Source organism: Derxia gummosa DSM 723 (genome assembly GCF_000482785.1).
GTDB lineage: Bacteria > Pseudomonadota > Gammaproteobacteria > Burkholderiales > Burkholderiaceae_E > Derxia > Derxia gummosa.
This window is the reverse complement of record NZ_AXWS01000007.1, coordinates 734,621-792,291: the sequence shown is the minus strand read 5'-3', so window position 1 is coordinate 792,291 and position 57,671 is coordinate 734,621. Positions and strand designations below refer to the sequence as shown.

Annotated in this window: 40 protein-coding genes, 1 tRNA gene and 2 pseudogenes (2 of these 43 running past the window's edge); 21 read left to right on the top strand and 22 right to left on the bottom strand. The window is 70.5% G+C overall.

Annotated elements, in window-relative coordinates:
• Positions 1 to 2,032 carry the 3' portion of a 4-alpha-glucanotransferase gene (gene malQ, locus H566_RS0104690; protein WP_211238031.1) on the top strand. The gene continues 290 nt to the left of window position 1, outside the view, so the window shows 2,032 of its 2,322 coding nt (coding positions 291-2,322); the start codon falls outside the window, past its left edge; the stop codon is at positions 2,030 to 2,032.
• Entirely contained in the window at positions 2,029 to 5,361 is a 3,333-nt protein-coding gene (treY, locus tag H566_RS29900) for a malto-oligosyltrehalose synthase (RefSeq protein ID WP_028310528.1), read from the top strand. Before malQ ends, treY begins: the two co-directional genes overlap by 4 nt.
• A gap of 766 nt (positions 5,362 to 6,127) precedes the next feature.
• Here the strand turns inward: treY and H566_RS0104680 are convergent.
• Together H566_RS0104680 and H566_RS0104675 are read right to left on the bottom strand one after the other, a co-directional pair.
• Positions 6,128 to 6,880 (bottom strand): GNAT family N-acetyltransferase, encoded by a 753-nt coding sequence (locus tag H566_RS0104680; RefSeq protein ID WP_407919676.1) that lies wholly within the window; start codon positions 6,878 to 6,880, stop codon positions 6,128 to 6,130.
• Positions 6,881 to 7,270: 390 nt separating this feature from the next.
• Positions 7,271 to 8,161: a DUF3047 domain-containing protein gene (locus tag H566_RS0104675; RefSeq protein WP_084544748.1), complete on the bottom strand. Its 891-nt coding sequence runs from the start codon at positions 8,159 to 8,161 to the stop codon at positions 7,271 to 7,273.
• 357 nt (positions 8,162 to 8,518) lie between these two features.
• Here H566_RS0104675 and H566_RS22910 point away from each other — a divergent pair, with 357 nt between their 5' ends.
• The 3 genes from H566_RS22910 to H566_RS22905 are packed head-to-tail and all read left to right on the top strand — an operon-like array spanning position 8,519 to position 10,820.
• On the top strand, positions 8,519 to 9,571 hold the full coding sequence (locus tag H566_RS22910; RefSeq protein WP_051378032.1) for a glycosyltransferase family 2 protein: 1,053 nt from the start codon (positions 8,519 to 8,521) through the stop codon (positions 9,569 to 9,571).
• Between the two features lie 8 nt (positions 9,572 to 9,579).
• Positions 9,580 to 9,978: a GtrA family protein gene (locus tag H566_RS0104665; RefSeq protein ID WP_028310525.1), complete on the top strand. Its 399-nt coding sequence runs from the start codon at positions 9,580 to 9,582 to the stop codon at positions 9,976 to 9,978.
• Positions 9,975 to 10,820, top strand: a complete 846-nt coding sequence (locus H566_RS22905; protein WP_051378030.1) for a ChbG/HpnK family deacetylase — start codon at positions 9,975 to 9,977, stop codon at positions 10,818 to 10,820. Before H566_RS0104665 ends, H566_RS22905 begins: the two co-directional genes overlap by 4 nt.
• A 118-nt stretch (positions 10,821 to 10,938) precedes the next feature.
• Here H566_RS22905 and H566_RS22900 read toward each other — a convergent pair whose 3' ends face one another.
• Positions 10,939 to 11,790, bottom strand: a complete 852-nt coding sequence (locus H566_RS22900; RefSeq protein ID WP_051378026.1) for a PPK2 family polyphosphate kinase — start codon at positions 11,788 to 11,790, stop codon at positions 10,939 to 10,941.
• Positions 11,791 to 12,031: 241 nt separating this feature from the next.
• Between H566_RS22900 and ffh the strand changes: the two genes are divergently transcribed.
• Both ffh and H566_RS0104645 read left to right on the top strand, forming a co-directional pair.
• Positions 12,032 to 13,444 carry a signal recognition particle protein gene (ffh, locus tag H566_RS0104650; RefSeq protein WP_028310524.1) on the top strand — a complete coding sequence of 471 codons (1,413 nt, stop codon included), beginning with the start codon at positions 12,032 to 12,034 and terminating at the stop codon, positions 13,442 to 13,444.
• Between the two features lie 472 nt (positions 13,445 to 13,916).
• Positions 13,917 to 14,366 (top strand): SWIB/MDM2 domain-containing protein, encoded by a 450-nt coding sequence (locus H566_RS0104645; protein WP_028310523.1) that lies wholly within the window; start codon positions 13,917 to 13,919, stop codon positions 14,364 to 14,366.
• A 42-nt stretch (positions 14,367 to 14,408) separates the two neighbouring features.
• On the opposite strand, the gene H566_RS0104640 is transcribed toward H566_RS0104645, so the two are convergent.
• The 3 genes from H566_RS0104640 to H566_RS0104630 form a co-directional block, all read right to left on the bottom strand.
• Positions 14,409 to 14,957: a hypothetical protein gene (locus tag H566_RS0104640; RefSeq protein WP_235839880.1), complete on the bottom strand. Its 549-nt coding sequence runs from the start codon at positions 14,955 to 14,957 to the stop codon at positions 14,409 to 14,411.
• Positions 14,958 to 15,127: 170 nt separating this feature from the next.
• The gene (locus H566_RS22895; RefSeq protein WP_139826118.1) at positions 15,128 to 15,802 is read right to left on the bottom strand and encodes a lytic transglycosylase domain-containing protein; all 675 of its coding nucleotides are present in this window, start codon (positions 15,800 to 15,802) and stop codon (positions 15,128 to 15,130) included.
• A 107-nt stretch (positions 15,803 to 15,909) separates the two neighbouring features.
• Positions 15,910 to 17,652: a proline--tRNA ligase gene (locus tag H566_RS0104630; protein ID WP_028310521.1), complete on the bottom strand. Its 1,743-nt coding sequence runs from the start codon at positions 17,650 to 17,652 to the stop codon at positions 15,910 to 15,912.
• A gap of 201 nt (positions 17,653 to 17,853) precedes the next feature.
• Between H566_RS0104630 and H566_RS22890 the strand changes: the two are divergent.
• A pseudogene (locus H566_RS22890) lies at positions 17,854 to 18,399 on the top strand (RNA pyrophosphohydrolase); the annotation flags it as partial.
• A gap of 157 nt (positions 18,400 to 18,556) precedes the next feature.
• On the opposite strand, the gene proB reads toward H566_RS22890, so the two are convergent.
• The 4 genes from proB to rplU form a co-directional block, all read right to left on the bottom strand.
• The gene (gene proB, locus H566_RS0104620) at positions 18,557 to 19,675 is read right to left on the bottom strand and encodes a glutamate 5-kinase (protein ID WP_028310520.1); all 1,119 of its coding nucleotides are present in this window, start codon (positions 19,673 to 19,675) and stop codon (positions 18,557 to 18,559) included.
• Positions 19,672 to 20,790 carry an Obg family GTPase CgtA gene (gene cgtA, locus H566_RS0104615; RefSeq protein ID WP_028310519.1) on the bottom strand — a complete coding sequence of 373 codons (1,119 nt, stop codon included), beginning with the start codon at positions 20,788 to 20,790 and terminating at the stop codon, positions 19,672 to 19,674. The genes proB and cgtA overlap by 4 nt, the downstream gene beginning before the upstream one ends.
• Before the next feature lie 97 nt (positions 20,791 to 20,887).
• Complete coding sequence (gene rpmA / locus H566_RS0104610; protein ID WP_028310518.1) at positions 20,888 to 21,151, bottom strand: 50S ribosomal protein L27; 264 nt, start codon at positions 21,149 to 21,151, stop codon at positions 20,888 to 20,890.
• Between the two features lie 33 nt (positions 21,152 to 21,184).
• Positions 21,185 to 21,496: a 50S ribosomal protein L21 gene (gene rplU, locus H566_RS0104605; protein ID WP_028310517.1), complete on the bottom strand. Its 312-nt coding sequence runs from the start codon at positions 21,494 to 21,496 to the stop codon at positions 21,185 to 21,187.
• A 218-nt stretch (positions 21,497 to 21,714) separates the two neighbouring features.
• Here rplU and H566_RS0104600 point away from each other — a divergent pair, with 218 nt between their 5' ends.
• The 8 genes from H566_RS0104600 (at position 21,715) to H566_RS0104565 (ending at position 28,507) form a co-directional block, all read left to right on the top strand.
• On the top strand, positions 21,715 to 22,683 hold the full coding sequence (locus H566_RS0104600) for a polyprenyl synthetase family protein (protein ID WP_028310516.1): 969 nt from the start codon (positions 21,715 to 21,717) through the stop codon (positions 22,681 to 22,683).
• Between the two features lie 6 nt (positions 22,684 to 22,689).
• Positions 22,690 to 22,766: transfer RNA gene (locus H566_RS0104595), tRNA-Pro, on the top strand.
• A gap of 203 nt (positions 22,767 to 22,969) precedes the next feature.
• Positions 22,970 to 24,703: a type IV-A pilus assembly ATPase PilB gene (pilB, locus tag H566_RS0104590; protein ID WP_034410462.1), complete on the top strand. Its 1,734-nt coding sequence runs from the start codon at positions 22,970 to 22,972 to the stop codon at positions 24,701 to 24,703.
• A 24-nt stretch (positions 24,704 to 24,727) separates the two neighbouring features.
• The gene (locus H566_RS0104585) at positions 24,728 to 25,951 is read left to right on the top strand and encodes a type II secretion system F family protein (protein WP_028310514.1); all 1,224 of its coding nucleotides are present in this window, start codon (positions 24,728 to 24,730) and stop codon (positions 25,949 to 25,951) included.
• Between the two features lie 16 nt (positions 25,952 to 25,967).
• Positions 25,968 to 26,813 carry a prepilin peptidase gene (locus H566_RS0104580; protein ID WP_245591298.1) on the top strand — a complete coding sequence of 282 codons (846 nt, stop codon included), beginning with the start codon at positions 25,968 to 25,970 and terminating at the stop codon, positions 26,811 to 26,813.
• Between the two features lie 10 nt (positions 26,814 to 26,823).
• Positions 26,824 to 27,426: a dephospho-CoA kinase gene (coaE, locus tag H566_RS0104575; RefSeq protein WP_028310512.1), complete on the top strand. Its 603-nt coding sequence runs from the start codon at positions 26,824 to 26,826 to the stop codon at positions 27,424 to 27,426.
• A 123-nt stretch (positions 27,427 to 27,549) separates the two neighbouring features.
• Complete coding sequence (gene zapD, locus H566_RS0104570) at positions 27,550 to 28,305, top strand: cell division protein ZapD (protein ID WP_028310511.1); 756 nt, start codon at positions 27,550 to 27,552, stop codon at positions 28,303 to 28,305.
• Between the two features lie 13 nt (positions 28,306 to 28,318).
• Entirely contained in the window at positions 28,319 to 28,507 is a 189-nt protein-coding gene (locus H566_RS0104565) for a DNA gyrase inhibitor YacG (protein ID WP_028310510.1), read from the top strand.
• Positions 28,508 to 28,544: 37 nt separating this feature from the next.
• On the opposite strand, the gene H566_RS27195 is transcribed toward H566_RS0104565, so the two are convergent.
• The 3 genes and pseudogenes from H566_RS27195 to argJ all read right to left on the bottom strand — a co-directional run bounded on the left by H566_RS27195 (position 28,545) and on the right by argJ (position 31,971).
• Positions 28,545 to 29,528, bottom strand: a complete 984-nt coding sequence (locus H566_RS27195; protein ID WP_268877132.1) for a Nudix family hydrolase — start codon at positions 29,526 to 29,528, stop codon at positions 28,545 to 28,547.
• A 296-nt stretch (positions 29,529 to 29,824) separates the two neighbouring features.
• A pseudogene (locus tag H566_RS22880) lies at positions 29,825 to 30,676 on the bottom strand (ATP-binding protein); the annotation flags it as partial.
• Between the two features lie 68 nt (positions 30,677 to 30,744).
• Positions 30,745 to 31,971: a bifunctional glutamate N-acetyltransferase/amino-acid acetyltransferase ArgJ gene (gene argJ / locus H566_RS0104550; protein ID WP_028310509.1), complete on the bottom strand. Its 1,227-nt coding sequence runs from the start codon at positions 31,969 to 31,971 to the stop codon at positions 30,745 to 30,747.
• Positions 31,972 to 32,145: 174 nt separating this feature from the next.
• On the opposite strand from argJ, the gene H566_RS22875 reads away from it, so the two are divergent.
• Both H566_RS22875 and H566_RS22870 read left to right on the top strand, forming a co-directional pair.
• Positions 32,146 to 34,914 (top strand): M16 family metallopeptidase, encoded by a 2,769-nt coding sequence (locus H566_RS22875; protein ID WP_139826116.1) that lies wholly within the window; start codon positions 32,146 to 32,148, stop codon positions 34,912 to 34,914.
• A gap of 109 nt (positions 34,915 to 35,023) precedes the next feature.
• Positions 35,024 to 36,094, top strand: coding sequence for a DUF2891 family protein (locus H566_RS22870; RefSeq protein ID WP_051378022.1), 1,071 nt, complete (start codon positions 35,024 to 35,026; stop codon positions 36,092 to 36,094).
• A 90-nt stretch (positions 36,095 to 36,184) separates the two neighbouring features.
• Here the strand turns inward: H566_RS22870 and H566_RS0104535 are convergent, their stop codons facing one another.
• Entirely contained in the window at positions 36,185 to 37,348 is a 1,164-nt protein-coding gene (locus H566_RS0104535; RefSeq protein ID WP_028310508.1) for a PilT/PilU family type 4a pilus ATPase, read from the bottom strand.
• A 34-nt stretch (positions 37,349 to 37,382) separates the two neighbouring features.
• Positions 37,383 to 38,426: a type IV pilus twitching motility protein PilT gene (locus tag H566_RS0104530; RefSeq protein ID WP_028310507.1), complete on the bottom strand. Its 1,044-nt coding sequence runs from the start codon at positions 38,424 to 38,426 to the stop codon at positions 37,383 to 37,385.
• A 38-nt stretch (positions 38,427 to 38,464) separates the two neighbouring features.
• Here H566_RS0104530 and H566_RS0104525 point away from each other — a divergent pair, with 38 nt between their 5' ends.
• The 3 genes from H566_RS0104525 (at position 38,465) to H566_RS0104515 (ending at position 42,498) form a co-directional block, all read left to right on the top strand.
• Positions 38,465 to 39,253, top strand: coding sequence for a YggS family pyridoxal phosphate-dependent enzyme (locus H566_RS0104525; protein ID WP_051378020.1), 789 nt, complete (start codon positions 38,465 to 38,467; stop codon positions 39,251 to 39,253).
• Between the two features lie 177 nt (positions 39,254 to 39,430).
• Positions 39,431 to 41,545 (top strand): thioredoxin domain-containing protein, encoded by a 2,115-nt coding sequence (locus H566_RS22865; RefSeq protein ID WP_051378018.1) that lies wholly within the window; start codon positions 39,431 to 39,433, stop codon positions 41,543 to 41,545.
• 281 nt (positions 41,546 to 41,826) lie between these two features.
• The gene (locus H566_RS0104515; protein ID WP_028310505.1) at positions 41,827 to 42,498 is read left to right on the top strand and encodes a glutathione S-transferase family protein; all 672 of its coding nucleotides are present in this window, start codon (positions 41,827 to 41,829) and stop codon (positions 42,496 to 42,498) included.
• A gap of 219 nt (positions 42,499 to 42,717) precedes the next feature.
• Here H566_RS0104515 and H566_RS0104510 read toward each other — a convergent pair whose 3' ends face one another.
• The 7 genes from H566_RS0104510 to H566_RS27180 form a co-directional block, all read right to left on the bottom strand.
• Positions 42,718 to 43,179: a CopD family protein gene (locus H566_RS0104510; protein WP_034410458.1), complete on the bottom strand. Its 462-nt coding sequence runs from the start codon at positions 43,177 to 43,179 to the stop codon at positions 42,718 to 42,720.
• Positions 43,180 to 43,268: 89 nt separating this feature from the next.
• Entirely contained in the window at positions 43,269 to 47,357 is a 4,089-nt protein-coding gene (locus tag H566_RS27190) for a glycosyltransferase family 9 protein (protein ID WP_051378016.1), read from the bottom strand.
• Position 47,358: 1 nt separating this feature from the next.
• Positions 47,359 to 50,853, bottom strand: coding sequence for a phage tail protein (locus H566_RS0104500; RefSeq protein WP_028310504.1), 3,495 nt, complete (start codon positions 50,851 to 50,853; stop codon positions 47,359 to 47,361).
• Between the two features lie 95 nt (positions 50,854 to 50,948).
• On the bottom strand, positions 50,949 to 53,141 hold the full coding sequence (locus H566_RS27185) for an AAA family ATPase (RefSeq protein WP_051378014.1): 2,193 nt from the start codon (positions 53,139 to 53,141) through the stop codon (positions 50,949 to 50,951).
• 10 nt (positions 53,142 to 53,151) lie between these two features.
• Positions 53,152 to 55,200, bottom strand: a complete 2,049-nt coding sequence (locus tag H566_RS0104485; protein ID WP_028310503.1) for a hypothetical protein — start codon at positions 55,198 to 55,200, stop codon at positions 53,152 to 53,154.
• 79 nt (positions 55,201 to 55,279) lie between these two features.
• Positions 55,280 to 56,614 carry a hypothetical protein gene (locus H566_RS29600; protein WP_034410454.1) on the bottom strand — a complete coding sequence of 445 codons (1,335 nt, stop codon included), beginning with the start codon at positions 56,612 to 56,614 and terminating at the stop codon, positions 55,280 to 55,282.
• Positions 56,614 to 57,671, bottom strand: the end of a protein-coding gene (locus H566_RS27180; protein WP_051378012.1) for a hypothetical protein. The gene runs 1,681 nt beyond the window's last position; 1,058 of the gene's 2,739 nt are visible here — the last part of the coding sequence; the start codon falls outside the window, past its right edge; it ends in the stop codon at positions 56,614 to 56,616. Before H566_RS27180 ends, H566_RS29600 begins: the two co-directional genes overlap by 1 nt.

Sequence of the window (57,671 nt, the reverse complement as noted above, 5' to 3'; positions counted from 1 at the left end):
GCATGCCTTCGGCCACCCCGCGCATGCGCCGCTCGTGACGGCGCGCGTGGGCGAGGCGGTGGTCTGGCGCGGTCATCCCGACGGCGCCGGCCCGGCCCGGCTCACGCTCGAGGACGGGCGCGGCTACGACTGCGCGATCGAGGCGCTGCCCGGCGGCTGGCTGCGCATTCCGGCCGTTGGCGTGCCGGGTTATCACCGCATCGAGCATGACGGCGTGCAGACGGTGGTGGCGGTCGCGCCCCAGCGCGCCTGGACCCTCGACGATGCCTGCGCCGACGCGCCGGGCGAGCGCTGGTGGGGCCTCGCGGTGCAGCTGCATTCGCTGCGTGCCGACGCGCGCGGCGAGCTGGTGGGGGCGGGCGGCTTCGCGGCCCTGGCCTGCGTGGCCGAGCATGCCGGCCGCCAGGGCGCGCAGGCGCTGGCCGTCAGTCCGGCGCACGCGCTGTTCGCGGCCGACCCGGCGCGGTGCAGCCCGTATTCGCCGTCGAGCCGGCGCTGGCTCAACGTGCTGCATGCCGACGCGGCGCTGGTGTTCGGCCGCGAGCGCGTGCGCGAGGCCAAGCGGCTCGCGGGCGTGGCCGAGCTGGCGGCGCGACTGGAGGCGGCCCAGCTCATCGACTGGCCGGGCGTGGCCGAGGTGAGGCTCGGCTGCCAGCGCCGGCTGTACGAGGACACGTTCATCTTCAGCGAGGGCCGGCCGCAGGCGCGCGCCGCCGCCGACCAGCCGCTGGCCGACAACTTCATCGCCTTTCTCGACGATGGCGGCCAGCCGCTGCTGCGCCATGCCTGCTTCGAGGCACTGCATGCCCACTTCCGCCGCCTGCTCGGCCCGAAGACCGGCGGCTTCCATGACTGGCCGGCCGAGTACCGCGATCCGGCCTCGCCGGCGGTGGCCGAGTTCGCCAGGGCCAATGAAGCGGAGATCGGTTTCCACCTTTTCCTGCAATGGCTGGCGGCCTGCGGGCTGGCGGGCGCCCAGGCGGCGGCGCGCGGCGCGGGCATGGGCGTGGGGCTGATCGGCGATCTGGCCGTCGGCATGGACCCTGGCGGCAGCGAGGCCTGGAGCCACCAGGGCGTGGTGCTGCACGGGCTGTCGGTGGGCGCGCCGCCCGATCTGCTCAATCCGCTCGGCCAGGCTTGGGGGCTGGCGACGTATTCGCCGGCGGCGCTGGCGGCGAGCGGCTATCGCGCCTTCATCGACATGCTGCGCGCCGTCATGCGCGCGAGCGGCGGCATCCGCATCGACCATGTGCTGGGGCTGCGCCGGCTGTGGCTGTCGCCGCCCGACGGCGGTGGCGCCTATCTCCAGATGCCCTTCGACGACCTGCTGCGGCTGGTGGTGCTGGAAAGCTGGCGCAATCGCGCCATCGTCATCGGCGAAGACCTCGGCACCGTGCCGGCCGGTCTGCGCGAGGCGCTGGCCGACCACGGCATCGCCGGCATGAAGGTGCTGTGGTTCGAGCGCGAGACGGCGCAGGACGGCGGCGGCTTCGCCGACCCCGAGCGCTGGCCGCGCGGCGCGGTGGCGCTCACCAGCACGCACGATCTGCCGACCGTGGCCGGCTGGTGGGCCGGACGCGACATCGACTGGCGCGAGAAGCTCGGCATCGGCACGCCGGCCGACATCGAGCGCCAGCGCGCCGAGCGCGCGATCGACCGCACCCTCATCACCGAACCGCCCGCGCTCGACGCCAGCGGCCTCGCGGTGCCGCCCGCCGACATGGCCTTCGACCGCGTCGGCCGATCGGGCTGCGCGCTCGCCGTCGTGCAGGCCGAGGATCTGCTTGGCCTCGTCGAGCAGGCCAACCTGCCAGGTACCGTTGACGAGCATCCCAACTGGCGCCGCCGCCTGCCGGTGAGCTGCGGCAGCCTGCTCGACACGCCCGACGCCGCCGCGCGTCTGAACGTGCTCACCGCCGCCCGCGCGCGCCAGCTGGTGCTGCCGCTCAAGGGCGCCTGGAACCCGAGCGCCACCCAGCCCGGCCTTGCGGCCGTGATGCGCGAGGTGCGCCAGGCGGAGCTGCCGAAATGAGCCTGCCGCGCGCCACGCTGCGCCTGCAATTCCACGCCAGCTTCACCTTCGACGATGCGCATGCGCGCCTTGACGACTGGGCCGCGCTCGGCATCAGCCATCTCTACGCCTCGCCGGTGTGCGCGGCCGTGCCCGGCTCGCCGCACGGCTACGACCAGACCGACCCGACGCGCATCAACCCCGAACTCGGCGGCGAGGACGGCCTGCGCCGCCTCTGCGCCGGGTTGGCCGCGCGCGGCATGGGACTGGTGCTCGACATCGTCCCCAACCACATGGCGACCGGCGAGCACAACGCCTGGTGGATGGACGTGCTGCGCTTCGGCGAGGCGAGCCGGCATGCGCACTGGTTCGACATCGACTGGCAGTCACCCGACCCGCTGCTGCGCGGCCGGCTGCTGCTGCCGGTGCTCGGGCGGCAGGTAGGCGCGGTGGTGGCGGCCGGCGAACTGGCCCTCAAGCTCGACGCGGCGACCGGCGAGCTGTTCGTCGGCTATTTCGACAACCGCTTTCCGGTCGGCTTCGGCAGCTATGGCGCGCTGCTGCGCTCGGTGCCCGGCGCGCCGCACCTGACGACCCGGCTCGCGGCGCTGGCCGATGCCTTCGACGACGCGGCCGACCTCGCCGACGACGACGCGCCGCTCGGCATCGCGCATGCGCAGCACGAGCTGGCGCTGGAGCGTGCCGAAGATGCGGGTCTGCCGTCGCAGGGCGCGGATGCCTTTCTGCCAGCGCGCGGCGCGGGCACGCGCGGCATGGCCGCGGCCTCCGGCGCCGCACCCCGGACCGCCGCGCGCGGACTCGATCCGGCCTGGGCCGACGATCCGCTGCCCGCGCGTGTGGCGGCCGCCTTCGATGCCGCGCGCCGCGCGCTCGCCGATGCCCTCGTCGACGAGGAACTGCGCGCCACCGTCGAGCGCGGCCTCGCGGCCTGGGGCGGGCCGGACGGCTCGCCGCAGAAGCGCGCGGCGTGGATGGACCTGCTCGACGCCCAGCCCTGGCGGCTTGCCTGGTGGCGCACCGCCGCCGACGAGATCAACTGGCGCCGCTTCTTCGACGTGAACACGCTGGTCGCGCTGAGCATGGAGCGGCCAGAGGTGTTCGATGCCGTGCACGCCTTGCCCCTGCGGCTGGTGCGCGAAGGGCTGATCGACGGCCTGCGCATCGACCACATCGACGGCCTGACCGATCCGGCGGCCTATTGCAAGCGCTTGCGCGCGGCGCTCGACGCCGCCGAGCAGGCGCGCGACGAGGCGCGGACGCAGGCAGTCGAGGCGCGCGCCGAACTCGGCATGGCACAGGCCGACGCAGCGCATCCGGCGTCGGGCGTGGCCGCGCTGGCGTCGTCGGATGTGCGCGTGGCCGAGCGGCCAGGCGGTCGCGGGCAGGGTCGCACCTGGCTCGTGGTGGAGAAGATCCTCGCGCCCGGCGAGCCGATGCCCGACTGGCCGGTGGACGGCACCAGCGGCTACGACTTCATGTCGGAGGTGGCCGCGCTGCTGCATGCGCCCGAGGGCGAGGCGCCGCTCACCCGGCTTTGGCGCGACATCGCCGGGCGGCCGGAGTTCGCCGAGGAAAAGCGCGGCGCCCGCGCCGAGATCCTCGACCTGAGCTTCGCGGCGCAGTTCGCGGGCACGGTGGGCGCGTTGCACCGGCATGCGCGCGGCCGCGATGAATCGCGTGACTGGAGCGCGCATGCGATCACCCGCGCGCTGCGGGCGCTGCTGCTGCACTTCCCGGTGTACAGGGTGTATTCGCGGGTGGGCGAGGCATCGAGGCAGGACCGCGCGGTGCTCGCCCAGGCCGCCGCCGCCGCGCGCGCCGAACTGCGCCCGAGCGAACACGCGATGCTGGAAACGCTGGCCGGCTGGCTCGCGGGCGATGATGCCGGCGCCGCCGCGCCCGCGGACGGCGATCCGCCGCCGCGCCGCGAGGACCGCACCGCGCCCGCCGCGCGCACCGCCACCGGCCTGACGAGCGCGACGCGGGCGAGCCGCGCCGCCTGGGCGCCCGACGACGAGCGCCTGCCCTCGACCCACCGCGCCGGCGAGCATGCCGACGCCCGCGCGCCGCTCGCCGAGGCGCTGCGCCGCTTCCAGCAGCTCAGCGCGCCGCTTGCCGCCAAGGCCATCGAGGACACGGCGCTCTACCGCTTCGGCCGGCTGCTGTCGCGCAACGACGTGGGCTTCGAGCCGGAGGAATTCGCGCTCGGCCCCGACGATTTCCACCACGCGATGCAGGCGCGCGCCGAGCGCTGGCCGCACGCGATGCTCACCACCGCCACCCACGACCACAAGCGCGGCGAGGACGTGCGCGCCCGGCTGGCCATGCTGAGCGAGGTCCCCAACGACTGGAAGACGGCCGTCGGGCGCTGGCGCGGCATGAACCGGCATCTGAAAGGCGGCTTCGCCACCAACGGCGGCAACCGGCCGGCCGACAGCACGGCGACCGGCCTTGTGCCCGCCAGCCAGGCCGCCGACGCGCCCTCGGCCGGCGACGAGTACATGCTCTACCAGACCCTCGTCGGCGCCTGGCCGCCCGGCCTCGCTGCCGACGACCGCGTCGGCCTGCAAGCGTTTGCGGAGCGTGTCGTGCGCTGGCAGGAGAAGGCGCTGCGCGAGGCCAAGCTGCGCACGGGCTGGATCGCGCCCGTGCCGGCCTACGAGGACGCCTGCCGCGACTTCGCGCTGGCGCTGCTCGACCCGGACATCAGCGCAGCCTTCCTGGCCGACCTGACCGCATTCATTACCAGCGTCGTGCCGGGCGGCGTCATCAACAGCCTCGTGCAGCTCACGCTGCGCTGCACCTGCCCCGGCGTGCCCGACCTCTACCAGGGCGCCGACGGCTGGGACTTCAGCCTCGTCGATCCCGACAACCGCCGCCCCGTCGACTGGGACGCGCGCGCGGCGATGCTCGGCGCCGCCGGCCTCGCGCACTGGCCCGATCCGTCGATCAAGCAGCGCCTGCTGCGCGACCTGCTCGCGCTGCGCGCGAAGCTGCCTGACGTGTTCGCCGAGGGCGGCTATGTGCCGGTCCAGATCGACGGGCCGGCGGCGACGCAGGCGCTGGCCTTCATTCGCGGCGTGCCGGGGCGGGCGGTGCTGGTGGCGGTCGCGCTGCGGCCGTCGCGCGCGGTGCCGCCCAACAGCTCGTGGCTGCGGCTGACCTCGGCGTTCGCGGGGATGCGCTGGCGACGCGCGCTGCCCGGGGCGATGGCGACGGTGCAGGGCGCGGCGCCGCGCGAGGTGGCGATGAGCGGGAGCGCGCTGCCGGCGATCGATCGGCTGCTGTGCGAGCTGCCGGTGGCGGTGCTTGAGGGTGGGATGAGCTGAGCGGGTTGCTCGTGGGGCTGTTCTTCAGGCGCCGCGCGCGGCGGGCGGGGCCTCGGGGTCGGGGCCTTCACGGATGCGCCGGCTGCTGTGCAGCCGGTTCCCCGAAGCTCCTTCGGAAGCGGCAGGCTCGCCACGCACAGCGTGGCTCGACCCTCGCGGCTCCGCCACGAGGGCAGACCTGCCCTTCCTCGTCGCTTCGGGCGCACCCGAGGCGGCCCGGACCCCGAGGCCCCGCCCGCCACGCGCTCATTGAAGAGGCGGCGGCCGTCGGTGCGGATCGACCCGCGCCGCTCGGGGGATGGGATCAGGGCTGCTCGATGAGCCGGCTGTGCGGGAGGCGCATCGCTGCACCGAGCGTGTACGGCGAGGCGGCGCAGCGGGAGCCAGTGAGCCAGTGAGCCAGTGAGCCAGTGAGCCAGTGAGCCAGTGAGCCAGTGAGCCAGTGAGCCCAAGCGTCCACCCGCTACGCAGGGTGCTTTCTCTGCAACCAGGCACCTCGCTCACCGAAGCCCCGATCATCCCCAACACGTTCACAAGCGCGCCGGGCGGGGGTGGCGAGGGCGGGCCGCCTTGATCGCGCCCGGGGTGACGAGGAAGGGCAGGTCTGCCCTCGTGGCGGAGCCGCGAGGGTCGAGCCACGCCGTGCGTGGCGAGCCTGCCGCTTCCGTAGGAACCCCGGGGAACCGGCTGCGCAGCAGCCGGCGCGATCGTGAAGGCCCGCCCTCGCCACCCCCGCCCGGCGCGCGTGCCCGAACCACCCGCAACCTCAATCGCCGAAGAAGTGCTTCCGATACCGAGGATTCATCTTCGACAGCGACATGAGCATCAGGAAGTCCGCCGAGTTGAAGTCGGGATCCCAGGCCGGCGCGCCGCAGATCTCGGCGCCCACGCGCAGATAGCCCTTCACCAGCGGCGGCGCTTCCACATCCAGCGACGAATCCAGCTTCTCGACCGGCAGCGCGAGGCGCGGGAACACGTGGTACTCGGGCGCGGCGAGGCCGCCTTCGAGCTTCTTCCACAGCGAGGCGGCGGTGTGGCCGCCGTCGCGCATGCTGATGCTGGCGCAGCCGATCAGATGCTCGTAGCCACCGGCCTTCATGTAGCCGGCAATGCCCTTCCACAGCAGCATGATCACCGCGCCGTTGCGGTAGTCCTGATGCACGCAGGAGCGGCCGAGTTCCACGAGGTTGTGACGCATCGGCAGCAGGCGGGTCAGGAAGAATTCGCTCTCGCTGTAGTAGCAGCCGATCTTCTTGGCGGCGTGCGGCGGGAGGATGCGGTAGGTGCCGATCACCTGCTGCGTGGCGTTGTCGCGCACGATCAGGTGGTCGCAGTACTTGTCGAACATGTCGCGGTCGATCGGGCGGCCTTCGCTGTCGAAGTTGCGCGGCACGCTCGCGCCCATTTCCTCGGCAAACACCTTGTAGCGCAGGCGCTGGGCTTCGCGGATCTCGTTCTCGCCGCGCGCGAAGCTCAGCGTGAAGCCGCTGGCCACCTGGGGCGCGAGCTTCTTGAGCATGCGGCGGTGTCCGAGGGCGGCGCCGAACTGGCTGGGCTGGGGCAGGCGCGCGCGGGCGCTGTCGAGCGTCTGGCCGATCAGCTTGCGTGAGATGTCGCGCATCGTTCCCCGGCTTTCGCCGAAGGCGTCGACCAGCGGCGAGAGCGGCGAGGGGAAGTGGTCCTTGCGCATGAATCCTCCGGGGCAGTCGCGTGACGTTCCTGGTCACGCAGTCATCACAACGGGCCGGAGATTGGGGGCGGCAAATGTCAGCGCCGCGACGCCACGACTACGCGCGGATGACAGCGCGTGAGCATGCGCAACCGCGCAAGGAGTCGTCGCGGGCGCGGGCGTTGCCGGCGGCGCGGAGGTGCTTGCGCCGCTGCGGGCGGGCGCGCTGCCGCCGGCGCGTCACTTCGCCGCGAACTGGAGGTCGCCGTACCAGGCGTCGATGTCGCTGCGGGTGTTGTCGCTGTCGGTCAGCAGGCCGACGGCGCGCAGCATGCCGGGCTCCTCGCCGAAGGCGGCGATGAAGTCGGCGCGCACGTCGCGGCGGTGATGGCGCCATTCGCCGAGGCCGCCGCTGCCGCTCTCGACCACCAGCATGCGGATGCGGTCGGTGATACGGTTGGGAATGACGGTGCCCACGGGCAGCCGGTTCTCGCGGATGTAGATGAGCGTGGCGTAGGGCAGCTCGCGGCCGGTGAACAGCCGCGCCTGCTCCGAGAGGATGCGGTCGCGCATCGAGAGCCGGGCGCGGTCGCCGTCGAAGCTGAGGACGATGCGGCTCGGGCTGTCGTCGGTCTCGCGCTGGCGGTTGTCGGCGGCGTCGATGAGGCGGTCGGCGCGCCAGTCCCAGCTCAGCCAGGGCGTGCGCGCGAGGTCGATCGCGCAGGGCGCTTCGAGGCCGCTGGCGGCGCTGCTGGCGCGGGCGTGGATGACGTTGCGTTGGCTTGCCTTGCCGTCGCTGCCCGGCACGCTGGCGCGCACCAGGCGGTATTCGGTGCGGCGCTTGTCTGGCCGCAGGATGAAGGGCGACCAGCCGGCGGGCAGGCCGTCGCGGCCGCTCGCGGCGGCGGAAAACAGGCTGGGCACGGCGCCGACGGGTACGGCGATACCCGGGGCCGGTGCGGCGTCGCTGTCCTCGTCGTCAAGCAGGCTGGTGTCGATCGGCCCCGAGCCGCCGGGCATCGAGCTGACTTCCGGCGCACTGGCGCAGCCGCCGAGCAGGCCGGCCAGAAGCGCTGCCGCGCCCACGAAGCGATACAGAAGGGAGTGAGACGGCGGCTGGAACGCAGGCATGGCGGAGAACTCGGCTTCGGCGGTCGCGCTGCGCGGCCGCCTGAATGATTGACGGCCGTTGCGTCCGGAATCGGAGCTATCGGCCTTCGGCGTCGCGGTCGGATAAATTCGTCTCGCGGCACGGGGCCGAATGCTGCCCGAAGGCTCGCGTCGCGGCGCACACCGTCCGTCGCGCCGCCGATGCGGATTGCGACCGGCTGTCACGGCGCGCCCCGCCCGGCCGGCTCCCGAAACGCAATGTTTCGGGCTTTGCCCGGACACGGGTTTCCGTCAGGGCCGGCATCCGACTGACGGCGCAGGCGCACGGCTAGAATCGCCGCCACTTTCGCCCTGCGATTCCGTACTGCGCCCGCCGCGATGAATTCACCTGCTTTCCCGTCCGCGGCCACGCCCGCGACCACCGCGTCCGGCATCCGGCCCTCGCGTTTCACCCTCAGCTGCATCGTCCCGGCCTATAACGAGGTCAGCCACATCGCGCGCTTCATCGCCGAGCTGCACGCCGCCGTGCGGCCGCTCGCCGACGAGGTCGAGATCATCGCGATCAACGACGGCAGCCGCGACGCCACCGCCGCCGAGATCGAGCGCGTCGCCGGCCAGTACGGCGTCTGCCTGCTCGACCTGTCGCGCAACTTCGGCAAGGAAGCCGCGCTCACCGCGGGCCTCGAAGGCGCGCGCGGCGACTGCGTGCTCATCATCGACTCCGACTTCCAGCATCCCTTCGGCACGATCGGCCCGATGATCGAGCGCTGGAAGGCCGGCGTGGACATGATCTACGGCGTGCGCACCGACCGTGACGACGAGCACTGGGCCAAGCGCGCCGGCACCAAGGCCTTCTACGCGCTGATGTCGCGCGGCTCGGCCGTGCCGATCCCGCCCGACGCGGGCGACTTCCGCCTCATGGACCGCCGCGTCGCCGACGCTATCCTCCAGCTGCCCGAGCGCAACCGTTTCATGAAGGGCCTCTATGCCTGGGTCGGCTTCAGGAGCGAATCGATCGAGTTTGAGGTGCGCGAGCGCGAGAGCGGCGTGTCCAGCTTCAACTTCAAGGCGCTGCGCCGGCTCGCGATGACCGGCCTCGTCGCCTTCACCGACCTGCCGCTCAAGGCGGTGCGCATGGCCGGCGCCTTCATCTCGGTGCTGGCCGCGCTGTACGGCCTGTGGATCGTGTTCGAGCGCGTGTGCTGGGGCGAGGCCATTCCGGGCTTCGCGACGGTGGCGGCATCGATCATGTTCTTCGCCGGCGTGCAGATGTTTTCCATCGGCATCATCGGCGAGTACCTCGGCCGCGTTTACACCGAGGTCAAGCGCCGCCCGACCTACATCGTCGGCCGCCGCGTCGATTGCAGCCCGCTCGCCGGCCGGCCGCATCACGCCGGCTTCGAGCCCAACGGCATCGGCGCGCGCGGATGAGCCGCGCGATGTTCGAGCAGGTCTTCCGTTTCGTGATGGTGGGCGGCGGCGCGGCCGCGACCCACATGGCCGTGGTGATCGCGCTGGTCGAGGCGCTGCGCGCGGGCGGCGGCGACGAGCCGGGCGACGCGGTCAAGCTGGCCTGCAATTTGGGCGGCTTCCTGGTCGCGGTGGGCGTGAGCTATTTCGGCCACCGCAATTTCACCTTCGGCTCGACCAAGTCGCACGGCCGCGCGGCGCCGCAATTCCTGGCGGTGGCGCTGACGGGCTTCGTGCTGAACGAGGGCATGTTCTGGGCGCTGCTGCGCTTCACCGCGCTGTCGTACCAGCTCGCGCTGTTCCTGGTGCTGGGCGCGGTCGCGGCGCTCACCTTCGCGCTGTCGCGGCTGTGGGTGTTCGCGCGTTGAAGTCCCTCGTCCTCTGCGCCGACGACTTCGGCTATACCGATGCCGCCTGCGCCGCCATCGTCGATCTGGCCGCGCGCGGTCGCCTGAGCGCCACGAGCGTCATGACCGACGGCCCGGCGCTCGCGCGCTGGCTGCCGCGGCTGCGCGCGAGCGGCCTGTCGCTCGGGCTGCATCTCAACTTCACCGACGCGCTGCCGGGGGCGCTGGCCTGGTCGCTCGGCGATGTCATCGCGCGCAGCTACACCGGCCGACTCGACCGCCGCGCCATCGCCGCCGACATCGCGCGCCAGCTCGACGCCTGTGCCGCCGCGATCGGTTGCACGCCCGACTACATCGACGGCCACCAGCATGTGCACCAGCTGCCGATCGTGCGCGAGGCGCTGCTCGCCGCGCTGGCCGAGCGCGGCTGGAAGCCGGCGCTGCGCTCGACCCGGCCGGCCGGCTGGCGCGGCGCGAAGGCGGCGGTCATCGCGGGTCTGGGCGCCGCCGCGCTCGGCCGCATGGCGCGCCGCGCCGGCCTGCGCATGAATGCCGACTTCGACGGCGTGTATGCCTTCGACGAGCGCGAGCCCTATCGCGCGCTGATGCGGCGCTGGCTCGCGCGCTGCGGTGACGGCGGGCTGGTGATGTGCCATCCGGGCATGGCCGGGGCGCCGGCCACCGGCGCGGGCGGCATGCCGTCCGCGGGCGCGCTGTCGGCTTCCGGGACTGCCGCCGCGCTGGCGTCGGTCGCCGACCCGATCGCCGCCGCCCGCCTGCGCGAACACGCCTATCTCGCCTCGGATGACTTCGCCGCCGATCTGGCCGACGCCGGCGCGAGGCTCGTGCCCTTCGGCGGCTGAGCGCGACCGGGGCGGGGCCGAGCGCGACCGGAGCGACCGTGCGTGACCGAGGGCGGCTCGCCGGCACGGGCGACCGGCGTCCTGCCGGCCCGGCGCCGATCCGAACGCCGCCGCGTCCTCAATCGAACTTCATGCCCTTCTTCACCGCCGGATTCACCGGCACCTGGAGGTCGAGCGATTCCAGCGCCTCGACGATGGCGGTGGCCACCATCACGTTGCGGTTCGTCTTGGAGTCGGCCGGCACGATGAGCCATGGCGCCCAGGGCGTGGTCGTGGCCTCGATCGCGCGTTCGTAGGCGGCCTGGTAGTCGTCCCAGCGCTCGCGGTCCACGAGGTCGTGCGGATCGAACTTCCAGCGCTTCTCGGGCGTGTCGAGGCGGTCGCGCAGGCGGGCCTTCTGTTCGTCCTTCGAGATGTGCAGGAAGCACTTCACCAGCGTGGTGCCGGTCTCGACCAGCATCCGCTCGAAGTCGCGGATGTGCGCGAGCCGGCGCTCGACCTCGGCCGTGTCGATCCGGCCGTATACCGCCGGTACCAGCACGTCCTCGTAATGGCTGCGGTTGAAGATCACCGTCTCGCCGCCGCCCGGCACCTGGGCATGCACGCGCCACAGGAAGTCGCGCGCGGCCTCGGGCGGCGTCGGCGCCTTGAAGGGCACGGCGCGCACGCCGAGCGGGTCCACATGCGCGAACACATGGCGGATCGTGCCGTCCTTGCCGCTCGTGTCCATGCCTTGCAGCAGCACGAGCAGGCGGTGCTTCTGGCCGGCGTAGAGCAGGTTCTGGAGCGCGTCGAGGCGTCCGCTGAGCGCATCGAGCTTAGCCAGGCCGGCGGCCTTGTCGGCGCCGCGCAGGCTGCGGTCGGCCGGGTCGAAGTTGCGCAGGCGGAAGTCGCCATCGGCGATCCAGGGCTTGAGCGGAGACTTGCCCTGGCCGAAGGGCGGGCGCGGCGTCTTGGTCTTGGTGGTCATGGGCGATCCGTGCGTGGCATCAGCGGCAGATTCTGCGCCTCGGAGGGCACCGGGGCGCCGCGTAGAATCCGCGCGTAACGTCCGGGGCCGCCGGGCGATGCCTCCGCTGCCGCGCGCTTCGTCGCCAGTCGGCCGCGCGGGGCGCGCGACGCGGTGGCGCCGACAGGCCGGCCTGCCGGCCGCCATCCTCATTCCGCGCAGCATCGCCCCGCCGGGGCGCGCGCCCTTCCAGGCCCGATCCATGTTCGACAACCTGTCCCAACGCCTCGCCAAGGTCGTCAAGACCATGCGCGGCGAAGCCCGCATCACCGAAGCTAATTCCGCCGAGATGCTGCGCGAGGTGCGCCTCGCGCTGCTGGAGGCCGACGTGGCGCTGCCCGTGGTGCGCGAGTTCATCGCGCGCGTGAAGGAGAAGGCGCTCGGCGAAGAGGTGATCACCTCGCTGTCGCCGGGCCAGGCGCTGGTGGGCGTGGTGCAGCGCGAGCTGACGGCCATCATCGGCGGCAGCGCCGATCCGGAAGCCTTCCGCAAGGACGCGGAGCTGAATTTCGCCACCCAGCCGCCCGCGATCATCCTCATGGCCGGCCTGCAGGGCGCGGGCAAGACCACCACCGTCGGCAAGCTCGCCAAGTGGCTGAAGGAGCAGAAGAAGAAAAAGGTGCTGGTGGTGTCGGCCGACGTGTACCGCCCGGCGGCGATCAAGCAGCTTGAGACGGTGGCGGGGCAGGTCGGCGCCGATTTCTTCCCCTCGACCGGCGACCAGAAGCCGGTCGACATCGGCCTCGCAGCGATCGACTGGGCGAAGCGCCACTACCACGACGTGCTCATCGTCGACACGGCCGGCCGCCTCGGCATCGACGAGGCGATGATGAACGAGATCAAGGCGCTGCACGCCGCGATCAATCCGATCGAGACGCTGTTCGTCGTCGACGCGATGACGGGCCAGGACGCGGTCAACACCGCCAAGGCCTTCAACGACGCGCTGCCGCTCACGGGCGTAATCCTCACCAAGCTCGACGGCGATTCGCGCGGCGGGGCGGCGCTGTCGGTGCGCCACATCACCGGCAAGCCGATCAAGTTCGCGGGCGTGGGCGAGAAGCTCGACGGCCTCGAAGCCTTTCATCCCGACCGCATGGCCCAGCGCATTCTCGGCATGGGCGACATCCTTGCCCTCGTCGAGGAAGCCCAGAAGGGCATCGACATGGCCGAGGCGCAGAAGGTGGCCGAGAAGCTGCGCAAGGGCGGCGGCTTCGACCTCGAAGACTTCAAGGCGCAGATCAGCCAGATGAAGAAGATGGGCGGCCTCGGCAGCTTGATGGACAAGCTGCCGGCGCAGTTCCAGGCCGCGGCCGGTCAGGCCGACATGGGCCAGGCCGAGAAGCAGATCGCGCGCATGGAAGGGATCATCAACTCGATGACGCCGGCCGAGCGCGCTAAGCCCGATCTCATCAAGGCGGGCCGCAAGCGCCGCATCGCGGCCGGCGCCGGCGTGCCGGTGCAGGAGGTCAATCGGCTGCTGAACCAGTTCGATCAGATGCAGACCATGATGAAGAAGATGCAGAAGGGCGGCATCGGCAAGCTCATGCGCAGCATGAAGGGAATGATGGGTGGTGGCGGTCCCTTCGGCGGCAAGAATCCCTTCGGGGGGCGCTGAGCGCCGGCGCATCACTTTCTTAAACGGCTTTCCAGGGGCCGCTCTTCGGGGCGGCCTTCTTGTTTGCGCGCGGATTGCGTGTGGCTGGTGCGCCAGGAGGTGTCCGCCTGGGTGTTTGTCGCGGGCAACAGGCTTGCCGTCGGTCCGCGAGGGATTCCGCCCGTCCGCGCGGCGCCCCAGGAAGCCACGGTGCACGCGCGTTACCGTTTCTTGATGCGCTGCGGAAAGAATTGCCGTCTTGAAGCGCTACAGGTAGTGTCGCCATTGATGAGCGACACAAGATGCAGTTTCGGCAGTGTTTCGAGCCCTTGCGCGGGGTTGCCGCTTGCCGCGAATTTCTGCCGCTCGTCCCTAGGGAAAGTGCGTGACAGAGCATTCATTTTCATTGAATCGGCTTGACACCCAAAAAGGCGTGTTCGATTCTCGCTCGGTCACGAACGACGGCGCCTTTCGCGCCCCCAGGAGATAGACCATGGCAACTGCCAAGAAGGCCCCGGCCAAGAAGGCCGTCGCGAAGAAAGCCGCCCCCGCCCCGGCGCCCGTCAAGAAGGCCGCCGCCGCTCCGGCGCCCGCGCCCAAGGCTGCTGCCCCGGCCAAGAAGGCCGCCGCGCCCGCCAAGAAGGCCGCTGCCGCCAAGAAGGCTCCGGCCGCCAAGAAGGCCCCGGCCAAGCGCGCGCCCAATCCCGCGCTCATGAAGGAACTGACTCCGAGCGCCATCCTGGCCGCCATCGTCGGCGACAAGCCCATCGCCCGCCCGATCGCCACCAAGAAGATCTGGGACTACATCAAGAAGCACAACCTGCAGGATGCGACCAACCGTCGCAACATCAACGCCGATGCCAAGCTGAAGGCGCTGTTCGCGGGTGCCGATTCGGCCTCGATGTTCGACCTCGCCAAGTTCGTCTCGGCGAACCTGACCTGAGGGTCTGAGTCACTGCGGCCCGCTCGGGCCGTAGCGCGCGGGTCAGCCGGCAATCATCTGCCCGGCGACCCGGGCGCAATCGCGGATGTGGGCCCGCCCCACCTGCCGCAGCGCCGCGAACGAGATCGCGGCCAACACGGCCTGGCCCGCAACGGGCACATAGCGCGCCGCCTGCTTCACCGTGATCTGCACGCCTAGGCGCTTCAGCACGGCCACCACCAGTTCCCGCGTGACCACCTTGCCGACGACGGCGCTGCCCGCCGCGAGCGCGATCTGATAGGCCACGACACGCCGGTGCGGCGCGAGCCGCTCAACCTGCTCGGCCGACAGCCCGAACTCGGCGTTGATCTCGTCGAACAGCTTCATGAGCATCGAGATGTCCACCAGCACGTCGAGGCCGGGCAGCGGCACGATCGCCGCCGCGCTCGACACGAGGGCGCGCCGCGTGACCATGCGTCGGCAGCGCTCGGTGATGAGTTCGATCTCGTCGAGGCTGCGCGGCAGGCCGCGTTCGGCGGCATCGGGCGCGCCGTCGAGCAGGACCCAGTCGGTGGCTTCGGTGTGGTTGGTGGCTTGGGCGTTGGCGGCCATCGTTCATCCTCCCTGGAAGCGAACCTAGCCGGCGTGTCCGGTGCGCTCAAGCGTGGTTACTCGGACTGACTCCAGCATGCCGGCGGGCGACAGGGGCACGACGAGCTTGCGCCGGTCGCGCCGCTGGTTCGGCAAGGCAGCGTGCGGTGCCTGCTTTGAGGCCCGTGCGTTCAGCCGGCGCGGCGCGTGGCCGCGCTGCCGGGCAGGGCCGGCGGCGTGGCGCCATCGACCGATTGCGTGCGCGCCGGCGAGGGCTTGAACACCCAGCGGCGCGCGGCGCCCATGACCGCGTCGGGATACTCGCTGCGCCCCCGGCTGCCGTTGTAGCGGCCCAGTGCCAGGAACAGGTCGCCGCCCTCGCGGTCGAGGTAGTGGCGCAGGATGGTGCAGCCGTAGCGCAGGTTGACGCGCATGTCGAACAGCTCGCGCGGATCGCCGCTGCCGATCTGGCGCGACCAGAACGGCATCACCTGCATGTAGCCGCGCGCGCCCACCGACGAGATCGCGTGCTTGCGGAAGCCCGATTCCACTTCCATCAGCCCGAGCACGAGCGAAGGCTCCAGCCCGGCGCGCTTCGACTCGTACCAGACCGATCTCAGCAGCTCCTGACGGAAGGTGAAGTCGGGCGACTTGCGCGCGAGCCGGTTGCCCATCTCGCCGAGCCACACGAGATAGTCGAGCCGGTCCTCGAAGCGGGTGAACAGCGGCTCGGGCGGCGCGCTGTCGGCGATGCTCGCGTGCAGCGCGCTGCGCACCGAGTCGGCGAGCTGTTCTTCCTTCTGCGCGCCGGCGTGGGCGTGGCCGGCCAGCGCGATCAGGCCCAGGGCAGCAAGGCATCGGCGCATGCGAACGGCTTCGCACGCGGCGACCCGCTTGCCGGCGCCGATGGCGGCGAGGGGGCCGCGCAGGCCCGCTCTCCGCAACGGGTTGCGTGCGCTCATGCCCCGCCGCCTCAGGCCGCCAGATCGGCCCTGACGCGGCCGATGACGGTGGCGGCGATGCCGGCCAGCGCAACCTTGGTCGCGGCCTCGTCGCGACGGTGCTGGAACTCGACCATGCCTTCCTTCAGGCCGCGGTCGCCGAGCGTGACGCGGTAGGGCACGCCGATCAGTTCCCAGTCGGCAAACATCACGCCCGGGCGCTCGCCGCGGTCGTCGATGATCACGTCGATGCCGGCGGCGGCCAGTTCGTCATGCAGCCGGAAGGCGGCTTCGCGCACGGCCTCGCTGCGGTCGGCGCCGATCGGGCACACCACCACTTCGAACGGCGCCATCGCGGTCGGCCAGACGATGCCCTTGGCGTCATGGTTCTGTTCGATCGCGGCGCCGAGCAGGCGGGTCACGCCGATGCCATAGCAGCCCATCTCGAAATGCTTGGGCTTGCCGTCCTCGTCGAGGAAGGTGGCGTCGAGTGCCTTCGAGTACTTGGTGCCGAGGTAGAACACATGACCCACCTCGATGCCGCGCTGGATCGCCACCACGCCCTTGCCGTCCGGCGCCGGATCGCCCGCGACGATGTTGCGCAGGTCGGCCACGAGTTCGGGCTCGGGCAGATCGCGGCCCCAGTTCACGCCGGTGTAGTGATAGTCCTCCTGGTTCGCGCCGACGACGAAGTCGCTCATGTTGGCGACGGTGCGGTCGGCGATCACATGCACCGGCTTGACGGTCTTGATCGGGCCCAGGAAGCCGGGTTTGCAGCCGAAGTGGTCGATGATCTCGGCCTCGGTCGCCATGCGGAAACCGTCGCCGAAGCCGGGCAGCTTGCCGGCCTTGATCTCGTTGAGTTCATGGTCGCCGCGCAGCATCAGCAGCCAGATGCCGGTGAGCTTGCCTTCCGCCTCGGTCGCGAAGATGAGCGACTTGATCGTGCGCGACAGCGGCAGCTTGAGGTAGTCGGCCAGCTCCGAGCAGCGACCGGTGCCGGGCGTGAGCGTGAGGGTGAGTTCCTCGGCGGGCGCGGCGCGCTCGGCCGACAGCGGCAGGGCCTCGGCCAGCTCGATGTTGGCGGCGTAGTCGGTCTCGGGGTTGTAGACGAGCAGATCCTCGCCCGCGTCGGCGATCACCTGGAACTCGTGCGAACGGTCGCCGCCGATCGAGCCCGTATCGGCCGCGACCGCGCGGAATTGCAGGCCGAGCCGGCCAAAGATGCGCAGATAGGCCGCGAACATCGCGTCGTAGGTCTTGAGCGCACCCTCGGTGTTGCGGTCGAAGCTGTAGGCGTCCTTCATCGTGAATTCGCGGCCGCGCATCACGCCGAAGCGCGGACGGCGCTCGTCACGGAACTTGGTCTGGATGTGGTACCAGTTCTGCGGCAGCTGGCGGTAGCTGCGCAGCTCCTGGCGCGCGATGTCGGTGATGACCTCTTCCGAGGTGGGCTGCACGATGAAGTCGCGGTCGTGGCGATCCTTGATGCGCATTAGCTCGGGACCGTACTTGTCCCAGCGGCCCGACTCCTGCCACAGCTCGGCCGGCTGGATGACCGGCATCAGCAGCTCTGTCGCGCCGGCGGCATTCATTTCCTCGCGGATGATGGCCTCGACCTTGCGGATCGAGCGCAGGCCCATCGGCATGTAGTTGTAGATGCCGGCGGCGAGCTTCTTGATCATGCCGGCGCGAAGCATGAGCTTCTGCGAAATGATGTCGGCGTCGGCGGGCGCTTCTTTTTGCGTGGAAATGAAGAACTGACTGGCTTTCATGGGCGGGCGGGGAGCGGCTCGGGACATTGAAACAGGCTCGTTGCAAGCCTGCGGATGTCATGCGCGTATGTTGGACGGTAGCGCGCCGATGCCGGTGCGAACCGCCGAAAAGTGCGTGGAATCAAGACCTTGCACGGCAAAGCGAGCGCCGGAGGCAGCTCGCTATAATCGATTCAATTCTAAAGGAATGCAGGTGTCCAAATGCTCGACCGGGAAGGGTTCCGCCCGAACGTCGGCATCATCTTGGTGAACCGGAAGAACCAGGTCTGGTGGGGTAAGCGCGTCAACGAGCACTCATGGCAATTTCCGCAAGGCGGCATCAAGTACGGAGAATCGCCCGAGCAGGCGATGTTCCGCGAGCTGCACGAGGAAATCGGCCTCACGCCCGAACACGTCAAGATCATCGGCCGGACCCGTGACTGGTTGCGCTACGAGGTGCCCGACCGTTTCATCAAGCGCGAAGTGCGCGGTCATTACCGGGGCCAGAAGCAGATCTGGTTCATGTTGCGAATGCTGGGGCGCGATTGCGATGTGTCGCTGCGCGCCACCGATCATCCGGAGTTCGATGCCTGGCGCTGGCATGACTACTGGGTGCCGCTGGAGGCGGTCATCGAGTTCAAGCGCGAGGTGTATTCGCTTGCGCTCAACGAGTTGGCGCGCCATCTGTTCAAGGGGCCGCAGCTCCAGGTGCCGCAGACCCATGCGGTCAAGCCGCGTCCGCGCGAGGCGCGCTATCTGAGGCAGGTGGTCAAGCCGATGGATGAGGCCCCCGATCTGTTCGGCAACGTGGCACCCGAGGCGCAGGTCGCGCCGCCGGGCGGGCAGGGCGGATGAGGCAAGACGGCGGCCTTCGGTCTGCCGCTTGCGTTGCGGATTCGGCCTGTGGCGAGTGCGTACTCGCAGCCTATGCGAGCACGAGATTGCTGCGGTGGATCAGCTCGGGATCCTCGACGAAGCCGAGGATTGTCTCGATCTCGCTCGACGGCCGGCGCGCGATCAGCCTTGCCTCGCCGCTGGAGTAATTGACCAGCCCGCGCGCCACTTCCACGCCTTCCGCGTCGATGCAGGCGACCGCCTCGCCGCGCACGAAATCGCCGATCACTTCCGTCACGCCGATCGGCAGCAGCGACTTGCCTTCCTCCACCAGCGCGCGCACCGCGCCGGCGTCGAGCCGGAGTCGGCCGCTCAGTTGCAGGTGATCAGCCAGCCATTGCTTGCGCGCCGACATCGGCGTGGTCTGGGCAATCAGCGCCGTGCCGATCGCCTCGCCCTCGGCCAGCCGCACGAGCACACCGGTTTCGCGGCCCGAAGCGATGACGGTATGCGCACCCGAATGCGCGGCGCGCTTGGCGGCGAGAATCTTGGTGATCATCCCGCCCTTGCCGATCGAGCTGCCGGCGCCGCCCGCCATCTGCTCCAGCTCCGGATTGCCGGCTTCGGCCTCGTCGATGAAGCGCGCATCGGGATTGCGGCGCGGATCGGCGCTGTACAGGCCGCGCTGGTCGGTGAGGATGATCAGCGCATCGGCTTCGAGCAGGTTGGTGACGAGCGCGCCCAGGGTGTCGTTGTCGCCGAACTTGATCTCGTCGGTCACGACCGTGTCGTTCTCGTTGATGATCGGCACGACGCCCAGCCCGAGCAGCATCTGGAGCGTGGCGCGCGCATTGAGGTAGCGCGTGCGGTCGCTCAGGTCGGCATGCGTGAGCAGCACCTGTGCCGAACGCAGTCCGTGCGCCGAGAAGCGCGACTCGTATACCTGCGCCAGACCCATCTGGCCGACGGCGGCGGCGGCCTGGAGCTTGTCCACTTCCTTCGGGCGCTCGGTCCAGCCGAGACGCTGCATGCCCTCGGCGATCGCGCCCGAACTCACCAGCACCACTTCCTTGCCGCGCGCCGCGAGCGCCGCGATCTGCGTGACCCAGCTTTCGATGGCCGCATGGTCGAGACCGCGACCGTCGTTGGTGACCAGGCTTGAACCGACCTTCACGACGAGCCGGCGGCTCTCTGCGACCACGGATGTCATTCGCTGTCCTGCTGGGTTGATGCGTCGCCGACGTTGGTCCGGTCGGCCTTGAAGCGCACGTCGGTATCGAATTCTTCGGGATGCAGCCGCGCGAGTTCGGCGGCGTGCTGGCGTTGCAGGTCCTGCCAGATGTCGCGGCAGAGATCGGCGCAGCCCTCGTGCGTCAGGCCGGAGATGGAATACACCGGCCCCTTCCACTTGTAGCGCTTGACGAAGTCGCGCACGCGCTTGGCGCGGTCGGCCTCGGCAATCATGTCGAGCTTGTTGAGCACCAGCCAGCGCGGCTTGGCGGCCAGCTCGGCGTCGTACTTTTCGAGTTCGCCGACGATCGCCTTCGCTTCCCTGACCGGATCGATCTCGGCATCGAACGGCGCCAGATCGACGATGTGCAACAGCAGCCGCGTGCGCTGGAGATGGCGCAGGAACTGGTGCCCGAGCCCCGCGCCTTCCGCCGCGCCCTCGATCAAGCCGGGAATGTCGGCAATCACGAAGCTCTGCTCGGCCGCCACGCGCACCACACCCAGGCTCGGATGCAGCGTCGTGAACGGATAGTCGGCCACGCGCGGGCGCGCATTGCTCACCGCGGTGATGAAGGTGCTCTTGCCGGCATTCGGCATGCCGAGCAGGCCCACGTCGGCCAGCACCTTGAGTTCGAGCTTCAGCTCGCGCGTCTCGCCTTCCTTGCCATGCGTGAACTGGCGCGGCGCGCGGTTCGTGCTGGTCTTGAAGTGCAGGTTGCCGAGACCGCCGTCGCCACCCTTGGCGAGGACGACACGCTGCTCGTGGTGCGTCAGATCGGCGAGGGTTTCGCCGGTCGCCTGGTCGGTCACGATCGTGCCGACCGGCATGCGCAGGATGATGTCGTCGGCGCCCTTGCCGTAGCAGTCGGCGCCGCGACCGTTCTCGCCATTGCGCGCGCGGAACATGCGCGTGTAGCGGAAGTCGATCAGCGTGTTGATGTTGCGGTCGGCCACCGCAATGATGCTGCCGCCCCGGCCGCCGTCGCCGCCATCCGGCCCGCCAAAGGGCACGAACTTCTCGCGCCGCATCGACGCCGATCCGTTGCCGCCCTTGCCGGCGTGCACTTCGATACGCGCTTCATCAACAAACTTCATGCTCGACTCCCGACGGATTCACCCGCAGCAATGAAAAGGGCCACGCCCAGCGTGGCCCTTCGTATTTCCGGCTTGCGGAAACGTCGTGGTGCGAAGCTCAGGCCTCGACCGGAACGATGCGCACGAACGACTTGCGCGCCGGACCCTTGACCAGGAACTCGACCGTGCCGTCCACCTTGGCGAACAGCGTGTAGTCCTTCCCCGTGCCGACGTTTTCACCGGCATGGAACTGCGTGCCGCGCTGGCGGACGATGATCGAACCGGCGCTGATGAGTTCGCCGCCGTAGGCCTTCACGCCTAGGCGCTTCGATTCTGAATCGCGACCGTTGCGGGTAGAGCCGCCGCCCTTTTTGTGTGCCATGAGATTGACTCCTGTGGATCAGACCGGCAGCGATCAGGCCTCGATGGCCGAAATCTGAAGCTCGGTGTAGTTCTGCCGATGACCTTGGCGCTTCTGATAATGCTTGCGGCGACGCATCTTGAAGATGCGAACCTTGTCGTGACGGCCGTGGCTAACCACGGTCGCCTTGACGCTGGCACCGGTCACCAGCGGCGCGCCGAACTTGATCTGTTCGCCAGCGCCCACAGCGAGCACTTCGCTGATGGTGATTTCCGAGCCCACGTCCGCAGCAATCTGTTCTACCTTGATCTTCTCGCCGGCAACGACCTTGTACTGCTTGCCGCCGGTTTTTATGACCGCGTACATCTGGACCTCGTTCCAATAAAGAACTGATGACTCCACCAGGAGTCATCTCGATTGGCAGCTTCGCGCGAAGCCGCCGAGCGTTGAAAGCAGTCGAGGGACCGCTTTCGGGAACTGGCTATACTAGCCGGCACGTGCAGGCCTGTCAAAACAAACCCCTTATGAATCAAGAGCCTCAGCCCGTTCCCGGTCTGCAACCCGTCAACAGCGCAGTCACTTCCTTGAGCGTCCACGACATCCTCTCGCCCATCTCCGAAGACATGCGTGCGGTCGATCGCGTCATCCGCGATCGCCTGCATTCCGGCGTTGCCCTCGTCGAGACGGTTGCCGAGTACATCGTGTCGTCGGGCGGTAAGCGGCTGCGTCCCGCCCTGCTTCTGATGATGGCCGGTGCGCTCGGCTACCGGGGCACCCAGCATCACGTGATGGCAGCGGTGGTCGAGCTCATTCATACCTCCACGCTGCTACATGACGACGTGGTAGACGAATCGTCGATGCGTCGCGGGCGTAAGACGGCGAATGCCGCATTCGGCAACGCCGCCAGCGTGCTAGTGGGCGACTTCCTGTATTCGCGCTCGTTCCAGATGATGCTGGAGCCGGACGACATGCAGATCATGCGTGTCCTGGCGGATGCAACCAATACGATCGCCGAGGGCGAAGTCCTGCAACTCATGAACTGCAACGATCCCGACGTGGAAGAGTCGCAGTACATGCGCGTAGTCCAGTACAAGACGGCATGCCTGTTCGAGGCATCGGCGCGGATTGCCGCCATTCTCGCGGGTACGGATTCCCGGCTTGAACTCGATTGCGCGGCGTTCGGGCGCCATCTCGGCACTGCTTTCCAGCTCATTGATGATGTACTGGATTACTCGGGGGATGCAGCCGAAATCGGCAAAAACCTCGGCGACGACCTGCGCGAAGGCAAGCCCACGATGCCGATGATCTATTTGCGAGATCACGGCGCGCCAGAGCAGCGCGAGTTGGTGAGGCAGGCAATCGTGAATGGCGATGTCGAATGCATTGGCGCGATTACCGAGGCGCTGCGTTCTACGGGCGCGCTGGAGTACACGCGACAGCGCGCGCGAGCCGAGGCAGGTGTTGCAGCGAAGTGCATTGAGCAACTTCCCTCTTCACAATTCAAGCAGAGCCTGATATTGTTATGTGCTTTCGCGGTTGAGCGCACTGCTTAGCCGATTCGGGGTGTAGCTTAGTCTGGTAGAGCGCTACGTTCGGGACGTAGAGGCCGGTGGTTCGAATCCACTCACCCCGACCAGTTTTCTTCATCGCGCGTTCTGCGCAATCAATCCAAAGTTTCATGAATGTCGATTCAGCTGATCATCCTCAGCTGAATAGGGATTCGTCTCGGGTTTGGCTTTACAAGTCCTGAGGCGCTAGGCACCATCGTTTGCTGCTTTTTGCGGTTGAACCTGTGGTTCAGCGGCAGGCGATTACTTCTTTCATAGATATCCCGACCGCATGGCAGCGCCAGCAACTCAGAACGCCTCAATGCCTCAGGTCGTGCCGGGCCTCGCTCGGGTACTGGTTCAGGCAGGCAAGCTGAGTCCGGAGCAGTCCTCGGCGCTTCTCAAGAAGGCCGCCGCCAACAACACTCCCTTCATAGACGAGCTGCTGGCAGCGCGCGCACTCACGCCTTATGAAGTGGCGTTGTTCTGTGCCAGCACTTTCGGTCATCCGCTGATGGACCTGGCAGCCGTCGATATTGGCGGGCTGCCACTCGACACCATCGATCCCAAGCTGTCGATCACCCTGCGCGCGCTGGCATTGCGCAAGCGCGGCAACCGACTGCTGGTCGCGGTCGCCGACCCGACCAATCTCCAGGCGCTTGACCAGATCAAGTTTCAGACGCAGATGCTCGTCGAGCCAGTGGTGGTCGAGGCCGACAAGCTGACACGGGTAATCTCGCAGCTCGCCAAGTCCACGGAGGCCAAGCTCAACGAGATGGCCGGGCAGGATCTGTCGCTCGAGCTTGATGACGCCATCACCGAAGAGCCGGCAGCCCAGTCAGCCGACAGCGAGATCGACGACGCGCCCGTCGTGCGTTTCCTGCAGAAGGTGATGCTGGATGCCATCAACATGGGTGCGTCCGACCTGCATTTCGAACCCTACGAAAAGTTCTACCGGATCCGTTTCCGTGTTGACGGCGTATTGCAGGAGATTTCCCAGCCGCCCCTGGTGATCAAGGAAAAGCTGGCGGCGCGCATCAAGGTCATCAGCAAGCTCGACATTTCGGAAAAGCGGGTTCCGCAGGACGGGCGGATGAAACTCGTGCTTGGCCCGAACAAGGCAATCGACTTCCGGGTTTCAACCTTGCCGACATTGTTTGGCGAAAAGATCGTGATGCGGATTCTCGATCCTTCGCAGGCAAAACTCGGTATCGACGCCCTGGGCTATGAACCGGACCAGAAGGAATTGCTGCTGAATGCAGTGCGTCGTCCCTATGGAATGGTGCTCGTGACCGGCCCCACGGGGTCGGGCAAGACGGTTTCGCTTTACACCTGCCTTAATATCCTGAATGAGCCCGGCGTCAATATCTCGACCGCGGAAGATCCGGCCGAAATCCAGTTGGCCGGCATAAATCAGGTCAATGTGAACGAGAAGGCCGGGCTGACCTTCGCCGCCGCGCTCAAGTCATTTCTGCGCCAGGATCCGGACATCATCATGGTTGGTGAAATCCGCGATCTGGAAACCGCGGATATCTCGATCAAGGCGGCCCAGACCGGTCACATGGTGTTCTCGACGCTTCACACAAATGATGCCCCGAGCACGCTGACGCGGATGCTCAACATGGGCATCGCGCCTTTCAATATCGCTTCGTCGGTCATCCTTATCACGGCCCAGCGTCTTGCACGCCGACTTTGCTCAGTTTGCAAGCAGCCATATGAAGCTGACACCTCTGTGCTGTTGCAGGCGGGTTTCAAGGAATCTGAACTCGACGGAACGTGGCAGCCTTATCGTCCGGTCGGTTGCGACCACTGCAACAATTCGGGCTACAAGGGGCGTGTCGGCATCTATCAGATCATGCCGATCACCGAAGAAATGCAGCGAATCATTCTGGCAAATGGCAATTCGATGGACATTGCCCGGCAGGCGCAGGCCGAAGGCGTGCGCGACTTGCGGCAGTCAGGTCTCCTCAAGGTTCGTCAGGGGCTGACGTCAATCGAGGAAGTTCTCGGCGTGACCAACGAGTAACGCGGAATCATTACGGATCAGACCATGGCGACCAGCACGCGCGCGATCAAGCAGACCAAGGAGCCGATGTTCGCCTGGGAAGGCAAGGATCGCTCGGGCAAGACCGTGCGCGGCGAAATGCGCGCGCAGGGCGAAAACGTGGTGCGCTCCTCGCTGCGCAAGCAGGGCGTGCTCGCGACCAAGATCAAGAAGCAGACCTACCGCAGTGGCAAGAAGATCACCGAGAAGGACATCGCGCTGTTCACCCGGCAGATGTCGACGATGATGCGTTCGGGCGTGCCATTGCTCCAAGCCTTCGATATCACGGCGAAGGGGCATGCCAATCCGTCGGTGTCGAAACTGCTCAATGATATTCGCGCCGATGTCGAAACCGGCAGCAGCCTGAGCACTGCGTTCCGCAAGCATCCTCTCTATTTTGACGCGCTGTTCTGCAATCTGGTCGCGGCGGGTGAGCAGGCCGGTATTCTTGAAACGCTGCTGGACCGTCTCGCGACCTACAAGGAAAAGACGCTCGCCATCAAAGCGAAGATCAAGTCGGCGATGTTTTATCCGACCTCGGTGCTCGCGGTGGCATTCATTATTACTGCGGTCATCATGATTTTCGTGGTGCCGGCATTCAAGGACGTGTTCTCGAGTTTCGGCGCCGAATTGCCGGCGCCGACCCAGATCGTCATCAACATCTCCGACGTGTTCCGCGAATACTGGGCGGTGATTTTCGGATCCATCGGCGGGGCGTTCTATGGTATTGGCCAGGGCTTTAAGCGCTCGGTCAAGTTCCAGCAGGCATTTGACCGTGCATTGCTGCGCGCGCCGGTGTTTGGCGACATCGTGCGCAAGGCGACGATCGCACGCTGGACTCGTACGCTTTCCACGATGTTCGCAGCCGGTGTGCCGCTGGTGGAAGCGCTCGATTCGGTAGGTGGAGCGTCGGGCAACATTGTCTATTCCGATGCGACCCGGAAGATCCAGCAGCAGGTGGCGACCGGCACAAGCCTGACTGTCTCGATGCAGGAGGCTGGCGTGTTTCCGACCATGGTCACGCAGATGGTGTCGATCGGCGAGGAATCGGGTGCGCTCGATTCGATGCTCGGCAAGGTGGCCGATTTCTACGAGCAGGAAGTCGATGACGCGGTCGCGTCGATGTCGAGCCTGCTCGAACCTTTCATCATCGTGATTCTCGGTGGTCTTGTCGGCGGCATCGTGGTGGCGATGTACATGCCGATCTTCAAGCTCGGCGCAGTGGTCTGAGGTGGGCGTGACAGATTTGCTGGTGTCGGACCCGCTTACCTTCGCGATTGCCGCTGCCGTCGTCGGCCTCGTGGTCGGCAGCTTCCTCAATGTGGTCATCCATCGCCTGCCGATCATGCTCGAACGGCAATGGACGGCGGACGCGGCCGAGTTCCGCGGCGAGGAATTGCCTGACCAAGGCACCTACAACCTGTTCGTGCCGCGCTCGGCCTGCCCGAAGTGCTCGCGCCCGGTGCGCGCACATGAAAACGTGCCGCTGTTCGGCTGGCTGCTGCTCAAGGGCCGCTGCGCCGGTTGCGGCGCACGCATCAGCGCCCGCTATCCAGTGGTGGAGCTGCTCGGCGGACTGCTGGCCGGTGCCTGCGCCTGGCAATTCGGTTTCGGACTCGCGGGCATTGCGGCGATCGGCCTGTGCTGGGCGCTCATCGCGCTCACCTTCATCGACGCCGATACCCAACTGCTGCCCGACGAGATCACGCTGCCGCTGCTCTGGGCCGGCCTGCTGGTCAATCTCGAAGCCGCCTTCGTGCCGCTCGAGCAGGCCGTGATCGGCGCGGCCGCCGGCTATCTTTCGCTGTGGTCGATCTACTGGCTGTTCCGGCTTGCGACCGGCCGGGAAGGCATGGGATACGGCGACTTCAAGCTGCTGGCCGCGCTCGGCGGCTGGCTCGGCTGGAAGATGCTGCCGGCGATCATCCTGTTGTCGTCGGTGGTGGGCGCGGTGGTGGGCGTATCGCTTATGGTGTTCGCGCGCCATGGCCGCGAGCAGCCGATTCCCTTCGGCCCCTATCTCGCCGGCGCGGGCGTGCTGGCGCTGTTCTTCGGCCCGGCGATCAACGCCACCTGGCTGCGCATCGGCTGATGGTGCGGCGGTGATCGTCGGCCTCACGGGCGGCATCGGCAGCGGCAAGTCCTTTGCCGCCGACTGCTTCGCGCGGCTCGGTGCAGGCGTGATCGATACCGACCTCATCGCGCACGCGCTCACACGGCCCGACGGCGCGGCGATGCCCGCCATCGTCGCCGCCTTCGGCGACTGGGCCCGCGCGGCCGACGGCGCGCTCGACCGCGCCGCGATGCGCGCCCGCGTGTTCGAGCGCCCCGCCGAACGTGCCCGGCTCGAAGCCATCCTGCATCCGATGATCGGCGCCGAGGTCGAGCGTGCCGCCGCCGCGATCGCCGACCGCCATCCCTATCTCGTGTTCGTGATCCCGCTCCTGGTCGAGGGCGGACGCTGGCGCGACCGGATCGATCGCATCCTCGTCGTCGATTGCCCGGAGGACGAGCAGCTGAGCCGTGTCATCGCGCGCAATGGACTGGCCGAAGCCCAGGTGCGCGCCATCCTCGCGGCCCAGGCCACCCGCGCCGCGCGACTCGCGGTCGCCGACGACGTGCTCGACAACGCCGGCCCGAATCCCGCGCTCGAGCACGAGATCGCCACCCTGCACCAGCGCTATCTCAAGCTCGCGCGCGGCTGAACCGCATTGCCGCAACGGCCGCATGACGCGCCGCCGCGCAATTGAGTTTTGCCGGGGGGTCGGTCAGAATCGCCCGCACCTTTTCGTCCGTCCCTTTCCCTACCCGACGTCCGGTCGCGCGCCTTGATTCTCTACGAGTACCCGTTCAACGAGCGCGTGCGGACCCTGCTCCGGCTCGAAGACCTGTTCGAGCGACTGCGCTTCTTCGTCGCCCAGACCGATCGCCACGAGCACCACGCCGCCCTCACCACGCTGTTCGAGATCGTCGAGGTCGCCAGCCGCGCCGATCTCAAGTCCGACCTGCTGCAGGAACTCGATCGCCAGCGCCTCGCGCTCAACCAGTTCCGCAATTCGCCCGACGTGTCGTCCGATGCGCTCGACGTAATCCTCGGCAACATGGAAAGCGCCGCGCGCGTGCTCAACGCGGTGCCCGGCAAGACCGGTCAGCATCTGCGCGACCACGAATGGCTGATGAGCATCCGCAGCCGCACCATCATCCCCGGCGGCGCCTGCGAATTCGACCTGCCGTCGTATCACGCCTGGCAGCACAGGCCGGTCGAGCAGCGTCAGGCCGATCTCGCCGGCTGGATGGCGCCCTTCGTGCCGCTCGGCGATTGCCTCGCCATCGTGCTGAAGCTGCTGCGCGAATCGGCGCGGCGCCATGAAGTCACCGCAGTGGGCGGCAGTTACCAGCAGAGCCTGAGCGGCAAACCCTTCCAGATGCTCCAGGTGCGGGTCGATCCCGCGTACGGCGCGATCCCCGAGATCAGCGCCAACAAGTACATGCTGTGGGTGCGCTTCTCACAGCAGGACGGCGATCTGCGCCCGCGTCCCTACGAGGGCCAGGTGCCGTTCGAACTCGGCCTCTGCAATCTCTGATTCGCCGCACTCCATGACTACCGAAGTGAAATGCCCGGCCTGCGGCCGCCCCGTGCCCTGGACCGAGGCCTCGCGCTGGCGCCCGTTCTGCTCCGAGCGCTGCAAGAAGCTCGACCTCGGCGCCTGGGCCAGCGACCGCTACGTCATCCCGGGCGCGCCACTCGACGACACCTCCTCGCCCGGCGAGAAGGGCGGCGACTGAGGCGTACGCGGCATGACGTCCTTGCAGTCTCGCCGCCTCAGCCCTCCAGCCGCGCCACCAGCTCGGGGAAGCGCGCGTCGTCGGTCCAGGCGCCGCGCATCAGCGCCACGCCGTGCGCGCCCGCCGTCTGCGCCGGCTCGACCATCGACGAATCCAGCCCGCCGATCGCGTACACCGGCAGGCCGGCGTCGAGCGCGAGCGCGTTGAACCGCTCCCAGCCCAGACCCGGTCGGCCCGGATGGCTCGGCGTGTCGAGCACGTTGCCGAGCACCACGTAATCGAGGCCCAGCGCCGCCGCGCGATCGATCTCGGCGCGCGAATGCACCGAGGCACCCACGAGCGGCAGATCCGGCCGCGAATCGAGCGCGGCGAAGTCGGCGGCCGTCAGATGCACGCCGTCGGCGCGTGCCGCGAAGGCCATGCCGTGCGACGAATGCACGACCAGCTTCGCGCCCGCCGCGCGGGTGCGTTCGAGCGTCGCGTCGAACAGGCGCAGGAAGTCGTCGCCGGCCATGCCGGGCTCGCGCAGCTCGACGAAGCGCAGGCCACGCGCGAGCGCCGCATTGAGCTTCGACAGGAAGCCGCCGATGCCGAGTGCGCCCGCCTGTGTCAGCGCGAGCACGGGCGGCAGCTCCAGCCAGTGCAGGCAGGGCAGGGCGGCCGGCAGCAGCGGCGCGGGCGCCGCCTCGTGCAGCGCGACCCAGCGCAGCGTCTGATTCTCGCGGCCGATCGGCTCGCCGGTCCAGGACACCACGCGCATGAAATGCAGCCGCACATGCGCATGCGGATAGACGTGCTCGATCGTGCACCACGGCCGCACCGCATGCGGATCGTGGGCGTCGATCGTGATGCCGACCTCTTCCTCCAGCTCGCGCGCGAGCGCCTCGGCCACGCTTTCGCCGGCTTCGAGCTTGCCGCCCGGGAACTCCCAGTAGCCGGAATAGGGCTTGCCGGCCGGACGCGAGCCGAGCATGAAACGCCCGTCCTCGCGCAGCAGCACGCCGACAGCCACCTCGACGATGCGGCGCGGCGCGTTCGGCGCGGCGGGCGTGTGGGTCGAGGGTTCGGGCGTTGCGCCGACGGCGGACGGGTTCACGTCCGACGCGGAGGCCGTGCCACCGGCGGGCGCGGCATCCCCGGTCGGGCCGGTGTCGGGAGATTGCAAGCGTTTGCAGGGGCGTATCACAGCTCGTCCTCCCCGGCCGGGATGTCGGTGAGCGCATCGCCGCTGAGCGCGAGCGCGCGCGCGGCGAGCGCCTCGGGATCGGCCTGCTTCGCGGCGAGCGCGGCCATCGCCTCGACCATGCCGAGCCGGTCGCGCCCGGCGCGGTCGCGCGCGAACTGCCAGGCCACGCGGCCCGAGCGCGAACCGCGACCGAGCGCGAATTGCAGCGCCTCGCGCTCGACCTCGGCATTCCATTCGCCGCCGAGCTGCGTGAGCCAATGGCGCGCGATGTCGAGGTAGTCGCCCTGGCGGAAGCTGTGGAAGCTCACCCAGAGGCCAAAGCGCTCCGACAGCGAGATCTTCTCTTCCACCACCTCGCCCGGGTGCAGCTCGCCCTCGTCGTCATGCTTGTAGCCGGCGTTGTCGGCCATGCGTTCGGGCAGCAGGTGGCGGCGGTTGGACGTGGCGTAGATGAGCACGTTGTCGGTCTGTGCCGCGATGCTGCCGTCGAGCGCGACCTTGAGCGCCTTGTAGCCGGCCTCGCCGTCCTCGAAGCTCAGGTCGTCGCAGAACACCAGAAAGCGCTCGGGCCGGCCGGCGACCAGATCGACGATGTCGGGCAGGTCGTGCAGATCGGCCTTGTCCACCTCGATCAGCCTCAAGCCCTGGCCCGAGAACTCGTTGAGCACCGCCTTCACGAGCGAGCTCTTGCCGGTGCCGCGCGCGCCCGTGAGCAGCACGTTGTTGGCCGGCAGGCCGGCGACGAACTGGCGCGTGTTCTGCGCGATCAGCGCCTTCTGGCGATCGACGTTGCGCAGGCTGTCGAGCGTGATCGTCGAGGCATGGCGCACGGCATCGAGCTGGCCGCGGCCGGTGGTGCGCGGCACGCGCCAGCGCCAGGCGATCGCGGTCCAGTCGGGCTCGCGCTGGGCGGGCGGCAGCAGTGCTTCGGCCCGCGCGAGCAGGCGTTCGAAGCGTTCGAGGGTGGAATCGAGTCTGTCCATCATGGTCCGGCGCGGGGCCGGTCGCGGTTGGGCGGCGGCCGGGGCGGGTCCGGCCACGAAGGGCCGGATCAGCTCCGGTAGTCGGCGTTGATGCTCACGTAGTCGTGCGACAGGTCGCAGGTATAGACCGTCGCGGCGGCGTCGCCGCGTGCAAGCACGACGCGTACCGTGATCTCGCTCTGCTGCATGACGCGCTGGCCGTCGGCTTCCTGGTAGGCCGGGTGGCGGCCGCCTTCGGTCGCCACATGCACGTCGTCGAGGTAGAGCTCGACCTTGCTCACGTCGAGGTCGGTGATGCCGGCATAGCCGATCGCGGCGAGCAGGCGGCCGAGGTTGGGGTCGCTCGCGAAGAAGGCGGTCTTCACCAGCGGCGAATGCGCGATCGCATAGCCGACCTTGCGGCACTCCTCGCGGCTCGCGCCCTGCTCGACGGCGATGGTGATGAACTTGGTCGCGCCCTCGCCGTCGCGCACGATGGCCTGGGCCAGCTTGACGGCGACCGTCAGCAGCAGCGCGCGGAACTCGGCGTAGCGCGCGTCGTCGGCGCTCTCGATCGGCGCCATCGCGGCCTTGCCGGTCGCCACGACGATGAAAGAGTCGTTGGTGGAGGTGTCGCCGTCGATGGTGATGGCGTTGAACGAGGCGTCGGCGATCTCGCTCACGAGCGACTGGAGCAGCGGCTGGGCAACGGCCGCGTCGGTCGCGATGTAGCCGAGCATCGTCGCCATGTTGGGCTTGATCATGCCGGCGCCCTTGCTGATGCCGGTGATCGTGATGGCCGCGCCGCCCACCGTGCCCTGCAGCGACATCGCCTTGGGCTGGGTGTCGGTGGTCATGATCGCGTGGGCGGCGTTGAACCAGTTGTCCTCGGCCAGCGCGCCGACGGCGGCGGGCAGGGCGGCTTCGATCTTCTCGATCGGCAGCGGTTCGAGGATGACGCCGGTCGAGAACGGCAGCACCTGGGCGGCGTCGAGGCCGAGCAGCGCGGCGGTCGCGGCGCACATGCGCTCGGCGTTGGCCATGCCGGGCGCGCCGGTGCCGGCGTTGGCGTTGCCGGTGTTGACGACGAGCGCGCCGATCCTGCCGGCGGCCAGATTGCGCTTGCTGACCGTGACCGGCGCCGCGCAGAAGCGGTTGGTGGTGAACACGCCGGCGACGCTCGCGCCGGTGTCGAAGCGCATCACGAGCAGGTCGCGGCGGCCCGGCTTCTTGATGCCGGCCTCGGCATGGCCGAGCGCGAAGCCGGCAACGGGCAGGAGGTCTTCAGACTTGGGATAGGGCAGGTTGACGGGCATCGCGGTGCGGGGTGTGTGGGGTGTGCGGAGAGGGGCGCGCCGGCCATCGCCATCAGGCGCCGAACGGCATCGAACTGCGGGGAATATCTCGAAACGATTGTACCGAGCGGCCTGTGTCGGACTGACAGCTTGCGCGGCTTACCATCGCCCGCGTCCTACAAGCCCGGAGGTTGAGTGAGCTTTCGTCCCGCCCCGCGACTGCGCGTGATCGCGCTTGCAGTCGCCGTCAGTCTGGTTCCGGCACTGGGCCTCGCGCCCGCGCCGGCCTTCGCCGCCGGCCAGACCGTGCCCGGCGCCACCCAGGTCCGCAGCCTCGAAGGCATCACCGAATACCGGCTGCCCAACGGCCTGCAGGTGCTGCTGATGCCCGACGCGTCCAAGCCGACGACCACGGTCAACCTCACGATCCGGGTCGGCTCGCGCAACGAGAGCTATGGCGAAACCGGCATGGCCCATCTGCTCGAACACCTGATGTTCAAGGGCTCGACGCACTACGCCAACCCCGGCGCCGAATTCATCAAGCGCGGCATGCGCTACAACGGCTCCACCTGGTTCGACCGCACCAACTACTTCGCGAGCTTCGCGGCCGACGACGGCAACCTCGACTGGTATCTCGGCTGGCTGAGCGACGCGCTGGTCAACAGCTTCATCGCCAAGCGCGACCTCGACAGCGAGATGACCGTCGTGCGCAACGAGATGGAGATGGGCGAGAACAGCCCCGCCAACATCCTCGAAGAGAAGGTGCTGTCCACCGCCTACGACTGGCACAACTACGGCAAGAGCACGATCGGCGCGCGGGCCGATGTCGAGAACGTCAACATCCCGCACCTGCAAGGCTTCTACCGGCGCTACTACCAGCCCGACAACGCCACGCTCATCGTCAGCGGCAAGTTCGACAGCGCCCGCACGCTCGCGCGCATCTCGCGCAGCTTCGGCGTGATTCCGAAGCCGAAGCGCACGCTGGAGCCGACCTGGACGCTCGACCCGACGCAGGACGGCGAACGCAGCGTGACCCTGCGCCGAGCCGGCGACACGCCCATCCTCATGGCCGGCTACCACGTGCCGGCGGGCAGCTCGCCCGACTTCGCGGCGGTGGAACTGGCCGCGACCATCCTCGGCGGCCCGAGCCTGCGGCTGCACCGCGCGCTGGTCGAGACCGACCTCGCGGCCGAGACCGACGAGGGCGTGTATTCGCTGGCCGAGCCGGGCTATGCGCTGTTCTCGGCCACGCTCAAGAGCGACCAGAAGCCCGAGGCCGCGCGCGACGCGCTGCTCGCCACCATCGAGGGCGTGCGCAGCCAGCCCTTCACCGCCGAGGAACTGGAGCGCGCGCGCAACCAGTGGCTGCGCAGCTTCGAGCGGCTGACGGCCGACCCCGAGCGCGTGGGCGTCGAGCTGTCGGAATTCGTCGCGCTGGGCGACTGGCGGCTCGCCTTCTGGCGCCGCGACGGCATCCGCAACGCGAAGCTCGTCGACGTGCAGCGCGTGGCCGAGCAGTACTTCGTGCAGAGCAACCGTACCCTCGGCCAGTTCGTGCCCACGACCGAGCCGCAGCGCGCGCCGGCGCCCGCGCGCGTGGACGTGGCCGCCGAACTCAAGGACTACAAGGGCGACGCGGGCGTGGCGGCCGGCGAGGCCTTCGACCCGAGCCCGGCCAACATCGGCGCGCGCACCGAGTTCACGACGATCGCCGTGGGCGACGGCGCGCCGATGAAGCTCGCGCTGCTCGACAAGCGCACGCGCGGCCAGAAGGCGGTGGTGACGATCGGCCTGCGCTTCGGCGACGAGAAATCGCTGTTCGGCCAGGACGTGCCGGCCGCGACGCTCGGCATGCTGCTCGGGCGCGGCACGGCGCGGCTCACGCGCGAGCAGCTCGCCGCCGAGTTCGAGAAGCTCAAGGCGAGCTGGAAGGTGTCGGCGACGAGCGAGGGCGCGGTGTTCACGCTCCAGGTCGAGCGCGCCAACCTGCAACCGGCGCTCGCGCTCGCGGCCGAGGTGCTGCGCAGCCCGCGCTTCGACCAGGCCGAATTCGATCAGGCGCGCGGCGCCGCCATCGCCGGCCTCGAAGCCGCGCGCAACGACCCCGAGGCGCGCCTGAGCGAGCGGCTGGAGCGCGAAGGCAATCCCTATCCCAAGGGCGATGTGCGCTACGCGATGAGCACCGACGAAAGCCTCGCCGAACTCAAGGCCGCCAGGCTCGACGACGCGCGCGCCTTCCACCAGAAGTTCTTCGGCGCCTCGTCGTCTGTGGTGGCGGCCGTGGGCGACTTCGACCGCGCCGAACTCAAGGCCCAGCTCGGCCAGCTGTTCGGCGACTGGAAGAGCGCGACGCCCTACAGCCGCGTGTCGCGCCCGGTGTACGACGTGCAGCCGTCCGACTTCCGCATCGACCTGAAGGACAAGCAGAACGCCGTGCTCATGGCCCAGCTGCAACTGCCGCTGGCCGAGACCGACCGCGAATACCAGGCGCTGCGCCTCGCCACCTTCATGCTCGGCACTGGCGACGGCTCGCGGCTGTGGGACCGCATCCGCGAGAAGGAGGGGCTGAGCTACGGCGTCGCGGCCTTCATGGCCGGCGGCCAGTTCGAGCCGCATGCGACCTGGGGCGCGCAGGCGATCTTCGCGCCGCAGAACACGGCCCGCGTGCGCAAGGCCTTCGACGAGGAGGTCGAGCGCGCCCGCCGCGACGGCTTCACGCCGCAGGAACTGCAACGCGCCAAGGCGGCGATCCGGCAGGCGGCGGCGCTGTCGCGCGCGCAGGACGGCAGCCTCGCCGGCGTGCTCGTGTCGCTGGAAGAGCGCGACCTGCGGCCCGACTACCTCGACCGCGTGCAGACGCTGCGCGACGGCATCACGCTTGACGAGGTGAACGCGGCGCTGCGCAAGTCCATCGAGCTGAAGCGGCTGGTGATCGGCGTGGCGGGCAGCCTGCCGCCGCAGTGACGCGCTCGCATCGTGGCCTGCCGTCCGTCCGGTGGAATCGACCCGCCGGACGGCAGAAGGACGTCGGGTAGGACATGCGAATCTAGGTCAAATTCCTTGGATTCTCCCGATGTACTCACTGAGCGCCGAGATCGCGGCGCTGTTCGCGCAGATCGCGCTGGACAATCTCGCGGTCCGTTTTCCCTGGCAGTCGGATCTGGTCATGCTCGGCGCCGACGAGCCGCGCGATCCCGCGCGCCTGCATCCGGCCTTCCACGGCGCCGATGACTGGGCCAGCTGCGTGCAGATGCACTGGCTGCTCGTCGCCCTGCTGCGGCGCGATCCAGCCTTGCCGCTCGCGCGCGAGATGCACGCCTGGCTGGACGTCCGCCTGACCGCCCGGAACATCGTCGGTGAACTGACCACGCTCTGGCATCCGGCGCGCCACGACTTCGGCCGTGGCTGGGGCTGGGCCTGGATGTTTCGTCTCGCCACCGAAGTGCAGCGGCTGGCCCAGAGCAAGCTTTACGCACGACCGTGGAACGACGCGCTCGCGCCGCTGGCCGACGAGCTGGCCGACCGGCTCAAGCGCTGGCTCGCCCATGTCACCTGGCCGCTGCGGGAAGGCGGCGAGGGCAACAGCGCCTTCCTACTGCTGAGCGCGCATGAATGGGCCGGCGCCGTCGGCGACAGCGCGCTGTCGGCGCTCATCCGCGATCGAAGCCTTGCCTGGTACGGCACCGACCGGCTCTATCCGGCGCGCTTCGAGCCGGGCGGCGAGGACGTGCTCTCGCCCGGGCTGATGGAGGCGATGTTGATGCGCCGCCTGCACGGCGGCAGTGGCGAATTCGCGGCCTGGTGGCGCGAGTTCTGCCCGCGCGGCGACGACCTCGTGTTCTGGCTCCATCCGCCGCATGTGGCCGACGGCCCCGATGCGCGTGTCGCGCGGCTCGACGGCCTGCTCATGTCGCGTGCCTGGTGCCTGCGCAGCCTCGCGCGCGACGTGGGGCCGCAGGCAGAACTGTTCGCCCGCGCGGCCCAGGTGCATCTGCATGCGGCGATGCGCCGGCTCGATACCGACAGCCGTCTGCGCAGGCGCTGGGGCGCCGGCTTCGGGCTGCTGGCGCTGTCCGAACCGATCGTCGACCCGGCCAGGCTCGCGTCGGGCGGGCTGCGTCGCGTGGTGGACCTGGGCGTGTGAGCGGTCCCGGCGGGGCGGCGCCGGGGTCGCGCCTGACGACAGCCTGGGCAGGCCGCGTCGCCTGACCGCCGAGCCCCGGCCCGGCGCCGATCAGCCGCCGCTCGCCTTGCGCGTCATCGCGATCAGGTCGAGATGGTCGGTCGAGGTGCCGACATCGCGGTTCATCGAGCTGCGCGAGTTGAGCTTGATGTTCAGCCGCAGATCGTTGACCGAGTCGGCATTGCGCAGCGCGTCCTCGTAGCTGATGCGGCCTTCCTCGTACAGGTCGAACAGCGCCTGGTCGAAGGTCTTCATGCCCAGCTCGCGGCCCTTCTTCATCTGCTCCTTGATCTCCGAAACCTCGCCCTTGGCGATCAGGTCGGAGATGTAGGGCGTGTTGAGCATGACCTCGATCGCCGCCGCCCGGCCCTTGGTGTTCTTGAGCGGGATGAGCCGCTGCGACACCATCGCGCGCAGGTTGAGCGACAGGTCGATGAGCAGCTGCTGGCGCCGCTCTTCCGGGAAGAAGTTGATGATCCGGTCGAGCGCCTGGTTGGCGCTGTTGGCGTGCATCGTCGCGAGGCACAGATGGCCCGTTTCGGCGAAGGCCACCGCGTGCTCCATCGTCTCGCGCTCGCGGATCTCGCCGATCTGCACCACGTCGGGCGCCTGACGCAGCGTGTTCTTGAGCGCCACCTCCCAGCTGTCGGTGTCCACGCCCACCTCGCGCTGCGTGACGATGCAGTTGCGGTGCGGATGCACGAACTCGATCGGGTCCTCGATCGTGATGATGTGGCCGTAGCTGTTCTCGTTGCGCCAGCCCAGCATCGCCGCCAGCGTCGTGCTTTTGCCCGAGCCCGTGGCGCCCACCATGATGACCAGCCCGCGCTTGGTCATCGCCACGTCCTTCAGCACGTCGGGTAGCTGCAGTTCGTCGAAGGTCGGGATGCGCGTGTTGATGACGCGCAATACCAGCCCGACCTTGCCCTGCTGGATGAAGGCATTGACGCGGAAGCGCCCGATGCCCGTCGGCGAGATCGCGAAGTTGCACTCGTGCGTCTGCTCGAACTCGGCCGACTGCTTGTCGTTCATGAGCGCGCGCGCCAGCTCGATCGTGTGCTGGGCCGTCAGCGGCTGGTTCGACACCGGATGCATGCGCCCGTCGATCTTGAAGGCGGGCGGGAAATCGGCGGTGAGGAAGAGGTCGGAGCCCTTTTTCGTGACCAGCAGCCGCAGCAGGTCGTGGACGAATTTGGTGGCCTGTTCGCGTTCCATCTCTTGTTCTTTCAGGTCGAGGAGTGAGCCCGCGTCAGCCGGGGAAGTTGTCCTTGTTCTGCGCCTTGGTGCGCGCCTCGGACGGCGAGATCACGTTGCGCCGCACGAGGTCGAGCAGGTTCTGGTCGAGCGTCTGCATGCCGAGCGACTGGCCGGTCTGGATGGCCGAGTACATCTGCGCCACCTTGGCCTCGCGGATCAGGTTACGGATCGCCGGCGTGCCGACCATGATCTCGTGCGCCGCGACGCGACCGTTGCCGTCCTTGGTCTTGAGCAGCGTCTGCGAGATGACCGCGCGCAGCGACTCCGACAGCATCGACCGCACCATGTCCTTCTCGGCCGCCGGGAACACGTCGATGATCCGGTCGATCGTCTTGGCGGCCGAACTCGTGTGCAGCGTGCCGAACACCAGGTGGCCCGTCTCGGCGGCGGTCAGCGCGAGGCGGATGGTTTCGAGGTCGCGCAATTCGCCCACCAGGATGATGTCGGGGTCTTCGCGCAGCGCCGACTTGAGCGCGTTGTTGAAGCTGAGCGTGTGCGGCCCGACCTCGCGCTGGTTGATCAGGCACTTCTTCGACTCGTGCACGAATTCGATCGGGTCCTCCACCGTGAGGATGTGCCCGTACTCGTTTTCGTTCACGTGGTTGACCATCGCGGCGAGTGTCGTGCTCTTGCCCGAACCGGTCGGGCCGGTGACGAGCACGATGCCGCGCGGCTGCATCGCGATGTCGGTGAAGACCTTGGGCGCGTTCAGATCCTCGAGCGAGAGGATCTTGGTGGGAATCGTCCGCATGACGGCGGCGGCGCCGCGGTTCTGGACGAAGGCATTGACCCGGAAGCGCGCGAGACCGGGAATGGCGAACGAGAAGTCGCACTCCAGGTTCTCCTCGTAAAACTTGCGCTGCGAGTCGTTCATGATGTCGTACACCATGCCGTGCACATCCTTGTGCTCCATCGGCGGCAGGTTGATACGACGCACGTCGCCATGGACGCGGATCATCGGTGGCAGCCCGGACGAAAGATGCAGGTCGGAAGCCTTGTTCTTGACCGCAAAAGCCAGCAGTTCGGAGATATCCATCAGTCGCAGCGCCGGGCAGGCGTGAAGTGAAACAAATTATGTTGTCGATATTCCAGCAGTGGCAAGACACCGGAAACCGCGTGAAGCAGGCCGCGCTCGCGGCGGGGCGCGAACCGTCGGACGTGATGATCCTCGCGGTTTCCAAGACCCAGCCGGCCGAGTCCGTCATCGAGGCCTGGCGCGCGGGCGCGCATGGCTTCGGCGAGAACTACGTGCAGGAAGCGGAAAGCAAGATTGTCACCGTGCGGCGCCTGCTCGCGGATGAAATAGGTCATCGCCTCCCCGGCAATTCGGCGATTCCGGCCGGTATCGGCGCGCCGCAATGGCATTTCATCGGCCCCCTGCAGAGCAACAAGACCCGCACTGTCGCCGAATTGTTCGACTGGGTGCATTCCGTCGAGCGCTTGAAGATCGCCGAGCGGCTGTCGGCCCAGCGGCCCGCGGGTCTCGCGCCGCTGCAGCTGTGCGTGCAGGTGAACGTGAGCGGCGAGGCGAGCAAGAGCGGCGCCGCACCGGCCGAGGCGGGCGAGCTTTGTCTTGCGGTCGCGCGGCTGCCGAATGTCGAGTTGCGCGGACTGATGGCCATTCCCGAACCCGAGGCCGATCCGGCGCGCCAGCATCGCCCCTTCGCCGCATTGCGAGCGCTTGCAGGCGACATCCGCGCGCGGCTCGCGGTCGAACTGCCCGAGGCGGCGGCGCGCTTCGACCAGCTGTCGATGGGCATGAGCGGCGACCTGGAGGCTGCGATCGCCGAAGGCGCGACGATCGTGCGCGTGGGCACGGCGATCTTTGGCGCGCGGGCTGCGAAGGCGGCGCCGGGCGCTTGAGCCGGACGCTGGCGGGCGGGACGCGAGCGCGCCGCGCGGCCTGACCGGCAAGCGCGTTGCGAGGCGGACGCGCGCCGCCAATTCCCGACCGCCGTGCCCGGACATCGCGCGCCGTCCGGCCTACACTGCATCGCAGCAACCCGAACAAGAGCCTCAGAGCCCGAAGGAGCATGCGCGATGCCCAACCGCCTGGCCCACGAAACCAGCCCCTACCTCCTCCAGCACGCCGACAACCCGGTGGACTGGCATCCCTGGGGGCAGGAAGCCCTCGACCTCGCCGTGGCCGAGAACAAGCCGATCCTGCTGTCGATCGGCTACTCGGCCTGCCATTGGTGCCATGTCATGGCCCACGAGTCGTTTGAAGACGCCGACACGGCGGCGCTCATGAACCGCCTGTTCGTCAACATCAAGGTCGACCGCGAGGAGCGGCCCGATCTCGACGACATCTACCAGCACACGCTCCAGCTCATGACGCGCCGCGCCGGCGGCTGGCCGCTCACCGTGCTGCTCACGCCGGCCCAGGTGCCGTTCTTCGCGGGCACCTACTTCCCGCCCGAGCCCCGCCACAACCTGCCGTCCTTCCGCGAGCTGCTGACGCGCGCCGAGCAGTTCTTCCGGAGCAAGCCCGAGCAGATCGCCAAGCAGGCCGCCGCGATCCGCGCCGCGCTCACCGCCGGCAATCCGCAGGCGCCGGCTGTCGCGCCCGTGTGGACGCGCGAGCCGATCGACGCCGCCGTCGAGGCGCTGCGCCCGCGCATCGACAGCGTGAACGGCGGCTTCGGCAACGCGCCCAAGTTTCCGCAGCCCCACCTCATGGGCTTCCTTCTGGAGCCGCTGCCCGAGGCGATGCTGCATGCGCTCGGCAAGATGGCCGAGGGCGGCGTGTACGACCACCTCGGCGGCGGCTTCTTCCGCTACTCGGTCGATGCGCACTGGACCATCCCCCACTTCGAAAAGATGCTCTACGACAACGGCCCGCTGCTCGGGCTGTATGCCGAGGCCTGGACGATGACGGGCGACCCCGCCTTCGCGCGCGTCTGCGACGAGACCGTCGGCTGGCTGCTGCGCGAGATGCGCGCGCCCGACGGCGGTTTCTTCTCCGCGCTCGACGCCGACTCCGAGGGCGAGGAAGGCAAGTTCTACGTCTGGACGCCGGACGAGATCGCCGCCCTCGTCGAGCCGGGCGAGTTCGCCGTGCTGCGCCTGCATTACGACCTCGCCGGCGAACCCAATTTCGAAGGCGCGCACTGGCATCTGCGCATCGCAATGCCGCTCGACGCGGTGGCGCGCCAGCTCGGCATCGACCTCGGCGACGCGGCGGCGCGGCTGGCCTCGGCGCGGCGCAAGCTGTTCGCGGCGCGCGAGCAGCGCGTGCGCCCGGGCCTCGATGACAAGATCCTCACCGCGTGGAACGGGCTCACGATCAAGGGGCTGGCGAAGGCGGCGCGCGTGTTCGGCCGCGCCGACTGGCTCGCCGCCGCGCGGGGCGCGATGGACTTCCTGCGCGAGCGCGTGTGGGTGGACGGCCGGCTCTACACGAGCTGGAAGGCCGGCGTGCCGCGCCACAATGGCTATCTGGCCGACTACGCCTTCGTCGTGGACGCGGCGCTGGAATTGATGCAGGCCGGCTTCCGGCGCGTCGATCTCGACTTCGCGCTTGAGCTTGCCGATGCGCTGCTCGCGCGCTTCGAAGACAAGACGCTCGGCGGCTTCTGGTTCACGAGCCATGACCACGAGCGGCTGATCCATCGCGGCAAGCCGGCCGACGACAGCGCGATTCCCTCGGGCAACGGCATCGCGGTGCTCGCGCTGCAAAGGCTTGCAGCGCTCACCGGCGAGATGCGCTTCGCCGATGCGGCACGCCGTGCGCTCGCGCTCTTCCACGACCCGATCGCCGAGGGCGGCCAGCACATGCCCTGCCTCACGACCGCGCTCGGCGAGTTCGTCGATCCGGTGCGCACCGTGGTGCTGCGCGCGCCGGCCGGGCAGGAAGCCGAGCTGGCGCGCTGGCAGGCCGAGCTGGCCCGGCGCTGGCTGCCGCACACGCTGGTCGTCGCGCTCGGCGCGGGCGCAACGCTCGAAGCGGGCGCGGCGGTGGAGAACAAGGCCGACGCCGGAAGCCGAGCGGCCGAGGCTGCGCTGCCAGCCACGCTCGACAAGCCGCTCGGCGCGGGCGCGCAGGCCTGGGTCTGCGAAGGCGCGCTGTGCCGGCCGCCCGTGGATTCGCTGCCGGCGCTGGTGGCGGCGCTGGGCAGTGCGGCCACGACCGGCAGTGCCCCGACGCCCTGGTAGCCGGTGGCCGGCCGTGTGTCGGCATCGCCGGCGAGCGGGCATCGCGGCAGCAACCTTGGCCGGCATGGGCTGACGTCATCAGCGGCCCGGGGCCTCGCCGGGTGATCCGGCGCCAGCCCGTCGAGCCGTGGCTTCACCTCGCCTTGCGTCAGCTGCTGGCGAGGCCGTCACGCCCCGAGCGAAGATGGATCCGGCCGCGCCCGCGGTTGTTGGCCCGATACGGGCGCGACGACGTGGCGCGATCCGATCGCACGTCCGCTTCCCTCACGACGAGGCCCGTCATGACCGACCCCCGTTTCTTCACCCTTCATCACGCGCCGCAATCGCGCTCGACCGGCGTGCTCGGCCTGTTGCACGAGCTTGGCCTGGTCGAGGGGCGCGACTACCGCATCCGCCTGCTCGACCTCAAGTCGGGCCAGAACCGCGAGCCTGGTTTCCTGTCGATCAATCCGATGGGCAAGGTGCCGACCATCGTCCATGCCGGCGCGGTCGTGACCGAGCAGCCCGCGATCTACCAGTACCTGGCCGAGTTGTTCCCCGAGGCTGGCCTCGCGCCCGCCATCGGCGATCCGCTGCGCGGGCCCTTCCTGCGCTGGCTCGCGTTCTACGGTTCGTGCTTCGAGCCGGCACTGGTCGATCGGGCCCAGCAGCGCACGCCGGCACCGCCGGGGATGTGCCCCTACAGCGACTTCGACACCATGTATGACAGCTTCGTGCGCCAGCTCGCGCGCGGGCCATGGATGCTCGGCGGCCGGTTCAGCGCGCTCGACATCCTCTGGGGTTCGGCGCTGGCCTGGACGCTCAGGTTCGGGCTGCTGCCCTCGTTGCCGGTGCTGACCGACTATGTCGCCCGCGTCGCCGCGCGTCCGGCAGTGCTGGCTGCGCAGGAGCAGGACGCACGCCTGCTGGCCGAGGTCGAAGCCTGGCGCGCCGGCCGTGCGGCCAAGGGCTGAGGCGGGACGGCGAGACCGCCGCCACGGTGCGGGCGCGCAAAAAAACGCCGCGTCGGGCAGGCCCGGCGCGGCGCAGTCGGAGGTACACACGGCTCGATTCTGCGAGCCGGGCCCGCCACGCAAACGGGAAAACATCCCGGGCATTTCTCGGTAGTTACCCGCTTCGGGTTTGGGCGGAGCGGTTGCTTCGCCCGGGCCGATGGGTGCAGGCGGATCGTGTCAGCGCAATGCCGGCCCGACGATCACGAGCGCGATCACCAGCACGCCCAACGCGAGATTGACCGTCACCAGCACGCGAATGCGCGCGAGCGCGGCGGCACCCGCCGGCCATTGCCGCTCGGCCACCGCCCGTACCAGACGCGGCCAAGCCGACAGCCGGATCACGCCGAAGATGGCCGTCATCACGCAGCCGATGCCCAGCATCGCGTGCACGCTCCAGTGCAGTTGGGCCATGCCGGCCGGCAGCGCCATGCCCAGGCCGCTTGCGAACAGCAGCACGATCGCCGCCGTCACCCAGTTGAAGAAGCGCCCGAGGGCATCGGCCATGAAGCCGAGCCGCGCCGGCGGCTCCAGCCGCGCGACGGCGGCGGGCCGTACCGCGAAATGCATGACGGTCATCCCGCCGATCCAGACGATGGCGGCGAGCAGGTGGACGAGCAGGAGCAGGGCGTGGGGAAGCATGGTTGCGCGCGGAGGAATGGTTGTGTTGGCGGGGACTGCGCCCGGGTTGTGCCGCAGATCGCGGGCGCTGTCGAGCGTGGCGGGTGGGCTCAGCCGCGCGCCACGCGCCGGGGCGCGCGGCCGCCGGGGGCGTCGTCGTGCGCGCTCGTGCCGGGCACGCGGGCCGGGGCGGTGTCGGCGACGCTGCCTTCGATGACGCCTTCGACGCCGGCGCCTTCGGCGGTGGCGGCGCGGGCCGCGTCCGCCCCGGCCTTGCGCAGTGCGAGCGCGCCGACGGTCAGGCCGTCGGGCAGGCCGGTGATGCCGGCGGCGCGCAATTCGGCGGCTGAACGCGCGAGCGCGGCGGGGTCGAAGCCGGGCAGGGCGGCGTCGAGCCCGAGCCAGTCGGCGAGGCGGCGCGGGCTCGGGATGGTGAGGCGCATGCGCGCGTCCTCGTGACGCGCCGGCGCGTCGCTGAGGTCGAAGCTGAGCAGCAGCAGGCCGCCGGGGCGCAGCAGGCGCAGCGCCTCGCGCAGCGCGGCGGCCGGATCGGCGAGGTGCTGGAGCACCGACAGCAGCAGCGCCACGTCGAAGCTCGCGTCCGGCGCGGGCAGGGCCGGCAGCGCGGCGGCGCGCGGCACGAGGCCGAGCCCGGCCGCCCAGCCGAGAAAGCGCCGGGCGGTGGCGGCATCGGCCTCCCAGCCGTGATCGCGGTCGAAGCCGGTCACGCGATGGCCGGCATGCGCGAGCCAGGGGCCGAGCGCGCCGCGTCCGCCGCCGAGGTCGGCGATGCGCAGCGGCGGCGGGGCGGCGCGGGCCGGTCCGGTCGGCGCGCGCGGGGTGGCGGGGCGGGCGCCGCGGCCGTCGTCGCCGTGCGCGTCCGCCCGCGCGAAGGCGTCGATCGCGTCGAGCGCGAAGGCGTATTCCCAGTGCTTGGTGGCGTGGATGTGGCAGCCGGTGACGGGATGGCGCGCATGGCCGTCGGCGTCGGTCACGAGGCCGAAGGCGCGCGCGATCGCGGCACTGGCGTCGAGCGGGCGTGCGGCGTTCCAGGCTTCGGCGCGCAGCAGGCGGGGGGCGACGAGCGGACCGTCGCGGTCGGCGGCGCGGTGGCTGTCCGCGCGGACCACGGCATCGGGGCGGGTGCCGGCCGCGTCGGCGGCGCGGGTGAGGGGGGGGGCCGTGGCGCGGGGTGTCGGCTCGGCGAGGCGGGCGAGCACGGCCTCGGCCACGGCGGCGGGCGCGAGGGCCTGCATGCAGGCCGGCGTGGCGAGGCCGCGCGGGCAGCGGCCGAGCCAGTCGGGCGTGCTCCACCAGCAGGGCGCGCAGACGCCGGCGTCGAGATTGAGATTGCCGGCATGGCCGAAGAAGGCGCGGTCGGTCGGCCCGAACAGCACGACCGCGGGCGTGCCGAGCGCGCTGGCGGCGTGGACGAGCCCGGATTCGCCGTCGATGTGCAGTTGCGCGCCAGCCAGCACCTGGAGCGCCTCGGCGAGGTCGGCGTGGCCGAGCAGACAGTCGTCCACGCCGGCGATGCGGCGCGCGGTCGGGCCGCCGATCTGCACCAGGCGCAGGTCGGGGCGCGCGGCGCGCAGACGGCGCACGAGGTCTTCCCAGTGGCCGAGCGGCCAGCACTTCACGGCCTCGCCCGGACGCAGGCCGGTGCCGGCGTCGAAGCCGTCGTGCAGCGTGATCCAGGGCCGGCCGTCGGCGGCGAGGCGCTGGCGCGGGCCGGCGCGGCGCTCGTCGAGGGCGAGCGCGAGCGGGGCGGCGAGGATGGCGCGGGCGGTGGCGGCGCCAGCGCCCGTCGGCATGCCGGTCGGCACGGTGTCGGTGCGAAGGTCGGCGCCAAGGTCGGCGCGGGAGTCAGCGCGCAGGTCGGCCGGGCAGGCGGCGCCCGCGGAAGCGTCGTCGCCGCTGGCGGGCGCCGGGTCGAAGCCCGCCGTCCACGCGAGCGCGGTGGCGCGGTCGCGGCCGGCGGCGAGGTTGAAGCGCGCCCAGTAGCCGTCGAGCTGGGGATGGCGCGCGACCAGGCCGCGCACGCCGGCGATGCGCTCGGCCGAACGCGCGATGAGCGCGGCGAGCGCCGGATGGCTGGCGCGCCAGCGCGCGGCGTCGTCGGCGAAGCGCGCGAACTGGTCCAGCTCGACGCGCAGGCCGGCTGCGCGCGGCCAGTCGGCGAGCGGGCGGGCGTCGGCGAGCAGGCCGCGTCCGCCGAAGGCGAGCCGCGCGAGTTCGGGCCGGTCGTTGTAGGTCGTGACCGGGCCGAAGCCGGCCAGCGCGCGGATCGCCTCGGCCACGCGGGCGCAGAACAGCAGATCCCCAAGGCCGCCGCCGAGCCGCACCGCGAGGGCGACGGGCTCGGGCGCGACCTCGCCTTGCCGCGCTGGCGCTGCCTCGCGCGGCGCCATCTGCGATGGTGCGGGCCGTGCCAGCGTCGGTGCCGGTGCCGGTGCCGGTGCCGGCCCGCCGTTGCCCGATCGCGCCAGCCCCGGCGCGATCCGCGCGAGCCGGGCGGCGACCGTCGCTGGCGTCAGCTCGCGCAGGCAGGCGAGGTGGTGACCGCAGTCGCGCCGGCCCCAGGCGCCGGCGCGGCAGTCGGGTTCGCAGGGCAGGCCGGCGCTGATCGCGTGCATCGCGGGCCAGGGCATGGCCTCGCGCGCCGGGCTGGTGATGCCGAACACGCCCAGCGTCGGCACGCCGAGCGCGGCGCCCAGATGCATGAGGCCGGAGTCGTTGGCGAGCAGGGCGCCGCAGCGCGCGAGCCGGCGGGTGGTCTCGACCAGCGGGCGCGGCGCGGTCAGGTCGGTGACGTGCGCGGGCCAGCGCGGCGGGTCGGGCGCGAAATAGGCCGCGCCCGCGTCGTCGTCGGCCGCCGTGCCCAGGCGCAGCACCCGCGCGTAGCCCTCGGCCACGGCGGCATGGCCGTGCCAGCGCTTCCAGTGCCAGTCGGGCTTGCAGCCGGCGTGGATGGCCAGTGCGCCGGCATCGACCTCGCCGGGCGCGGCGCGCAGGCCGGGCGCGAGCGGCGGCAGCGGCAGCGGCGCGGTCCAGCCGAGTTCGCGCGCGATGTCGGCGCAGCAGCCGGGATCGCCGTCGCGCAGCCAGCGCCCGCGCGCGGGCAGCCAGCGGCGCGCGGCCGGCAGCCGGCTTGCAAGCGTTTGCGCCCAGTACGAGAACACGGCCAGCGCGGGCACCGGCAGGCCAGGCGGCAGCGGAATGGCGCCGTCCTTGAGCAGCGCGCGCGGCGCGGCGAACACGCGGTCGATGCCCGGCGCGCCCTCGAACAGCGCGGCGCAATCGGGCCAGTCGGCCGCGACCAGCAGATCGACGCGATACCCGGCCGCCGCGAGCACCGGCGCGAGCGCGGCCCAGCGCAGCACGTCGCCGAGCCCGCCCGCGAGCGCGAGCAGGGCACGCGGGGCGGGGGCGGCGGCTTCGGGCGCGACAACGCCGGGCGCGCCGGCCGTGCGGCCCGCGCCGTCGATCGTCGCGGCGCCCGTCCCCGCCGCCATCGCGTCGATCGCCGCCCGCGTGCGTGCCACCAGCGCCTCCAGCCGCTCGCGCGGCACCGGCGTCCACCAGGCGTTGCGCGTGTCCTTGCGGCTCGAATTGCCCGCATGCACGCTCGCCACGCACAGCGCCGGCTCGTCGAGGTCGATCACCTGCTCCGGGCGCGCGGCCCAGACGAAGGCGTTGTCCTCGCCGATGTCCTGCTCAGGAAAGCGCTGCCGCGCCCAGTAGGCGCGCCTGAACATCAGCGTCGCGCCGTACACCCAGGGCCGGCGCGGCCCCTGATAGCGGTACTCCCAGGCGCCCGCGCCATCCACCTCGCGGAAGAACACGCGGCTCGTGCCGCACAGCTCGGCGCGCGGCTCGGCGTCGAGCGCGGCCAGCTGGCGCCGCAGCCGGTCGGGCGCCTGCCAGTCGTCATCGTCCCAGTGCGCGAGCAGCTCGCCGCGCGCCGCCGCGCAGGCGAGGTTGCGCTTGGCGCCCAGCCGCAGGCCCGGCGGGCAAGGCACATGACGGATGCGCGGGTCGGCCCGCATGAGCTCGACCACCTCGGGCGGCACGCCGTCCTCGCTCACGACCACGAGTTCGGCATCGGCCACATCCTGGGCGCGGAACTGCGCGATCGCCGCCGGCAGCAGCGCATGCCGGTTGCGCGTGGGCATGAGGCAGGACAGGCGGGGCGTCATCTCACTTCACCACCACGCGGTAGCCCGCGGTGCTGATCATCTTGTGCCAGAGGTCGCCCCCGATCGCGGCCTGCGCCTGCTCCTTGTTGGGGAACTTGCCGTTCGCCGCGAGGATGGCCTTGACCTTGGCGCGCTCCACATCGCTCAGGCCGGTGAGCTGGTCCACGTCGCCGGGCTTGGCCTTCTTGAGGTTGACCTGCTTCTTCTTGCCGTACTTGAGCAGGTAGTGCTTGGGGTTGGTGTCGATCGGATTGCTCACGCCCACCTGCTTGATCGTGCGCTGGGCGCCGGCGGCGGTCACTTCCTGCGCGGTGCAGCTGAGCGACTGCGGCACGCCGGTCTCGGCCTGCATGATGTCCTTCACCGTCTTGCGCGAGTCGTCGTCGCTGTCGGCCAGCACGGTGTCGACGCTGGCGATCGGCCCGCTCATGTCTCGGCCGTACATGGCCGCCACCTTCACGGTCAGGTACTTGCCCTTCTCCTTCCAGGCGTTGCCGCCGATCTTCTTCATCTCGGCCACCACATGCTTCTCGAACTGGTGGTAGTGGCTCGCGCCGCTGGAATTGTTGGCCGGCGTGGTGAGCGGCGTGAGGTTCGCCCAGTCGGTGCCGCTGCCGCCCAGGCCGGCGTTCAGCAGATGGCCCTGAATGTAGTAGCTCGTGCCGCCGGTCTTGCGCTTGGCGAGCAGCGTCCACTTGGCATTGCCGCCGCCGCCGGCGGGCGTGCCGCCCTTGCAGTCCTTCTGATGATTGATGGTCTTGAGGGCCGAGCGGCCGAAGCCGTTGACCGTGCCGCCGAAGGTGGTCTCGGCGGTCTTGCCCTTGGGCAGCAGCGCCACGGTCTGCACCGCCAGCGTGTCGAGCAGGGCTTCGAGCGTTTCGGCGTTGGCGGCGCCGTTCTCGGTGGCCTCGGATGTGGGGCCGCCCTTTTCCTTCTTGAGCAGGTCGTCGATCTTCTTGGCGGTGGCGCGCGCCGCCGCCTTGTTGCCCTCGGGCGCGTTGACGGCGTCGATCATCGCGCCGTAGGGCGTCTCGTCGGAACGGATGGCGAGGTTGAGGCTGCCCGGCGCGCCGCGCACCAGCAGCGTGTGCCTTTCGCCGTCTTCGAGCGCGAAGCCCTTCTTCTTCTTCCACCAGTTGAGCAGCTTCTTCGCGCCGGCCTTCACCGCGCCGAACAGCTTCTTCACCAGCGCCACGATCTTCGCGATCGCCTTGTCGATCGCCTTGTCCACCTTGGTCTGCACCTTGAGGATGAAGGCCTTGATCTTCTCGCTGATGCCGCCCAGCCCCACCAGCCGCGCGAGGAAGCCGATGACGATCGGCAGCGTGCTGGCCAGCGACCGCTCGATCCACGCGATCGCGCCGCCGATGGCGCCGGTTGCAATCGCATGCACCGAGTTCACCACCGCCTCGACCAGCGCCAGGATCTGCTGTGCCTTCTCGATCACGAACATCACCACGTTGTAGATGGCGATGATGGCCTGCACGATCGCGCCGGCCGGGTTGAACATCGACACCACCTTGGCCACGGCCTGCTTCACCACCGTCTCGATCAGCCAGTCCTGGATCGCGCCGATCACCATTTCCTTCAGCGCGGCCAGATCCTCCTTCACCTTCTCCCACAGCTTCTGCGGACCGCCGGTGACGAGTTCCTTCACGTACTCGACCACCTTCTCGATCACGGTCACGGCGGTGTTGCCGATGAGCTTGACCGCCTTGGCGCGCATGCGCTCGTAGGTGATGCCGAGCACGCCCATCACGAGCTTGAAGATGCTCGGCAGCGACAGATCGGCCGGCACCTCGATGCCCGCGCCGCTCAGCGCGCCGAACAGCCATTTCATGAAGCCGGCCTGCAGGTGGGTCCAGATGTTGGCCACGAAGGCGCTGAAGCCGCCCTTCACCGCCGCGATCAGGTTGCCGAGAAAGCCGATCGGGTCGTCGAGGATGAGCTGGATGGTTTCCTGGCCCTTGCGGATCACGGCCATCAGCTTCGCCTTGAACTCCAGCAGCGCCTTCAGCACCTCGCCGAGCGCGTCTGCAAACCTTTGCAGCAGACCCTTGTTCTCGTCCTGCATCTGCTTGAGCGCCTCGTCGGCCTTGTCGAAGGCCTCCTTGTATTTCTGCGCGAGCGAGGACGCGAGTTCGTTCTTCTTGCTCTCGATGCCCGATTCGAGTTCGGTGAAGCGCTCGGCCACCGATTGCGCGGCCGCGTCGCCGGCCGCCTTGAGGTTGGCCGGCAGCCCGGCCACATAGGCCTTGATGCGCGCCTGCCCGGTGGCCACGTCGGCCTTGGCCTTCGCGAGCCGCGATTCGACCAGCGCCGCCACGCGGTCGATGAGCCGGTCCATCGCCGACTGGAACAGCCCGCGCCCCTCGACATAGAAGCGGTTGACCTCGTCGGGCAGGCCGAGCGCCTGATCCTTCAGCCAGAGCCCGAGACCGACCACCGGAATGCTCAGATAGCGGCGCAGCTTGTAGTCGAACAGGCGGTCATCGACGAAGGTCTTCATCGCCGCGATCGCCGCTTCCACGCCGGGGTCGAAGATGGCCGAGACCGCGTCGTCCAGTCCGCCGAGGTTGGTCTCGACCTTGAGCTTGGTGTCGGCGTAGATCGCCTCGATGTCGGCCGCGACCTTCTTGCGCTCGGCCTCTTCCTTCGCGGCCTGCTGCTGCTGGCGCGAGAGCACCTTGGCATTGCCGGCGCCGCGCGTGCCCGCGAGCAGCAGCGCGCCGCGCTGGCCCGTGGCGCCGGCCTGGGCGCGCGCGGCGGCGAGCACGCCGGTTTCCTTCGCGCGGAAGGCGGCGGGCGCCTTGTCGGCCTGGCTCGCGACCGCGCCCTGGGCGCCCGCGAGCGCGGAGAAGCGCGGGTCGTTGGCCCTGGCGAGGCTCTCGGGCTTGATCTTCTCGTCGGCGAGGGCCTGGGCGGTGTCCTGCTTGGATTGCTGGAGCGAGGCTTCGGCGGGCGTGACCGGCGGCGGCATGGCGCTGCCGCCATCGACGGTCGGCGCGGCGGGGCGCGGCTCGGCGGGCAGGGCGGCCGAGGGCTGGGCCGGGATGGCACCTTCGTTGGGCGGCTTGCGCGCGGCGGTCTCGACCGGGCCGGCGGCGGTTTCCTTCTGCGCATCGACGTTGTGGTCGAGCGCGCCCTTCATGCCGTCGGCGGCGCCGCCGTTCATGAACTTCTCGGTATCGCCGAGCGTCTTCGGCATCGCCTTGTCGATCTCGGCGCGCAGCAGGGCCTTGAAGGATTGCGGCTGGGGCCTGGGCGTGGGGGCTTCCTTGACCTCGTCAACCACCTTCGCCTTGGCGCCGGCCGCGCGTTCGTTGGGTGGGGCCTTGGCGGACTTCGAGGCTTCGCGCGCCTTCTGGGCGGGCGGGGCGTGCTTCTTGAGCTTCGCGGCGCCGGCCTTGACCTGGTCGGTCATTGCGATGAAGCGCGGGTCGGATTTCGGCTTCGCGACGCGGCGCGGGGCGGAGCGGATGGCGAGGGCGCACATGGCGTCAGCTTTCGTGGCGCGGAGCGGTGGCGCGCCGGGCGGCGAGCGCGGGCGCGCGGCGGCGGACGGGCATGACGGCGCGGGCGTTCATGCCGTCACCTGCCGAGCGGAAAGAGCGCGCCCGCGCGCCGGTACTCGCGGCGCAGCGCGTCATGCAGCAGCGCGACGCCGACGCGCTCGCCGCGCGCAAGGGCGGCCGAGGCGACGTCGAGCACGACATTGCGGATTTGCCCGCCCGCGAGCGCGCAGGCGTCGGCGATGCGGTCGAGCGCGTCGTCGGGCACGTCATGGTCGGGCGGCAGGTGGGCGCGCCAGAGCGCGAGCCGTTCCGCGAACTCGGGCGCGCGGAACTGCGCGATGAGGTCGAAGCGGCGCAGGAAGGCGGTGTCGATGCGCTCCAGCGCGTTGGTGGTGACGAGCACGAGGCCGCGATGGGTTTCGAGGCGCTGGAGCAGGAAGTTGGTTTCGAGGTTGGCGTAGCGGTCGTGGGCGTTGCCGACCTCGGTGCGGCGCGCGAGCAGGGCGTCGCCTTCGTCGAGCAGCAGCATCACGTCGAGCGCCTCGGCGGCGGCGAGCAGGCGATGCAGGTTGCGCTCGGTCTCGCCGATGTACTTGCTGACCACCGACGACAGGTCGAGCCGGTACAGCGGCAGCCCGAGCCGCGCGGCGAGCACCTGGGCGGCGAGCGTCTTGCCGGTGCCGGACGGGCCGGCGAACAGCGCGCGCACGCCGGCGTTGAGGCGCGCGGCGAAGGCGGACGGGAGCGAGTCGCGCAGGCGATCGCGCTGGGCGCAGCGGGCGGCGAGGGCGTCGAGGTCGCGCGCGGTGTCGGGATCGAGGACGAGGGCGGCACGGTCTGCGCCGGTGGTGTCGAGGCGGCGGGCGAGGTTGTCGAGTTCGGCGGCGCCGGCGGCCAGCGCCGTTTCGCGCAGGCGGGCGGCGAGGGTTGAAGCGTCGGCCTCGGCGTTCGTGGCTTGCGTCGCGTGCATGGCGGCCGCTCGGTCGGCGGTCGGCGCGGCACGGTCGCTGTCGCCCGCGAGCGCCATGCCGGCATCGAGCCGGCGCAGCGCCGTCACGAGGTGGCCCGACGAAAGATGCAGCCGCGATGCGACTTCGACCGCCTGCGCGGCCACGGCCGGCGGCGCGTGGCGCGCGACGAGGGCGGTGCGGCGCGCGGCGTCGGGCAGCGGCAGGCGCAGCGCGAGGACGGGCGCGGGTAGATCGTCGAGGCTGTCGTCGTCGGCGCAGACAAGGCCGATCCAGCCGTCATGGCCGGCAAGCGGCGGCAGGCGCAGGCGCTCGCCGGGCGTGGCGCGCAGGCGCAGCACCGGCCGCGCGCCCGCGAGCGTGGCGAAGGCGCCGAGCCAGGGCGGCGCGAGGCGGGCGGCCTCGGCGGCGGGCTGGCCGTCGGGCGGCCAGTCGATGAGCAGCACGTCGCGGCCTTCGGCGCGGGCGAGGGCGCGCAGCAGGGCGGTGCGGCCGTTGTGGTCGGCGCCGCGCGCGATGACGCTGGCGTGGGCGGCGAGGCGGGCGCGGAGGCTATTTTCATCGTCGCGGCCGCCGTCGCCGTCGTCGGCGCCGTCGAGGCCGAGCGCGACGCGCGTGGCGTCGTCGAGCACGAGGCTGTCGAGCGCGGGCGCGTCGGCGGCGGGCAGCAGGCGCAGGCCGGGCGCGGGGCGCTCGGGCGGCTCGCCGCGCGCGGCGGACCAGCAGTTGTCCTCGACTTCGTAGGTGGCGGCGGCGCGCGCGGCGCCCGGCGCGCAGGCGCGCAGCAGGCCGCAGTCGAGCAGGGCGCGCAGCGCGGGGCGCAGGCCCTCGCGCGGCACCGTGCCCCACCACGTCTGCATGAGCGCGACGCCGGGGCGGCGCTCGGCGGCGTCGAGGTCGAGCGCCTCGAACACGGCGCCGAAGCGCGCGTCTTCCTCGACGAGGCCGCAGACGAGCCAGATTTCGAGCGCGGCGGGCGGCAGGCCGGCGGCGGCGACGAGGGCGCGCAGCGGCGCGTGGACGAGGTTGTCGGGGCTGTCGGCGAGGGCGCCGGCGTAGTCGAGCAGGAAGGGGAAGCGCTCGGCTACGTCGTCCTCGCCGAAGCGGGCGACGGCGGCGTCGGCCACGCGCCAGGCGGCGGCGAGCAGCAGCGGGCGGAAGGCGGCGGAGGGATCGGATTCGGCGCCGGCGCGGACTGCGGCCGAGGCGTCGCCGTGGTCTGCCGGATCGCCGGGCTCCTGGCGGGCGCCGTCGATGGCGCGGGCGGCGACGGCGAGGTCGCGGGCGTCGTCGGGGTTCATGACGCGGCTTTCATTCGAAGACGAAGCGCAGGCCGCGACCGGCGCCGGGCAGCGGACCGGGATCGCGGTCGAGGCCGGCGAGACGCCATTCGACCGGATGCAGGTCGAGCGGCATGACGGCGACGATCTCGGCCTCCGACACCCACAGCCGCGTGACGCCGCCGGCGAAGGCGCGACCGACGAGGGCGGGCGGCAGGTCGAGCGCGGGCGCGAGACGGGCGCGCAGGCTGGCGGTGTAGCGGCGCAGCCAGCGGGCGAGGAGGCGGTCGGGGCGGGCGGGCGTGAGGGCGTGCGGCGCGCGGCGCATGCCGGTGTGGCGGCCGGTCGGGTGGCGCGCGTCGTGTCGCGCCGCTGTGGCGGATGGCGTTCGCATCGTGGTCCGCGGCCGGGCGCGTGTCGTCGTGCGCAGACGGCGGCCGCGCGGCGGGGCGGGTGGCGGCACGGGCCAGTGGCGGTCGAGGTCGCGGGCGCTGGCGTCGTCGCGCGCGGGCAGGTCGGCGGCGAGGCGGTCGAGCAGCGGCCAGAGCGGGTCGTCGCGCAGGCCGGGGCCGACGAGGCGCAGGCCGAGCAGCGCAAGCAGGCGCCAGATCGGCAGCGGAAAGCCGGGATCGAGCGGGCGCGTGAAATCGGGATAGAGGCCGTCGCCGAGCAGCAGGTTGACGAGGAAGAGCAGCCGACCGTGGCGGGTGAGGACCACGCGCGGCGCGGCGTCGAGCGCGTGGGCGGGTGGCGGTTCGGGGGCGGCGGCTGTCGGGCCGGTGAGGGCGGCGGCCTGGGCGTCGAGGCTGGCGCGCGAGCGCGGGACCGGTGTGGCGGCGGGCGCGGTCGGCGGCTCGGCGCGTGACGGGGCGAAGAAAGCGGGGCTGTGCGCGGCGGCGCGGTCGGTGTCGGCTTGCGGGTGGGCGTCGCTGTCGGTGCGGTCGGGCGCGGTGGCCGGGTCCATGGGGTCGGTGGTCGGCGATGTGCCGACATCGGCGGCGAAGTCGGATGTCGGCCGGGCGATGTCGCTCGATGCGCCGGTGGCATCGGGCGCGGCGGCGCGTCGAGCGGTCGGGGCAGAGGCCTGCGTCTGCGGCGCGGACGCGGGGCGGTGGCCGTCGTCGGCGCTGCCCGACGCGGTAGGGCGCGGGCGCGTGAGGTGGTCGAGCGTCGCGGTCGGCGCGGGCAGCGGGCGGGCGGCGGCGCGAGCGTCGTCGAGGGAGGTGGCAGCACCGTCGCGGGAAGCCGCGCGACGGTAGCCGGCAGGCGCGGTGGCGCGGGCGTCGGGGCTGCTGTCGTGGGCGCTTTGCGCGGCGCCGTTGTGCGGCCGGGAGGTGGTGCCGGCGGCAGTCTCGTCGCAGGGCGAGGAGGTACGCAGGCCGGTGGTGCCGCCCGCGCTTGTGTCGGCGGCCGCGCGCCTGCCGGCATCGGGCGGCAAGCCGGTCGGCGCGTCAGGCCGGCCACCCGCTTCCGCCACCGGGACAGAGCTGGCGCGCATGGCGGGCGGCATCCCGCGTCGCGCGGCGCCGTCGCCCGCCACCGGAGCCAGCACGCCGCGCGCGACCAGCGCCGGCCGTACCGCCTCCGCCAATCCGGCGCGCGCGAGCAGCCGCAGCGCGGCCTCGGCATGCGTCGCCTGCTCGCGCCAGCCCGCCGTCCAGTCCGGATGCGCGCGCCCGAGCCATTGCCGCCACCACCAGCAATCGAGCCGGTCGTCGAGCGCGTCGCGCGCGAGGCAGGCGAGCAGCTCGGCCGTGTCGCCGAACAGCACCGCCTGCGCCTGCGGCGACACCGCGCCGAGCGCCGGCCGCGCCGCGACCGCCGCCGCGTCCGCGATCGCGCCGCGCGCCAGGCCCGCCACCGCGAGCCGCAGCCGCGCGTCGGGCAGACGGTCGAGCGCCGGGCCGGGCAGGTCGAGCGCGAGCCGGCGCAGCAGCAGCAGCGATTGCGGCGCGAGCGCCGGCAGCGCCGCCGCCACCTCGGCCGCGAGCGTCTCGGCCGCGAGCCGCGCGATGACCGGCTCGCGCGCGTCGAGACGGGCGCGCAGGCGGCCGATGGCAAGGGCGGGCGGGGCGGTCATGGCGGCGGGAAAGGGCGGCGTAGGCGTCGTGGCGATGCGTCGGTGCGTCGGTGAGCGGCGTGGCGTGTGCGCTGCGCGGTCAGCCGCCGGCGCCGCGTTTGGCGGGCGTCGTCTTGCGCGCCGCGCGCTTCACCTTGTCGGGGGCCTGCGTCAGCGCCGAGGCCGCGAGGCTGCGCTCCGTGGCGGTCGAACGCGGATCGTTCAGCACCTGCCCCGCGAGGCTGGCCACGCGCGCCGAGGTGCGCTCGCTGCTGGTAACGAGCGCACGGTCGCCGTCGATCTGCCGGTACTCGGGCGAGGCGCCCGGCTCGGCGCCATCGCGCAGCCGCAGCAGCCACTGGTCGGCGCCGCCGTCGCCGGGCGCGCGCCACAGGCGGTAAAGCATCGCCGTCGCGCGCGCCTGCGCCACCGGCCGCGCATCCAGCCCGCCGTCGAGCGCGCGCGCGAAATCCTCGCGCCCCAGCTCGATCTCCCATTCCGCCGCCAGCGCCGGCAGCGCGCCGAACACCGCGCGCCAGCGATCCAGCCCGGCCGCGTCCAGCAGCAGCAGGGGCGGCAGCACCGGAAAGGCCGCCGCCGTGCCCTCGGCCGCGCGCGCCGCCGGCAGCGCCGCGCCCTCGGCCAACTGCCGCGCGCACTGCCTTGCAAACGCTTCCATCGCCACGCGCTCGCTGCGCGGCCAAAGCGCGTCGCCCTCGGCGCCGGGCGGCGGCGCGAGCCGGCGGCGTGCCGCGTCGGTATCGACCCAGTCGAGATTGCCGGCGGTGTTGATGGCCAGCACCGCGATCGGCAGATCGTCGGCGCGCAGCGTGGGCGCCACCGTCGCCGGCCACCAGCCGACCACGCGATCGGCCGCCAGCCCCGCAGTACCGAACAGCGCCGTCGCCAGCCGGTTGCGCAGCGTCGCGGCGGTCGCGTCGGCGGGCGGATTGAGCGGCACCAGCCGCGCGCGCAGCCCCGGCAATTCCTGGCGCCGGTTGCAGGCGCCGACCTCGCCGAGCAGCGTCGGCGCCCGGCCCTCGCCGATCCACGCCGGCGTCAGCACCAGCAGATGCGTGCCCGCCAGCGCGCCGAGGCTGCCGAAGCGCGCCGCGCAATCGCCGAAGCGCCCGGCCGCCGTGCCGCCCGCGCCGCTGCCCGCGAGGTCCAGTTCGAAACCCGTCGTCTCGATGATGGCGCCCGACGGCGTCACGCCCAGCCCGGCGCCGATGCCGATCAGCCGCGCGCCCGCCAGCGTCACGCCCAGCCCGCGCTCGATGCCGCAGCCCGCCAGCCGCGCCAGCCGGCGCTGGCCCGCCTCGCGCGCTATCTGCTCGCGTTGCAGGTCCTCCGCCGACAGCAGCCGGCCGTTGAAGAAATAGGTGCGCGCCTCGCCGCTCGCGGCGAGCGGCTGGTCGAGTCCGGGCGTGCTCATCAGGCCCTCCCGATCACGTACCAGACCGAGGTCGCCGCCAGCCGGCCCGCATGACCGATGAGCGTGACCGAGCGCTGCGGCTCCAGCACCAGCGTCTCCTGGGTGTCGATCAGGCTCTTGCCCTCGCCCGCGCGCACGGTGCCGGCGGCCAGCAGCGTGACCGGCGACTTGAGCAGCGCCGACTTCACCGTCACCACGCGCTGCTCCTGCGCCGGGCCGAGGTTGAACTCCAGCTTGTCGCCCTCCTGCGCGATCACCACCACATGGTCGGTGCCCGTGAGCGCATTGCCCTTGGTCATGTCGCTCACCACGCGCAGCGCCCAGTGCGTCTGCGGCGTGGTGTCGATGGTGATGTCCTTCTCGACCTTGCTGACGGTGATGTGCCTGCCCGCGACCGCCGGCCGCAGGTCGCCGACGTCGTAGGCGCCTTCGCCGTTGCCGCTCAGGATCTGCGCGAAGGCGGGCTGGTCTGCGGTGCCGGTGCCGCCCTGGCCGGTGGCGACCGGCAGCGCGAGGCCGCCGCTGCCGCTGTCGTTGCCGCCGACGGCGTCGAAGCTCAGCGTCCATTCCTCGGGCGCGGGCGGGCTGGCGCCGGTCTGCTGCAAGCGCACGATCACGCTCGGGCTGTCGGCCAGGTTGGCGAGCACATAGCGGCCGCTGTCGTCGGGATGGCCGACCAGCACCTGCTGCTTGCGCGGCGGCGTGTCGAGGCCGGTGCCGCCCTCGCCGGCCGCGAGCGGCTGGCCGAGGTCGAGCACGCCCGAGATGGTCGCGTCGCCCGCGACCGAGAGCGTCGCGCCCGACGACAGCCCGGCCTCGCCATGCACCGTGCCCTCGGACTTGATGTCGCCCTTCGCGCCGATGCCGCCTTCCGCCGTGACGTTGCCGCCCGCCTGAACATCGCCGGTCGCGCTCACGCCGCCGCCGGCAGTCACATTGCCGCCCGCGTTCACGTCGCTGCCCGCGTTCACCGCCGTGCCGGCGCTGACCGAGCCGCCCGCGCCGATGTCGCCCGTGACCGACAGCGCCCCGCCGATCGTCGCCGCGCCGCCCACGT

Bases quoted from the DNA above. Each gene is read 5' to 3' on its own strand.
- treY (WP_028310528.1), top strand. From the start codon at position 2,029: ATGAGCCTGCCGCGCGCCACGCTGCGCCTGCAATTCCACGCCAGCTTC.
- H566_RS0104680 (WP_407919676.1), bottom strand. From the start codon at position 6,880: ATGCTCAAGAAGCTCGCGCCCCAGGTGGCCAGCGGCTTCACGCTGAGC.
- H566_RS0104675 (WP_084544748.1), bottom strand. From the start codon at position 8,161: ATGCCTGCGTTCCAGCCGCCGTCTCACTCCCTTCTGTATCGCTTCGTG.
- H566_RS22910 (WP_051378032.1), top strand. From the start codon at position 8,519: ATGAATTCACCTGCTTTCCCGTCCGCGGCCACGCCCGCGACCACCGCG.
- H566_RS0104665 (WP_028310525.1), top strand. From the start codon at position 9,580: ATGTTCGAGCAGGTCTTCCGTTTCGTGATGGTGGGCGGCGGCGCGGCC.
- H566_RS22900 (WP_051378026.1), bottom strand. From the start codon at position 11,790: ATGACCACCAAGACCAAGACGCCGCGCCCGCCCTTCGGCCAGGGCAAG.
- ffh (WP_028310524.1), top strand. From the start codon at position 12,032: ATGTTCGACAACCTGTCCCAACGCCTCGCCAAGGTCGTCAAGACCATG.
- H566_RS0104645 (WP_028310523.1), top strand. From the start codon at position 13,917: ATGGCAACTGCCAAGAAGGCCCCGGCCAAGAAGGCCGTCGCGAAGAAA.
- H566_RS0104640 (WP_235839880.1), bottom strand. From the start codon at position 14,957: ATGGCCGCCAACGCCCAAGCCACCAACCACACCGAAGCCACCGACTGG.
- H566_RS22895 (WP_139826118.1), bottom strand. From the start codon at position 15,802: ATGCGCCGATGCCTTGCTGCCCTGGGCCTGATCGCGCTGGCCGGCCAC.
- H566_RS0104630 (WP_028310521.1), bottom strand. From the start codon at position 17,652: ATGAAAGCCAGTCAGTTCTTCATTTCCACGCAAAAAGAAGCGCCCGCC.
- proB (WP_028310520.1), bottom strand. From the start codon at position 19,675: ATGACATCCGTGGTCGCAGAGAGCCGCCGGCTCGTCGTGAAGGTCGGT.
- cgtA (WP_028310519.1), bottom strand. From the start codon at position 20,790: ATGAAGTTTGTTGATGAAGCGCGTATCGAAGTGCACGCCGGCAAGGGC.
- rpmA (WP_028310518.1), bottom strand. From the start codon at position 21,151: ATGGCACACAAAAAGGGCGGCGGCTCTACCCGCAACGGTCGCGATTCA.
- rplU (WP_028310517.1), bottom strand. From the start codon at position 21,496: ATGTACGCGGTCATAAAAACCGGCGGCAAGCAGTACAAGGTCGTTGCC.
- pilB (WP_034410462.1), top strand. From the start codon at position 22,970: ATGGCAGCGCCAGCAACTCAGAACGCCTCAATGCCTCAGGTCGTGCCG.
- H566_RS0104585 (WP_028310514.1), top strand. From the start codon at position 24,728: ATGGCGACCAGCACGCGCGCGATCAAGCAGACCAAGGAGCCGATGTTC.
- H566_RS0104565 (WP_028310510.1), top strand. From the start codon at position 28,319: ATGACTACCGAAGTGAAATGCCCGGCCTGCGGCCGCCCCGTGCCCTGG.
- argJ (WP_028310509.1), bottom strand. From the start codon at position 31,971: ATGCCCGTCAACCTGCCCTATCCCAAGTCTGAAGACCTCCTGCCCGTT.
- H566_RS22870 (WP_051378022.1), top strand. From the start codon at position 35,024: ATGTACTCACTGAGCGCCGAGATCGCGGCGCTGTTCGCGCAGATCGCG.
- H566_RS0104535 (WP_028310508.1), bottom strand. From the start codon at position 37,348: ATGGAACGCGAACAGGCCACCAAATTCGTCCACGACCTGCTGCGGCTG.
- H566_RS0104530 (WP_028310507.1), bottom strand. From the start codon at position 38,426: ATGGATATCTCCGAACTGCTGGCTTTTGCGGTCAAGAACAAGGCTTCC.
- H566_RS0104525 (WP_051378020.1), top strand. From the start codon at position 38,465: ATGTTGTCGATATTCCAGCAGTGGCAAGACACCGGAAACCGCGTGAAG.
- H566_RS22865 (WP_051378018.1), top strand. From the start codon at position 39,431: ATGCCCAACCGCCTGGCCCACGAAACCAGCCCCTACCTCCTCCAGCAC.
- H566_RS0104515 (WP_028310505.1), top strand. From the start codon at position 41,827: ATGACCGACCCCCGTTTCTTCACCCTTCATCACGCGCCGCAATCGCGC.
- H566_RS0104510 (WP_034410458.1), bottom strand. From the start codon at position 43,179: ATGCTTCCCCACGCCCTGCTCCTGCTCGTCCACCTGCTCGCCGCCATC.
- H566_RS27190 (WP_051378016.1), bottom strand. From the start codon at position 47,357: ATGACGCCCCGCCTGTCCTGCCTCATGCCCACGCGCAACCGGCATGCG.
- H566_RS0104500 (WP_028310504.1), bottom strand. From the start codon at position 50,853: ATGTGCGCCCTCGCCATCCGCTCCGCCCCGCGCCGCGTCGCGAAGCCG.
- H566_RS27185 (WP_051378014.1), bottom strand. From the start codon at position 53,141: ATGAACCCCGACGACGCCCGCGACCTCGCCGTCGCCGCCCGCGCCATC.
- H566_RS0104485 (WP_028310503.1), bottom strand. From the start codon at position 55,200: ATGACCGCCCCGCCCGCCCTTGCCATCGGCCGCCTGCGCGCCCGTCTC.
- H566_RS29600 (WP_034410454.1), bottom strand. From the start codon at position 56,614: ATGAGCACGCCCGGACTCGACCAGCCGCTCGCCGCGAGCGGCGAGGCG.